This is a genomic window from Micromonospora sp. NPDC049801 (genome assembly GCF_040656575.1).
Lineage (GTDB): Bacteria > Actinomycetota > Actinomycetes > Mycobacteriales > Micromonosporaceae > Micromonospora.
Genome location: NZ_JBFAMS010000007.1, coordinates 280,706 through 336,359, shown reverse-complemented (window position 1 = coordinate 336,359; position 55,654 = coordinate 280,706). Strand labels below are relative to the sequence as shown.

The 55,654-nt window shown below is 71.4% G+C and carries 56 protein-coding genes and 1 riboswitch (2 of these 57 cut by a window edge); of the genes, 41 read left to right on the top strand and 15 right to left on the bottom strand.

Features of this window, described 5'->3' with window-relative positions; genetic code table 11:
• The 18 genes from rpsH to truA all read left to right on the top strand — a co-directional run.
• Positions 1-93 carry the 3' end of a 30S ribosomal protein S8 gene (rpsH, locus tag AB0I89_RS16110; RefSeq protein ID WP_007465270.1) on the top strand. 315 nt of this gene lie to the left of the window's left edge, so only the last 93 of its 408 coding nucleotides appear in the window; the start codon falls outside the window, past its left edge; its stop codon occupies positions 91-93.
• 16 nt (positions 94-109) lie between these two features.
• Positions 110-652 (top strand): 50S ribosomal protein L6, encoded by a 543-nt coding sequence (gene rplF / locus AB0I89_RS16105; RefSeq protein WP_355050757.1) that lies wholly within the window; start codon positions 110-112, stop codon positions 650-652.
• Positions 649-1,038 (top strand): 50S ribosomal protein L18, encoded by a 390-nt coding sequence (gene rplR / locus AB0I89_RS16100; protein ID WP_357126510.1) that lies wholly within the window; start codon positions 649-651, stop codon positions 1,036-1,038. The genes rplF and rplR overlap by 4 nt, the downstream gene beginning before the upstream one ends.
• A gap of 33 nt (positions 1,039-1,071) precedes the next feature.
• The gene (gene rpsE, locus AB0I89_RS16095) at positions 1,072-1,686 is read left to right on the top strand and encodes a 30S ribosomal protein S5 (protein ID WP_007465263.1); all 615 of its coding nucleotides are present in this window, start codon (positions 1,072-1,074) and stop codon (positions 1,684-1,686) included.
• The gene (gene rpmD / locus AB0I89_RS16090; RefSeq protein ID WP_030329904.1) at positions 1,686-1,868 is read left to right on the top strand and encodes a 50S ribosomal protein L30; all 183 of its coding nucleotides are present in this window, start codon (positions 1,686-1,688) and stop codon (positions 1,866-1,868) included. The genes rpsE and rpmD overlap by 1 nt, the downstream gene beginning before the upstream one ends.
• The gene (gene rplO / locus AB0I89_RS16085) at positions 1,868-2,311 is read left to right on the top strand and encodes a 50S ribosomal protein L15 (RefSeq protein ID WP_357126507.1); all 444 of its coding nucleotides are present in this window, start codon (positions 1,868-1,870) and stop codon (positions 2,309-2,311) included. Before rpmD ends, rplO begins: the two co-directional genes overlap by 1 nt.
• Before the next feature lie 232 nt (positions 2,312-2,543).
• Positions 2,544-3,872 carry a preprotein translocase subunit SecY gene (gene secY / locus AB0I89_RS16080; protein WP_355050755.1) on the top strand — a complete coding sequence of 443 codons (1,329 nt, stop codon included), beginning with the start codon at positions 2,544-2,546 and terminating at the stop codon, positions 3,870-3,872.
• Positions 3,873-4,526, top strand: coding sequence for an adenylate kinase (locus AB0I89_RS16075; protein WP_088950228.1), 654 nt, complete (start codon positions 3,873-3,875; stop codon positions 4,524-4,526).
• An 88-nt stretch (positions 4,527-4,614) separates the two neighbouring features.
• A complete protein-coding gene (map, locus tag AB0I89_RS16070) occupies positions 4,615-5,466 on the top strand; it encodes a type I methionyl aminopeptidase (protein WP_357126503.1) in 852 nt (283 codons plus the stop codon).
• Between the two features lie 185 nt (positions 5,467-5,651).
• The gene (locus AB0I89_RS16065) at positions 5,652-6,218 is read left to right on the top strand and encodes a DUF1707 domain-containing protein (protein WP_357126500.1); all 567 of its coding nucleotides are present in this window, start codon (positions 5,652-5,654) and stop codon (positions 6,216-6,218) included.
• Positions 6,219-6,519: 301 nt separating this feature from the next.
• Positions 6,520-6,741: a translation initiation factor IF-1 gene (gene infA / locus AB0I89_RS16060; protein ID WP_007073013.1), complete on the top strand. Its 222-nt coding sequence runs from the start codon at positions 6,520-6,522 to the stop codon at positions 6,739-6,741.
• 91 nt (positions 6,742-6,832) lie between these two features.
• Positions 6,833-6,946, top strand: a complete 114-nt coding sequence (rpmJ, locus tag AB0I89_RS16055; RefSeq protein ID WP_012184307.1) for a 50S ribosomal protein L36 — start codon at positions 6,833-6,835, stop codon at positions 6,944-6,946.
• Positions 6,947-7,212: 266 nt separating this feature from the next.
• Entirely contained in the window at positions 7,213-7,593 is a 381-nt protein-coding gene (gene rpsM / locus AB0I89_RS16050) for a 30S ribosomal protein S13 (RefSeq protein WP_007465236.1), read from the top strand.
• Positions 7,594-7,610: 17 nt separating this feature from the next.
• Entirely contained in the window at positions 7,611-8,018 is a 408-nt protein-coding gene (gene rpsK, locus AB0I89_RS16045; RefSeq protein WP_030329919.1) for a 30S ribosomal protein S11, read from the top strand.
• A gap of 13 nt (positions 8,019-8,031) precedes the next feature.
• Positions 8,032-8,658 (top strand): 30S ribosomal protein S4, encoded by a 627-nt coding sequence (rpsD, locus tag AB0I89_RS16040; RefSeq protein WP_007465229.1) that lies wholly within the window; start codon positions 8,032-8,034, stop codon positions 8,656-8,658.
• 98 nt (positions 8,659-8,756) lie between these two features.
• Positions 8,757-9,779: a DNA-directed RNA polymerase subunit alpha gene (locus tag AB0I89_RS16035; protein ID WP_007465227.1), complete on the top strand. Its 1,023-nt coding sequence runs from the start codon at positions 8,757-8,759 to the stop codon at positions 9,777-9,779.
• Between the two features lie 34 nt (positions 9,780-9,813).
• A complete protein-coding gene (rplQ, locus tag AB0I89_RS16030; protein ID WP_357126496.1) occupies positions 9,814-10,374 on the top strand; it encodes a 50S ribosomal protein L17 in 561 nt (186 codons plus the stop codon).
• A gap of 70 nt (positions 10,375-10,444) precedes the next feature.
• Positions 10,445-11,275, top strand: a complete 831-nt coding sequence (truA, locus tag AB0I89_RS16025; RefSeq protein ID WP_357126493.1) for a tRNA pseudouridine(38-40) synthase TruA — start codon at positions 10,445-10,447, stop codon at positions 11,273-11,275.
• Between the two features lie 69 nt (positions 11,276-11,344).
• On the opposite strand, the gene AB0I89_RS16020 is transcribed toward truA, so the two are convergent.
• Positions 11,345-12,388, bottom strand: a complete 1,044-nt coding sequence (locus AB0I89_RS16020) for a hypothetical protein (RefSeq protein WP_357126490.1) — start codon at positions 12,386-12,388, stop codon at positions 11,345-11,347.
• Positions 12,389-12,491: 103 nt separating this feature from the next.
• Here AB0I89_RS16020 and AB0I89_RS16015 point away from each other — a divergent pair, with 103 nt between their 5' ends.
• From AB0I89_RS16015 to AB0I89_RS16005, 3 genes are all read left to right on the top strand, one after another.
• Positions 12,492-13,097 carry a methyltransferase gene (locus tag AB0I89_RS16015; protein WP_357126487.1) on the top strand — a complete coding sequence of 202 codons (606 nt, stop codon included), beginning with the start codon at positions 12,492-12,494 and terminating at the stop codon, positions 13,095-13,097.
• 41 nt (positions 13,098-13,138) lie between these two features.
• A complete protein-coding gene (locus AB0I89_RS16010; RefSeq protein ID WP_357126484.1) occupies positions 13,139-14,818 on the top strand; it encodes an ATP-binding cassette domain-containing protein in 1,680 nt (559 codons plus the stop codon).
• An 86-nt stretch (positions 14,819-14,904) separates the two neighbouring features.
• Positions 14,905-15,849 carry an aldo/keto reductase gene (locus AB0I89_RS16005; RefSeq protein ID WP_357126601.1) on the top strand — a complete coding sequence of 315 codons (945 nt, stop codon included), beginning with the start codon at positions 14,905-14,907 and terminating at the stop codon, positions 15,847-15,849.
• Between the two features lie 186 nt (positions 15,850-16,035).
• On the opposite strand, the gene AB0I89_RS16000 is transcribed toward AB0I89_RS16005, so the two are convergent.
• Positions 16,036-16,575, bottom strand: a complete 540-nt coding sequence (locus tag AB0I89_RS16000; protein WP_357126481.1) for a hypothetical protein — start codon at positions 16,573-16,575, stop codon at positions 16,036-16,038.
• Between the two features lie 69 nt (positions 16,576-16,644).
• Complete coding sequence (locus AB0I89_RS15995; RefSeq protein ID WP_357126478.1) at positions 16,645-22,359, bottom strand: ThuA domain-containing protein; 5,715 nt, start codon at positions 22,357-22,359, stop codon at positions 16,645-16,647.
• A 419-nt stretch (positions 22,360-22,778) separates the two neighbouring features.
• Positions 22,779-22,888: riboswitch (TPP riboswitch) on the top strand.
• On the opposite strand from AB0I89_RS15995, the gene thiE reads away from it, so the two are divergent.
• From thiE to thiC, 7 genes are all read left to right on the top strand, one after another.
• On the top strand, positions 22,883-23,506 hold the full coding sequence (gene thiE, locus AB0I89_RS15990; protein WP_357126475.1) for a thiamine phosphate synthase: 624 nt from the start codon (positions 22,883-22,885) through the stop codon (positions 23,504-23,506). It overlaps the preceding riboswitch by 6 nt.
• Positions 23,503-24,597 carry a glycine oxidase ThiO gene (gene thiO / locus AB0I89_RS15985; protein ID WP_357126472.1) on the top strand — a complete coding sequence of 365 codons (1,095 nt, stop codon included), beginning with the start codon at positions 23,503-23,505 and terminating at the stop codon, positions 24,595-24,597. The genes thiE and thiO overlap by 4 nt, the downstream gene beginning before the upstream one ends.
• Entirely contained in the window at positions 24,597-24,797 is a 201-nt protein-coding gene (gene thiS / locus AB0I89_RS15980; RefSeq protein WP_357126469.1) for a sulfur carrier protein ThiS, read from the top strand. Before thiO ends, thiS begins: the two co-directional genes overlap by 1 nt.
• Positions 24,794-25,573 carry a thiazole synthase gene (locus AB0I89_RS15975; protein ID WP_357126466.1) on the top strand — a complete coding sequence of 260 codons (780 nt, stop codon included), beginning with the start codon at positions 24,794-24,796 and terminating at the stop codon, positions 25,571-25,573. Before thiS ends, AB0I89_RS15975 begins: the two co-directional genes overlap by 4 nt.
• A complete protein-coding gene (locus AB0I89_RS15970) occupies positions 25,570-26,319 on the top strand; it encodes a thiamine phosphate synthase (protein ID WP_357126463.1) in 750 nt (249 codons plus the stop codon). The genes AB0I89_RS15975 and AB0I89_RS15970 overlap by 4 nt, the downstream gene beginning before the upstream one ends.
• Positions 26,316-27,101, top strand: coding sequence for a bifunctional hydroxymethylpyrimidine kinase/phosphomethylpyrimidine kinase (gene thiD, locus AB0I89_RS15965; protein WP_357126460.1), 786 nt, complete (start codon positions 26,316-26,318; stop codon positions 27,099-27,101). Before AB0I89_RS15970 ends, thiD begins: the two co-directional genes overlap by 4 nt.
• Before the next feature lie 17 nt (positions 27,102-27,118).
• On the top strand, positions 27,119-28,711 hold the full coding sequence (thiC, locus tag AB0I89_RS15960; protein ID WP_357126457.1) for a phosphomethylpyrimidine synthase ThiC: 1,593 nt from the start codon (positions 27,119-27,121) through the stop codon (positions 28,709-28,711).
• Between the two features lie 91 nt (positions 28,712-28,802).
• Here thiC and AB0I89_RS15955 read toward each other — a convergent pair whose 3' ends face one another.
• The 4 genes from AB0I89_RS15955 to AB0I89_RS15940 form a co-directional block, all read right to left on the bottom strand.
• Positions 28,803-31,898: a hypothetical protein gene (locus AB0I89_RS15955; RefSeq protein ID WP_357126454.1), complete on the bottom strand. Its 3,096-nt coding sequence runs from the start codon at positions 31,896-31,898 to the stop codon at positions 28,803-28,805.
• Between the two features lie 77 nt (positions 31,899-31,975).
• On the bottom strand, positions 31,976-32,284 hold the full coding sequence (locus tag AB0I89_RS15950) for a cupin (RefSeq protein ID WP_355050737.1): 309 nt from the start codon (positions 32,282-32,284) through the stop codon (positions 31,976-31,978).
• Positions 32,281-33,231, bottom strand: a complete 951-nt coding sequence (locus tag AB0I89_RS15945; RefSeq protein WP_357126598.1) for an LLM class F420-dependent oxidoreductase — start codon at positions 33,229-33,231, stop codon at positions 32,281-32,283. Before AB0I89_RS15945 ends, AB0I89_RS15950 begins: the two co-directional genes overlap by 4 nt.
• Positions 33,232-33,233: 2 nt before the next feature.
• Complete coding sequence (locus tag AB0I89_RS15940) at positions 33,234-34,019, bottom strand: ABC transporter ATP-binding protein (protein ID WP_357126451.1); 786 nt, start codon at positions 34,017-34,019, stop codon at positions 33,234-33,236.
• Between the two features lie 269 nt (positions 34,020-34,288).
• On the opposite strand from AB0I89_RS15940, the gene AB0I89_RS15935 reads away from it, so the two are divergent.
• Together AB0I89_RS15935 and AB0I89_RS15930 are read left to right on the top strand one after the other, a co-directional pair.
• Positions 34,289-35,320: an ABC transporter substrate-binding protein gene (locus AB0I89_RS15935; RefSeq protein WP_355050735.1), complete on the top strand. Its 1,032-nt coding sequence runs from the start codon at positions 34,289-34,291 to the stop codon at positions 35,318-35,320.
• A 130-nt stretch (positions 35,321-35,450) separates the two neighbouring features.
• The gene (locus AB0I89_RS15930) at positions 35,451-36,311 is read left to right on the top strand and encodes an ABC transporter permease (protein ID WP_357126447.1); all 861 of its coding nucleotides are present in this window, start codon (positions 35,451-35,453) and stop codon (positions 36,309-36,311) included.
• Positions 36,312-36,446: 135 nt separating this feature from the next.
• Here the strand turns inward: AB0I89_RS15930 and AB0I89_RS15925 are convergent, their stop codons facing one another.
• Positions 36,447-37,628 carry an ABC transporter substrate-binding protein gene (locus AB0I89_RS15925; protein WP_357126444.1) on the bottom strand — a complete coding sequence of 394 codons (1,182 nt, stop codon included), beginning with the start codon at positions 37,626-37,628 and terminating at the stop codon, positions 36,447-36,449.
• A 446-nt stretch (positions 37,629-38,074) separates the two neighbouring features.
• Between AB0I89_RS15925 and AB0I89_RS15920 the strand changes: the two genes are divergently transcribed.
• The 4 genes from AB0I89_RS15920 (at position 38,075) to AB0I89_RS15905 (ending at position 42,738) form a co-directional block, all read left to right on the top strand.
• On the top strand, positions 38,075-41,272 hold the full coding sequence (locus tag AB0I89_RS15920; protein ID WP_357126441.1) for a sensor histidine kinase: 3,198 nt from the start codon (positions 38,075-38,077) through the stop codon (positions 41,270-41,272).
• Positions 41,269-41,676 (top strand): roadblock/LC7 domain-containing protein, encoded by a 408-nt coding sequence (locus tag AB0I89_RS15915; RefSeq protein ID WP_007465177.1) that lies wholly within the window; start codon positions 41,269-41,271, stop codon positions 41,674-41,676. The genes AB0I89_RS15920 and AB0I89_RS15915 overlap by 4 nt, the downstream gene beginning before the upstream one ends.
• Positions 41,677-41,765: 89 nt before the next feature.
• Entirely contained in the window at positions 41,766-42,131 is a 366-nt protein-coding gene (locus AB0I89_RS15910) for a DUF742 domain-containing protein (protein WP_282305307.1), read from the top strand.
• Positions 42,112-42,738 (top strand): ATP/GTP-binding protein, encoded by a 627-nt coding sequence (locus AB0I89_RS15905; RefSeq protein WP_357126437.1) that lies wholly within the window; start codon positions 42,112-42,114, stop codon positions 42,736-42,738. The genes AB0I89_RS15910 and AB0I89_RS15905 overlap by 20 nt, the downstream gene beginning before the upstream one ends.
• Positions 42,739-42,826: 88 nt before the next feature.
• On the opposite strand, the gene AB0I89_RS15900 is transcribed toward AB0I89_RS15905, so the two are convergent.
• The 7 genes from AB0I89_RS15900 to AB0I89_RS15870 all read right to left on the bottom strand — a co-directional run bounded on the left by AB0I89_RS15900 (position 42,827) and on the right by AB0I89_RS15870 (position 51,004).
• Positions 42,827-43,915 carry a uroporphyrinogen-III synthase gene (locus tag AB0I89_RS15900; RefSeq protein WP_355050730.1) on the bottom strand — a complete coding sequence of 363 codons (1,089 nt, stop codon included), beginning with the start codon at positions 43,913-43,915 and terminating at the stop codon, positions 42,827-42,829.
• Positions 43,915-44,262, bottom strand: a complete 348-nt coding sequence (gene nirD / locus AB0I89_RS15895; RefSeq protein WP_357126595.1) for a nitrite reductase small subunit NirD — start codon at positions 44,260-44,262, stop codon at positions 43,915-43,917. Before nirD ends, AB0I89_RS15900 begins: the two co-directional genes overlap by 1 nt.
• Before the next feature lie 8 nt (positions 44,263-44,270).
• The gene (gene nirB, locus AB0I89_RS15890; protein ID WP_357126434.1) at positions 44,271-46,793 is read right to left on the bottom strand and encodes a nitrite reductase large subunit NirB; all 2,523 of its coding nucleotides are present in this window, start codon (positions 46,791-46,793) and stop codon (positions 44,271-44,273) included.
• Positions 46,790-48,229 carry an FAD-dependent oxidoreductase gene (locus AB0I89_RS15885; RefSeq protein WP_357126431.1) on the bottom strand — a complete coding sequence of 480 codons (1,440 nt, stop codon included), beginning with the start codon at positions 48,227-48,229 and terminating at the stop codon, positions 46,790-46,792. The genes nirB and AB0I89_RS15885 overlap by 4 nt, the downstream gene beginning before the upstream one ends.
• A complete protein-coding gene (locus AB0I89_RS15880; protein WP_357126429.1) occupies positions 48,226-50,346 on the bottom strand; it encodes a molybdopterin oxidoreductase family protein in 2,121 nt (706 codons plus the stop codon). Before AB0I89_RS15880 ends, AB0I89_RS15885 begins: the two co-directional genes overlap by 4 nt.
• Positions 50,347-50,468: 122 nt before the next feature.
• Entirely contained in the window at positions 50,469-50,747 is a 279-nt protein-coding gene (locus tag AB0I89_RS15875; RefSeq protein ID WP_357126426.1) for a hypothetical protein, read from the bottom strand.
• Positions 50,744-51,004, bottom strand: coding sequence for a hypothetical protein (locus AB0I89_RS15870; protein ID WP_357126423.1), 261 nt, complete (start codon positions 51,002-51,004; stop codon positions 50,744-50,746). The genes AB0I89_RS15875 and AB0I89_RS15870 overlap by 4 nt, the downstream gene beginning before the upstream one ends.
• Before the next feature lie 275 nt (positions 51,005-51,279).
• Here AB0I89_RS15870 and AB0I89_RS15865 point away from each other — a divergent pair, with 275 nt between their 5' ends.
• The 7 genes from AB0I89_RS15865 to rplM form a co-directional block, all read left to right on the top strand.
• Positions 51,280-52,047 (top strand): helix-turn-helix transcriptional regulator, encoded by a 768-nt coding sequence (locus tag AB0I89_RS15865; protein WP_357126420.1) that lies wholly within the window; start codon positions 51,280-51,282, stop codon positions 52,045-52,047.
• Positions 52,038-52,235, top strand: a complete 198-nt coding sequence (locus AB0I89_RS15860; RefSeq protein ID WP_357126417.1) for a DUF397 domain-containing protein — start codon at positions 52,038-52,040, stop codon at positions 52,233-52,235. Before AB0I89_RS15865 ends, AB0I89_RS15860 begins: the two co-directional genes overlap by 10 nt.
• 137 nt (positions 52,236-52,372) lie before the next feature.
• Positions 52,373-53,068, top strand: coding sequence for a methyltransferase domain-containing protein (locus AB0I89_RS15855; RefSeq protein WP_357126414.1), 696 nt, complete (start codon positions 52,373-52,375; stop codon positions 53,066-53,068).
• An 83-nt stretch (positions 53,069-53,151) separates the two neighbouring features.
• Positions 53,152-53,415: a DUF6364 family protein gene (locus tag AB0I89_RS15850; protein ID WP_357126411.1), complete on the top strand. Its 264-nt coding sequence runs from the start codon at positions 53,152-53,154 to the stop codon at positions 53,413-53,415.
• The gene (locus AB0I89_RS15845) at positions 53,387-53,692 is read left to right on the top strand and encodes a hypothetical protein (RefSeq protein WP_357126408.1); all 306 of its coding nucleotides are present in this window, start codon (positions 53,387-53,389) and stop codon (positions 53,690-53,692) included. Before AB0I89_RS15850 ends, AB0I89_RS15845 begins: the two co-directional genes overlap by 29 nt.
• A 131-nt stretch (positions 53,693-53,823) precedes the next feature.
• Positions 53,824-55,209, top strand: a complete 1,386-nt coding sequence (locus tag AB0I89_RS15840) for a nitrate/nitrite transporter (RefSeq protein ID WP_357126405.1) — start codon at positions 53,824-53,826, stop codon at positions 55,207-55,209.
• Between the two features lie 209 nt (positions 55,210-55,418).
• Positions 55,419-55,654, top strand: partial view of a 50S ribosomal protein L13 gene (gene rplM / locus AB0I89_RS15835; protein ID WP_007465158.1) — the 5' portion only. The gene runs 208 nt beyond the window's last position; only the first 236 of its 444 coding nucleotides appear in the window; the start codon lies at positions 55,419-55,421; the stop codon falls past the right edge of the window.

The window sequence follows — 55,654 nt, the reverse complement described above, 5'->3', positions numbered from 1 at the left end:
GTGGCGATCATTTCGACGTCCCAGGGACTGCTGACCGACCGGCAGGCCCGCAAGCGGAGTGTTGGCGGGGAAGTCCTCGCCTTCGTCTGGTAACGGGAGACTGGTAGAAATGTCGCGAATTGGACGTAAGTCGATCCCGGTGCCATCCGGCGTCGACATCACGATCGACGGGCAGACCGTCAAGGTCAAGGGCCCGAAGGGCGAGCTCCAGCACACCATCGCGGAGCCGATCACGATCGAGCGCGCGGAGGACGGGCAGCTGAACGTCAGCCGCCCGAACGACGAGCGCAAGGCCAAGGAACTGCACGGCCTGAGCCGTACCCTGGTCGCCAACATGATCGTCGGCGTGACCGAGGGTTACCGTAAGAGCCTGGAGATCGCGGGCACCGGTTACCGGGTCACCGCCAAGGGTTCGGACCTCGAGTTCGCGCTCGGGTTCTCGCACCCGGTGGTCGTCCCCGCCCCGGCGGGCATCACCTTCACGGTGGAGCGGCCGACCCTGTTCCACGTGGCCGGCATCGACAAGCAGCAGGTCGGTGAGGTCGCCGCCAACATCCGGAAGATCCGTCCGCCGGAGCCCTACAAGGGCAAGGGCGTGAAGTACCAGGGCGAGGTCATCCGCCGCAAGGCTGGAAAGGCAGGTAAGAAGTGAGCGCCACGCTGCTCAAGCGCCGCCGCGGCGTCGCCGCCAAGCGCGCCGTTGGGCGTGCGCGTCGGCACTTCCGCGTCCGCAAGAACGTCACCGGTACGGCCGAGCGTCCGCGCCTGGTCGTCACCCGTTCGCTGCGGCACATGGTCGCCCAGATCGTCGACGACACCAAGGGCCACACCCTGGCGTCGGCGTCGACCCTGGACGCCTCGCTGCGCGGTACGGAGGGCGACAAGAGCGCCCTCGCCGGCAAGGTGGGCGCCCTGCTCGCCGAGCGGGCCAAGGCCGCTGGCGTCTCCAAGGTCGTCTTCGACCGCGGTGGCAACCGGTACGCGGGCCGAGTCGCCGCGCTTGCCGACGCCGCCCGCGAAGCCGGGCTCGAGTTCTAACAACCCCGTCACGAGAGATAAGGAAGGCTGCTGATGCCAGGTCAACAGCGCCGTGGCGGCGGGTCCGGTGGCAACGAGGGTGGTCGCCGCGACAACCGCCGTGAGGGCGGCCGCGGAAACGCGCCCGTCGAGAAGACCCCGCACCTTGAGCGGGTCGTCGCGATCAACCGCGTCGCCAAGGTCGTGAAGGGTGGTCGTCGCTTCAGCTTCACCGCCCTGGTGATCGTGGGCGACGGCGACGGCACGGTCGGCGTGGGCTACGGAAAGGCCAAGGAGGTGCCCGCGGCCATCGCCAAGGGTGTCGAGGAGGCCAAGAAGCACTTCTTCAAGGTGCCGCGGATCGGTCAGTCGATCCCGCACCCGGTGACGGGTGAGGACGCGGCCGGTGTGGTGCTGCTCAAGCCGGCCTCGGCCGGTACGGGTGTCATCGCCGGTGGTCCGGTGCGTGCCGTGCTGGAGTGCGCCGGTATCCACGACGTGCTCTCCAAGAGCCTCGGTTCGTCGAACCCGATCAACATCGTGCACGCCACCGTGGCGGCCCTGAAGGGGCTCGAGTCCCCCGAGCAGGTCGCAGCGCGTCGTGGTCTGCCGGTGGAGGACGTCGCGCCGGCCGCCATGCTGGCGTCGCGGGCGGGGGTGGCGCGCTGATGGCACGCCTGAAGGTCACCCAGCTCCGGTCCGGTATCGGGACCAAGCAGAACCAGCGTGACTCGCTGCGTTCGCTCGGTCTCAAGCGGATCAACGACGTGGTGGTCAAGGAGGACCGGCCCGAGATTCGCGGCATGATCTTCACGGTCAACCACCTCGTGAAGGTCGAGGAGGTCGAGTAATGACGATCAAGGTGCACCACCTGCGCCCGGCGCCCGGTTCCAAGACCGCGAAGACCCGTGTGGGTCGCGGTGAGGGTTCCAAGGGCAAGACCGCCGGTCGCGGTACCAAGGGCTCCAAGGCCCGCAAGAACATCTCGGCGGCGTTCGAGGGTGGGCAGATGCCCATCCACATGCGCCTGCCGAAGATGAAGGGCTTCAAGAACAGGTTCAAGGTGGTCTTCCAGGTGGTCAACCTGGACCGGCTCGCCGAGCTGTTCCCGAACGGCGGCCAGGTCGGCCCGATCGAGCTGGTCGAGGCCGGCGCGGTCCGCAAGGGCCAGCCGGTCAAGGTCCTCGGCACCGGGGATCTCGGCGGGGTGGCGCTCCAGGTGTCGGCGCACGCGTTCAGCGCGTCGGCCAAGGAGAAGATCGCCGCCGCCGGTGGCTCTGCCACCGAGCTGTAAGGCGTACGACCTCGGCGCCCGTCCAGTTGCGAGCAACTGGCGGGCGCCTAGGTCTGCCTGGGGCCTGAGCGCCCGGTAATATCGGAATCGGTTTATGTAGCCGGGCACACCTGCCCGGAGTGGGACAGGGCTGTTAGAGTCCCATCCCAGCCATGGATTCCGGGCACTCGCCCGGGATTCACCCCGACCCGCCAGGGATCACCGGCGGCCCGCCTCGCGCAGGAGGAAGAAGTTGCTGTCCGCCTTTCTCAGTGCGTTCCGTACGCCTGACCTGCGCAAGAAGCTGCTGTTCACAGTAGGCATCATCGCGGTCTACCGGCTGGGTGCCACGCTGCCCAGCCCCGGCGTCTCGTACGGCAACGTGCAGAAGTGCCTCGACTCCATCTCGGGCGACACGACGGGCCCGCTGAATCTGCTCAACCTATTCTCCGGCGGAGCGCTGCTCCAGCTCTCGGTCTTCGCGCTGGGCATCATGCCCTACATCACGGCGTCGATCATCCTGCAGCTGCTGACCGTCGTGATCCCGCGCCTTGAGCAGCTCCGCAAGGAGGGCCAGGCCGGCCAGGCGAAGATCACGCAGTACACCCGCTACCTGACCCTGGGTCTGGGTGTCCTGCAGGCGTCGGCGTTCGTGGCCCTGGCCCGCTCCGGGCAGCTGTTCCAGAACCGCTGCGACCAGTTCCCGATCATCCCCGAGGGCACCGGCATCCCGGACTGGCTGACGCTGTCCATCCTGGTGATCACGATGACCGCCGGCACCGGCATGGTCATGTGGCTCGGCGAGCTGATCACGGACCGCGGCGTCGGCAACGGCATGTCCGTCCTGATCTTCACCTCGATCGCGGCCCGCCTGCCCAGCGAGGGCTGGCAGATCAAGACCAGCAAGGGCTGGGACATGTTCGCCCTGGTCATCGCGCTGGTCCTGGTGGTCATCACGGCGGTCACCTTCATCGAGCAGGCGCAGCGCCGGATTCCGGTGCAGTACGCCAAGCGGATGATCGGCCGGCGCATGTACGGCGGCACCTCGACCTACATCCCGCTCAAGGTCAACCAGGCGGGCGTCATCCCGGTCATCTTCGGGTCGTCGCTGCTCTACCTGCCGCAGCTGGCTCTCCAGTTCTTCGACCAGAACGACCCGGGCAAGGTCCAGGCCTGGATCCAGAACAACCTGGTCGCCCCGGACAGCCCGATCTACATCACGGTCTACTTCCTGTTGATCATCTTCTTCACGTACTTCTACGTGTCGATCACGTTCAACCCGACCGAGGTCGCGGACAACATGAAGAAGTACGGCGGTTTCGTGCCGGGCATCCGTCCGGGCAAGCCGACCGCCGACTACCTGGACTTCATCCTCAGCCGGATCACCCTGCCGGGCGCGCTCTACCTGGGCGTCATCTCGATCCTGCCGAACTTCTTCTTCATCTGGCTGGACAACCAGCAGTACCAGAACTTCCCGTTCGGTGGCACCGCTGTGCTCATCATGGTCGGCGTCGGTCTGGAGACCGTGAAGCAGATCGAGAGCCAACTCATGCAGCGGAACTACGAAGGGTTCCTGCGGTAGATGAGACTCGTTCTGGTTGGCCCGCCGGGCGCGGGCAAAGGCACGCAGGCCGAGTTCATCGCCGCGCACCTCTCGGTGCCCAAGATCTCGACCGGGGACATCTTCCGGTCGAACGTCACCCAGGGCACGCCACTGGGCGTCGAGGCGAAGCGCTACATGGACGCGGGCGAGCTGGTTCCGGACGAGGTCACCATCAACATGGTCCGGGATCGGCTCGCCGAGCCCGACGCCAGCGAGGGCTTTCTCCTCGACGGCTTCCCGCGGACCACTCCGCAGGCAGCCGCTCTGGACAAGCTCCTCGCCGACCTGGGCACCGCTCTGGACCTGGTCCTGGAGCTGGTGGTCGACGACGACGAGGTGATCCGGCGGCTCTCCGGCCGGCGTACCTGCCGCGGCTGCGGCAAGATCTGGCACGTCGAGTTCGACGCCACCACCCGTCCGGGCATCTGTGACCGGTGCGGCGCCGAGCTGTTCCAGCGCGACGACGACAAGCCGGAGACCATCGCCACCCGCCTGCGGGAGTACAGCGAGAAGACCGCCCCCCTGGTCGACTACTACGGCGCCCAGGGCAAGCTCGTCGGGATCGACGCCACCGGCCCGGTGGAGGACGTCACGACCCGGGCCATCGACGCCCTGCGGTCGTACGGCGGCTGAGGCCCGGCCGCACCGCGGCGGATAGAGTGCGAACAGCGGGGTACGCGAGACGTGCCCCGCTGTTTCGGCAACGAAAGGTAACCGCTCCATGCGTCGTCCCCAGCTGGACATCCAGCTGAAGACCCCTGACCAGATCGAGAAGATGCGCGCGGCCGGACTCGTGGTCGCCGAGGCGCTCCGCCGGATGCGCGAGGCTGTTGCGCCCGGTGTGAGCACCGCCGATCTGGACGCCATCGCCGAGTCGACGATCCGCGAGGCGGGCGCCGTCCCGTCGTTCAAGGGGTACCACGGCTTCCCGGCGTCGATCTGCTCCTCGGTGAACGAGCAGATCGTGCACGCCATCCCATCGTCGAACCAGGTGCTCGCCGAGGGCGATCTGATCTCGATCGACTGCGGTGCCGTGTTGAACGGGTGGCACGGCGACTCGGCGATCACCGTCGGGGTCGGCGAGGTCGATCCGGCGCTGTTGAAGATGGCTGAGGTGGCCGAGGACGCCATGTGGGCCGGTATCGCCGCCGCGGCCCGTGGTGCGGCCAGCGGCAAGGGCCGGCTCACCGACATCTCGCACGCCGTGGAGACCGCGGTCCGCAAGGGCGGCCGGTACGGCATCGTCGACGGTTACGGCGGGCACGGCATCGGCACCGAGATGCACCAGGATCCGCACGTGCTCAACCACGGCCGGCCGGGCAAGGGGCCGCGTCTGGTCCCGGGCATGGCCCTGGCGATCGAGCCGATGATCACCATGGCCTCGCCCCGTACGGTCGAACTGGCCGACGGCTGGACGGTGGTCACCCGGGACGGGTCGATCGCGGCGCACGTCGAGCACTCGATGGCGCTCCTGCCCGACGGCGTCTGGGTGCTCACCGCCTTCGACGGGGGCCGGGCCCGACTCGGCGACCTCGTGACGGCCCGCCAGCCCGCCGCCTCCACCACCCCCTGACGGCCCGCCGCCTCCACCACCCCCTGACGGTCCCGACCGGGCGGGCCAGTCGGTTGATCGACTCGGGTTCCGGAAGGTCGCCCTGTCCCACCGCCATGGAAACCCCGATTGCCCTGATGTCGGGTCGATCGAGGGCAGGGCAACCGGGCGGGACGGATTGGTGGGGCGGTGGCATGCTTGCCGGCATGGACGGGCGCGACGGGATGCGAGCGGCGGACGCGGACCGGGAAGCGGTGGCCGAACGGTTGCGGGCCGCCCTCAACGAGGGTCGGTTGGACCTGCACGAGTACGACGAGCGGTTGCAGCGGGCCTACGCTGCGCGGACGTACGCGGAACTGGATCCGCTGCTGTCGGACCTGCCGCCGATGTCGCCTGCGGCGCAGCCGGCCCCGCAGTCGCCTGGCCCGGTGGCCCAGCCGTCCAGCGGCCGACTCGCCTCGTTCGCGATCGGCGACACCAATCGTTGGCTGGGCGAGGTGTGGTTCCCGTACCTGAAGGTGCTTGCCATCGTGGTGACCATCTGGGGCGTGACCTCGCTGCTGAGTCAGGACCTGCTCTACTTCTGGCCGGTCTGGGTGGCCGGGCCGTGGGGTGTGGTGCTGGTGCTTCGGACGGTGGGTGGGCTGGCCGCGGGGGAGCCCCGGCGGCAGGCGATCGAGCGGGAGCGTCGTCGCCAGCGCAAGCGCGCCAAGCGAGAGCGCAGACGCCAACTCCGCTCCACCGAACCAGACAAAACCCCACCCCCCACCTGACTCACAAACCCCACCCAGATCCCCGTCGATCATGAAGTTACTGCCCTCGGGGCCCGGCGTGTCATGGCGATAACTTCATGATCAACCAGAGGCTGCGGGTCGTGGTGGGTGGGTGGTTTGGCGGTGGGCGGCAGGCGGGCGTACACTTTCTGATCGGCGCACAGCGTCCACTCCGGCATGCCCACCCTGCGCTTCGGTGGGTCCCGGAGCCGCGGCTGGCGCGGTCTTCTGATTCTGGTCAGATTTCCGTGTAAGACGTTGTGGGTCGCCCGGAGCAATCGACGTCAGGACAGCGGAGGACATGCCGAAAAAAGACGGAGCCATTGAGATCGAGGGTCGGGTCATCGAGCCCCTGCCGAACGCCATGTTCCGCGTGGAGCTCGCGAACGGCCACAAGGTGTTGGCTCACATCAGCGGCAAGATGCGGCAGCACTACATCCGCATCCTGCCGGAGGACCGGGTCGTCGTCGAACTCTCGCCGTACGACCTGACCCGCGGGCGCATCGTCTACCGCTACAAGTAGTCCTGACGGCGGCCGGGAAGTCCCGTGTCCGTCTTCGACGTCCGGTCTCGCGCATGGCGCGTTGCCGGGCCAGATGGGAAGTAAGGCAACCGTGAAGGTCAAGCCGAGCGTCAAGAGGATCTGCAACAAGTGCCGGGTTATCCGCCGGCACGGCCGGGTCATGGTCATCTGCACCGACCCGCGCCACAAGCAGCGCCAGGGCTGACTCAGCCCGTCCGGCCGAACACGGCCGGGTGGTGTTGGTCCGGGCAGTTCCTCAGCGACACACACATCACACATGCTCGTCCCAGCCGCGAGCGGTACGCGAGGCGTACTCCTTTCGTGGCTGACCCCCGGTCGGAGGCCGGGGCCCGCTTGGGCAGCGACCGATCCCGGTCGCCGGCGCTGATGGCGTCGGAAAGACGGGACGGCCGGTAGCGGGGTGGGACGGGTCCACACCTCCGCCACACATCACGAGGAGTACGCCCGCACATGGCACGTCTAGTCGGCGTGGATCTCCCCCGCGAGAAGCGGATGGAGATCGCGCTCACCTACATCTTCGGGGTCGGTCGAACCCGCGCCCTGGAGACGCTCGCCGCTACCGGCATCTCGCCGGACAAGCGCGCTCGGGACCTCACGGACGAGGAGCTCGTGCAGCTCCGCGACCACATCGAGGGCAACTACAAGGTTGAAGGCGACCTGCGCCGCGAGGTCGCCGCTGACATCCGCCGCAAGGTTGAGATCGGCTGCTACGCCGGCATCCGGCACCGCCGGGGCCTGCCCGTGCGTGGCCAGCGGACCAAGACCAACGCGCGGACCCGCAAGGGCCCGAAGCGGACCGTCGCCGGCAAGAAGAAGCCCGGCAAGAAGTAATAGGAGCGCACAGACTTATGCCACCGAAGGCTCGTGCCGGAGCCGCTGTCAAGAAGGTCCGGCGCAAGGAACGCAAGAACGTCGCCCACGGGCAGGCGCACATCAAGAGCACTTTCAACAACACCATCGTGTCCATCACGGACCCGACCGGTGCGGTCATCTCCTGGGCCTCCGCGGGCCAGGTTGGCTTCAAGGGCTCCCGCAAGTCGACTCCGTTCGCCGCGCAGCTGGCCGCCGAGGCCGCCGCGCGTCGCGCCATGGAGCACGGCATGCGCAAGGTCGACGTGTTCGTCAAGGGCCCCGGCTCCGGCCGGGAGACCGCTATCCGTTCGCTGCAGGCCGTCGGGCTGGAGGTCGGCCAGATCGCCGACGTCACCCCGCAGCCGCACAACGGGTGCCGTCCGCCTAAGCGTCGTCGGGTCTGAGAGGTAGAGAGAGATGGCTCGTTACACCGGTGCTGACTGCCGCCGTTGCCGGCGGGAGAAGATGAAGCTGTTCCTCAAGGGCAGCAAGTGCGATGGTCCGAAGTGCCCGTTCGAGTCCCGGCCGTTCCCGCCCGGGCAGCACGGCCGCGGCCGCACCAAGGAGACGGAGTACCTGCTCCAGCTCCGCGAGAAGCAGAAGGCCCGCCGCGTCTACGGCGTGCTGGAGAAGCAGTTCCGTGGCTACTACGAGGAAGCCGTCGGCAAGCAGGCCAAGACCGGTGAGGTCCTCTTGCAGATCCTCGAGTCGCGGCTGGACAACGTCGTTTACCGGGCCGGCTACGCCCACTCGCGGGACATGGCCCGCCAGCTGGTCAAGCACGGTCACTTCACGGTGAACGGCAAGAAGGTCGACATCCCGTCGTACCGCGTCAAGGAGCACGACATCATCGAGGTTCGGGGCAAGAGCAAGGAGCTCACCCCGTTCGTGGTGGCGCAGGCTCAGGCCGGTTCGAAGACGGTTCCGGCGTGGCTTGAGGCCATTCCGAGCCAGATGAAGGTGCTCGTGCACTCCCTCCCGGCCCGGCAGGTCATCGACACGCAGGTCCAGGAGCAGCTGATCGTCGAGCTCTACTCCAAGTAGTCGGGCTCGTTGCGGTGGCCTGCCCTTCGGGGCGGGCCACCGGAACAGTTTGTGTCGTGGGCGTCAAATAGCGGGCGTCCCGGAAGAGAAGAGACAAGATGCTCATCAGTCAGCGACCCTCCCTCTCCGAGGAGTCGATCAACGAGACCCGGTCGCGGTTCGCCATCGAGCCGCTCGAGCCGGGCTTCGGCTACACCCTGGGCAACTCGCTGCGGCGTACGCTGCTGTCGTCGATCCCGGGTGCGGCGGTCACCTCGATCAAGATCGACGGCGTGCTGCACGAGTTCACCACGATCCCCGGTGTCAAGGAGGACGTGGTCGAGCTCGTCATGAACATCAAGGAGCTGTGCGTCAGCTCCGAGCACGACGAGCCGGTCAGCATGTACCTGCGTAAGCAGGGCCCGGGCGACGTGACGGCGGGCGACATCCAGCCCCCGGCCGGCGTCTCGGTGCACAACCCGGACCTCAAGCTCGCGACCCTGAACGGCAAGGGCCGGCTCGACATGGAGCTGACCGTCGAGCGGGGCCGGGGCTACGTGACGGCCGCTCAGAACAAGCAGTCCGGCGCCGAGATCGGCCGGATCCCGGTCGACTCGATCTACTCGCCGGTGCTGAAGGTGACCTACCGCGTCGAGGCGACCCGCGTCGAGCAGCGCACCGACTTCGACCGGCTCATCATCGACGTCGAGACCAAGCCGTCGATGGGCCCGCGTACCGCGCTGGCCTCCGCCGGTTCGACGCTGGTGGAGCTGTTCGGTCTGGCTCGTGAGCTGGACGAGACGGCTGAGGGCATCGACATCGGGCCGTCCCCGCAGGACGCCCAGCTGGCGGCGGACCTCGCTCTGCCGATCGAGGAGCTGGACCTGACCGTCCGCTCCTACAACTGCCTCAAGCGCGAGGGCATCAACTCCGTTGGTGAGCTCATCGGGCGTACCGAGGCCGACCTCCTCGACATCCGCAACTTCGGTCAGAAGTCGATCGACGAGGTCAAGATGAAGCTCGCCGGGATGGGTCTCGGGCTGAAGGACTCGGCTCCGAACTTCGACCCGGCGCACGTCGTGGACACCTTCGGCGAGGCCGACTACGACACCGACGACTACCGCGAGACCGAGCAGCTCTAGTCCGCGCTGCCGCCACAACTGAGGAGCACCAAAAATGCCCACGCCCACCAAGGGCCCCCGCCTCGGCGGCAGCCCCTCGCACGAGCGGCTGATGCTCGCCAACCTGGCGACCGCGCTGTTCCAGCACGGCAAGATCCAGACCACCGAGACGAAGGCCCGGCGGCTCCGTCCGCTGGCCGAGCAGCTCATCACCAAGGCCAAGCGCGGTGACCTCGCCTCGCGGCGTCGGGTGCTGGGTGTCGTCAAGGACAAGGACGTCGTCTACGCCCTGTTCGACCAGATCGCGCCCCGGTACTCCAACCGCCCCGGCGGTTACACCCGGATCGTGAAGACCGGTCCGCGCAAGGGTGACAACGCGCCGATGGCGATCATCGAGCTGGTGGAGGAGCTTCAGGTCGCCGAGCCGAAGGCGAACAAGAAGACCGCCGCCCGCAAGGCCGCGCAGCAGGACAAGGTCGAGGCGCTCGCCCCGGCCGAGGACGCTCCGAAGTCGGCCGACGCCGACCAGGACTCCGAGGCGCCGGTGTCGGCCTCCGGCGACACCGCCGAGGCGCGCGAGGACAGCGACCTCGCCACCGAGGAGAACAAGGCCTGACCTCGGGCATCAGTGCGGGCCCGGCACCCCTTTCGGGGTGTCGGGCCCGACCCGTAACAGGAGGTACGAGGTGGACGAGCGGATCCGGCTGCGGCTGGACGTCTCGTACGACGGCGCGGACTTCTCCGGGTGGGCGCCCCAGCCGACGCGGCGGACCGTCGCCGGGGTGCTCGTCGAGACCCTGGACCTGGTCCTGGGCGCGGGTACGGCGACCGGTCTGACCGTCGCGGGCCGGACCGACGCGGGGGTGCACGCCCGCGGGCAGGTCTGTCACCTGGACCTACCCGTCGAGGTGTGGCGGGAGCACGAGGGGCGGCTGCTGCGCCGGCTGGCCCGGCTGCTCCCCACCGACGTGCGGGTACGGGCGATGACCGAGGTGCCCACCGACTTCGACGCCCGCTTCTCGGCCACCTACCGGCGCTACGAGTACCGGGTGACCGACGCCCCGTACGGCGCGGAGCCGCTCCGTCGGCACGAGGTGTTGGCCTGGCCGCGGGCGCTGGACCTGGCGGCCCTGAACGCCGCGGCCGAGGGCCTGGTGGGGGAGCACGACTTCGCCGCGTACTGCCGACGCAAGGAGAACGCGACAACGCTGCGCGAGGTGACCCGGTTGGACTGGCGGCGGGACCCGGACGGCATCCTGGTCGCCACCGTACAGGCGGACGCGTTCTGTCAGGCGATGGTGCGCAGCCTCGTGGGGGCGATGCTCGCGGCCGGCGACGGCCGCCGGCCGGTGCGGTGGCCGGGCAGCCTGCTGACCCGGCAGGAGCGGTCCAGCGAGGTGACGGTGGCGCCGGCGCACGGGTTGACCCTGGTCGCGGTCGGCTACCCGGACGATCCGGCGGACTACGCGCGCCGTGCCGACCTGACGCGCCGGCTGCGCGTGCCGGTCGAGGGCTGACGGGCGAACCCGGTACGGACGACGACGGGTGTGCCACCTCGGCGGCACACCCTTCGGACCGGTCGCGGGTCAGTCGCCGTCCTCGCCGCCGCTCTGGCTGCCGCTGCCGTCGGTGGACGCCCCCGTTGGCTGCCCGGCCGTGCCGATGTCGGCCCGCCGTTGGAGGACGCCCTTGCTGAGGTGGGCCTCGATCATGTCGAACAGGACTTCCCGGATCTTGGTGTCGCCGGGCTTGACCGCGGTTCCGTCGGCACGGACCACCAGCGCGTACGCCAGGTAGTGGCCGCGGACCTGCCAGCCGACCCGGGCCGGGGCGCTGGTCAGCGCATCGGTGTCGTCGCCGGCGGTGAGCCCGAGGAACCGGCCCTGCCGTTCGTCGAGGATCTGCCGGATCCGGTCCCGGGCCCGCTCGGCGTTGGCCCTGTCGGTCAGGTTGAACAGGCCGGTGGTGACCAGGTGCTCGCCGCCGGGACTCCGCAGGGTGGCCCGGACGACCTGGTTGCAGCCGAGCCGGACCAGCAGGTCCGCGACCTCGTCCGTGGCGGCGACGGCGCAACTGCCGCTGGACTGGGTCTTGAGCACCTGGTAGGCGGGCTGGCCTTCGGCGAGCTTCAGATCCTTGCCGGGGAAGAGTTCCTTCGCGGTGAGCGGCGCCTGGTCGGTGTCCCGCGAGTCGAGATCCTGCGGCTGCTGGACGCTGGCGGACGGCGCGGCGTTCGGCTGGTACGTCGGGGTGGACTGTGGTGTCGCGTCGCGATCCAGCAGCAGTGCGGCGGCGCCCAGGCCGCAGAGCGCGAGCAGGACGAGGACGGCGGCGCCGCCGATCACCACCTGCCAGAGCCGCCCACCGCCACGCCGGGCGGACGGCTCCACCGGCTGGGCCGAGGTGTAGACCTGGCTGCGGGGAGCCGCCACCGACGGGGTGACGCGGTGGGCCGGCGGCGGCTGGTTCGACGGCAGCACCAACTGGTTGGGTCGGGGCAGCGACGGCGCGGGGAAACGCGACGGTGAGGGGCCGGCCGGTGGAGGGGGACCTGCGCCGACCACGTCCAGGTCGGAGCCGGGCTCGGGGTCCTCGAATGCGTCCTCTTCGGACTGGTACCGATACACCATGTCGCCCAGAGTAGGAGTGATTGTCCCTTTAGGGGGTAATATCAGGGAAATGTGGGTGTGGGCAGTGTCGTGAGCCGCCCGAGCCGATGCGAGAATTGCCGACGTGACCGGCGACCACTACTTCACCGCGCAGCCCGCCAGCGACGCACCGGCGCGCGAGGTCGAATTCTCCGTCGCCGACCGCGACTACCGACTCGCCTCGGCCGGCGGTGTCTTCTCCGCCAGCCGTCTCGATCCCGGCACCGCCGTACTCCTGCGCAAGGCCGACCTGCCCGCCGCCGACACCACGGGTGACCTGCTCGACCTCGGCTGCGGGTTCGGACCCATCGCGTGCGTCCTGGCCGACCTCGCGCCTACGAGCACCGTCTGGGCCGTCGACGTCAACTCCCGCGCCCGCGACCTCACCGCCGCCAACGCGGCGAGGATCGGCGCCGGTGACCGGGTCCGGGTGAGCGCGCCGGACGACGTACCGGCGGAGGTGACCTTCGCCCAGCTCTGGTCCAACCCGCCCATCCGCGTCGGCAAGGACGAGCTGCACGAGCTGCTGCGGCGCTGGCTGCCCCGGCTCGCCCCGGACGGCGTCGGCTGGTTGGTCGTCGCCCGGCACCTGGGTGGCGACTCGCTGCAGCGCTGGCTCGTCGAACAGGGCTGGCAGGTCGAGCGGCACGCCAGCCAGAAGGGCTTCCGGGTGCTGCGGGTCACCCGGTAATTGGATGTCCCTACCGGTCCCGGTTGGGGCAGGATCCCGGCGTGGGATACGTGGACGTGGCAGCGGTCGGGCACACCCTGCCCGACGGTCGGGAACTCTTCGCCGACGTGTCGTTCCGAGTCGGTGAGGGCGCCAAGGTCGCCCTGGTCGGGCCGAACGGCGCCGGCAAGACGACACTGCTGAGGATGGTCGCCGGTGACCTTCCGGTACGCGCGGGCAGCATCGCGCGGGCCGGCGGGCTGGGCGTGATGAGGCAGTTCATCGGCATGATCGGCGACGAGACGACGCTCGCCGACCTGGCCCTGTCGCTGGCCCCGCCGGCACTTCGCGACGCCGGCCGCCGGCTCGGCGAGACCGAGGCGGCCATGCGGGCGGCCGAGACCCACGGCAAGTTCAGCAACGCCGCGGGCAAGGCGCAGTTGGCGTACGCGGACGCGCTCGGCGCCTGGGGCGAGACCGGCGGGTACGACGCCGAGGTGCTCTTCGACACCGTCGCCACCATCGTGCTCGACCAGCCGTGGGACGCCGTACGGGACCGACCGGTACGGACGCTCTCGGGCGGGCAGCAGAAGCGGTTCGCCCTGGAGTTGCTGCTGCGCGGCCCGGACGAGGTGCTGCTACTCGACGAGCCGGACAACTTCCTCGACGTGCCCGGCAAGCGCTGGTTGGAGGGGCGGCTGCGGGAGTCGACGAAGTCGGTGCTCTACGTCTCGCACGACCGTGAGCTGTTGGCGCAGAGCGCCGACCGGGTGGTCGCCGTCGAGGGCGGCAGCGCCTGGGTGCACCCGGGTGGCTTCGCCAGTTGGCACGAGGCCCGGGTGGCCCGGCACGCCCGCCTCGACGAGCTGCGTCGACGCTGGGACGAGGAGCACCAGAAGCTGCGCGAGCTGATGCTGATGTACAAGCAGAAGGCCGCGTACAACGACGGGTTGGCCTCGCGGTACCAGGCCGCGCAGACCCGGCTGCGCAAGTTCGAGGAGGCCGGGCCTCCGCCCGTACCCCCCAAGGACCAGGACATCCGGATGCGGTTGACCGGCGGGCGGACCGGCAAGCGCGCGGTCGTCTGCGACCAGCTTGAGCTGGACGGCCTGACCTTCCCCTTCGACCTGGAGATCTGGTACGGCGACCGGTTGGCGGTCCTCGGCGCCAACGGCACCGGCAAGTCGCACTTCCTGCGTCTGCTGGCGCGCGGCGGCACCGATCCCGACCCGGCGAACGGGCCGGTCGACGGCGCGGGCGCGCTCGCGCCGGTGGTGCACGACGGCGTGGCCCGGCTCGGCGCGCGGGTCCGCCCCGGGCACTTCTCCCAGACGCACGACCGACCGGAGCTGATGGGAAGGACGCTTGTCGAGATCCTGTGGCGGGGCGACGAGCACCGCCAGGGGATGGACCGGCACGCGGCGATGGGGGTGCTCAGTCGGTACGAGCTGGCCGGGCAGGGTGATCAGCGCTTCGGCACCCTCTCCGGAGGGCAGCAGGCCCGCTTCCTGGTGCTCCTGCTGGAGCTGTCCGGGGCGACCCTGTTGCTGCTCGACGAACCCACCGACAACCTCGACCTGGCCAGCGCGGAAGCCCTGGAGGCCGGCCTGAACGCCTTCGAGGGAACGGTGATCGCGGTCACCCACGACCGCTGGTTCACCCGCTCCTTCGACCGTTTCGTACTGTTCCGCGGCGACAACGAGGTGGTGGAAACCCCCGAGCCGGTCTGGGACGTCGGCTGACGCGAAAGGAAGGGCCCCTTATTAGACACCAGGCGTTAGTAAGGGGCCCTTCCTTCACGGGGCATAGGGTGGAACTCGTGACTGAGATGACCTATCGCCGGCTGGGCGACTCCGGGCTCGTGGTGTCCGTCGTCGGAATCGGCTGCAACAACTTCGGCCGCAAGCTGGACCTCGACGGCACGCGAGCGGTGGTGGACGCCGCCCTGGACGCCGGGATCAACCTGTTCGACACCGCCGACATCTACGGCGAGCCGCAGGGTGGCTCGGAGGAGTTGCTCGGGCAGGCGCTCAAGGGCCGCCGCGACGACGTGGTGGTGGCCACCAAGTTCGGTATGGACATGAACGGCCTGAACGGTCCGGACTTCGGGGCCCGTGGCGCGCGCCGGTACATCGCCCGCGCGGTCGAGGCGTCGCTGCGCCGGCTCGGCACCGACCACATTGACCTGTACCAGATGCACGAGCCCGACCCGGGCACCCCGATCGACGAGACCCTCGCCGCCCTGGACGACCTGGTCCGTGACGGCAAGGTGCGCTACCTGGGCAACTCCAACTTCGCCGGCTGGCAGATCGCCGACGCGGACTGGGTCGCGTCGTCCAACGGCCGGGCCCGTTTCATCAGCGCGCAGAACCACTACAGCCTGCTGGAGCGCTCGGTCCAGGCCGAGGTGATCCCGGCGTGTGAGCGGTTCGGCCTCGGCATGCTGCCGTTCTTCCCGCTCGCCAACGGCCTGCTCACCGGCAAGTACAAGCGCAGCGAGCAGCCTCCGGCCGGCAGTCGGCTCTCCGGCGGCGGCCGGTACGCCGACCGGCTCGCGGCGGCCGACTGGGACACCATCGAGGCCATCGAGGCGTACGCGAACGAGCGGGGTCTGACCATGCTCCAGGTGGCGATCGGTGGCTTGGCCGCCCAGCCCGCGGTGACCTCGGTGATCGCCGGTGCCACCAGCGCCGAGCAGGTGCACGCCAATGCCGCCGCCGGCACCTGGGAGCCCACCGACGAGGACCTGACGGCCCTGCGCGACATTCTCTGAGCGCGGGCGCCGCGTGCCGCGTCGTGATCCACTCGCGTTCCTTGAATGCGGGGTGACCTGCGGTCGGGGATGCCCCGACTTCAAGGAACACGAGTCGATCACCAGCCGGCCGGCCGGACGGAACCGGGCCGGGCCGCTCGTCGCGGCCCGGCCCGGTCGTCGGAGTGGCGCTGGAGCGCCGACAGGTCAGTCGTTCGGCGTGGCGGAGCGGCGGCGGCCGAACAGCATGGCCACCCCCATCGCGGCGGCGATGAGCACCAGCCCGGCCGCCGCGAACGGCCACCAGCCGGCAGCCGCCCCGCGTCCGTCGGCCCGGTCCGCGGTCACCGCGACCGGCGTGGGCACCGGCGGAGACTGTGCCGCCTTCGCCTGCACCGTCGCGGTGGCCTTGCTCTGCAGCGGAGCGGGGGAGTTCACCGTCACCTTCCACGTGCCGGTGGAGAGCACCGGGCCGCTGCTGTAGAAGCCCTGCCCCTCGGGCTGCGGTTCCAGCTGCACCGGGCCGACCTTCTGCCCGTCCGGGCCGGTGGCGGTGAGCACCAGTCGTACCACCCGGTCCAGCCGACGACCGTCGGCGTAGGTGGCCTGGATGGTGACGCCCTCGGCTCCGTCGCCGGCCACCGTCAGCTTGAGTTTGTCGGCCTGCGCGGCCGCCGGGGTCGCGGCGAGCAGGGTCAGAGCCAGTCCGGCGAACACGGCGGCCAGCACCTTGCGGATACGCGTCACGGACGTCTCCTCCCTAATGAGGGAGGCCCCTCCCCGACGCCGGAGCGTCGGGGAGGGGCCTCGATCGGATCAGAGCTGGCGACCGGGTGCCAGCCGGGTGGCGTCGCCACCGAGCCGTCCCGTGCCCTTGACCGGCTCGCCGTCATTGGCCTTGACGCCGGCCTTGCTGGCCGTACCGCCGAGCCGCACGATCATCGCGTCGGCGTCCCGGGTGAGGGTGTCCCGGATCTCGGCCTCGGCCACCAGGGTGGCGTCGGTGGCGAGGTCCCGGAACTGGGTCAGCTGCTTGATCGCCTTGCTGTCGTTGCCGGCCGCCTCGGCCTGGCGGGCCGCGTCGAGCTTGGCGGTCAACTGCTTGTGCGCCTTGGCCGACAACCGCCCCGTCGCCTTGAACCGGTCCAGCAGGAACTGCATGTCCCGGAACGAGGTGGTGACGAAGAACCGGACGTTCGAGGTCGTCTTGTTGCCGGCCTTGTCGGTCGCGGTGACGGTCAGCTCGTGCAGGCCGAGCGACAGCTCGTACATGGCCTGCAGGGTGCCGCTGGCGTACGTGTTGCCGTCGAGCTGGCCGACCACGGACGCGATGCCCGAGGTCGGGTCCACGGCCTGCCAGGACACGCGGACGTCCTGGCTGTCGCCGTAGAGCTGGCCGTCGGCGATGCCGGAGACCAGCAGCGTCGGCTTGGTGCCGTCGATCTTCAGGATCGCCGACTTGAGCGTCTCGACGTTGCCCGCCTTGTCGGTGGAGCGGTACAGCAGCTCGTGCTGCCCGTCACCGGTCACCTCGACCGGCGTCGTGTACGGCGTCCACGCGCCACCGTCCAGCGACCACTCGACCGTCTTGACCCCGGAACCGGCGTCGGTCGCGGCGAGCACCACCGGGATGGTCCCGTTGTGCCAGCCCGCGTCGTTCGCCGGGGCGAACGTCGCCGTGGTCACCGGCGCGGTGGCGTCGATCTTGACCGTGACGGTCTTCGTCGACTCCACGTTGCCGGCCTTGTCGGTCGAGCGGAACCGCAGCTCGTGCTCGCCGTCACCGCTGATCGCCACCGGCGCGGTGTACGCCGTCCACGCGGTGGCCCCGTCCAGCTGGTACTCCGTGCTGGCGAGCCCGCTGCCGCCGGCCTCGTCGGCGGCGGTCAGGGTGACCGTCACCGGGCCGGTGTACCAGCCGTCGGTGGGGGTGCCGGACACCGCCGCGGTGGTGACCGGCGCCTTGTCGTCGGCCACCTTCGTGCTCAACCGGAAGTAGTCGAACGCGGCCGTCTTCGACGCCGTCTGGTTGGCGCCGAGGGTGAACAGACCCACCTTCGGGGTCGCGCCCACCGCGCTGTTGGTCAGCGCCTCCAGCGTGGTCCAGGTCGTCCCGTCGGCCGAGTACGACGCGGTGAAGGTGTCGCCCACCCGGGCCAGGCGCAGGTACCACACCGCCGAGGTGAGGCTCGTCGCCTCCGGCTGCGGGCTCTGCACCGTCCCGGCGATCTCGCTGCGGAACTCGATCCGCCGCGTCACCGCCGAGCCGGCCGTGTTGTCGGCGATGAAGTCGAACTTCAGGTAGTTGTCGTCGTCGGCCTGCACGAGCAGACCGGCCTGCTGGTACTGCTCGTTCAGCAGACTGCCGTCGACCTTGGTCTCCAGGGTCCAGTCGCCCGAGGGCGCGGTCTGGAGGATGAAGTTCTTCGGCCCGGTGTTGTCGGTGCCGTAGATGTCACCGTTCGGCACGTCGATCCGCAGCGCGCCGTCGGTCACCCGGTAGCCGTTCGGGTCCTCCCGAACGATGGCGTCCCACCGGCACTTGTCCAGCGTGCTGCCGGTGAACTCGTCCGACGGCTCGACCGGGCCGGCCGGAGCGTCCGGCGTGACCACGAACGAGTCGAACGCGGCGTCCACCACCGGGGCCTCGGTGCCGCCGTTGAGGGCGAACACCCCGATCCGCGGGTTGGTGATGCCGGCCAGCGCTGCCGAGCGGCCGACCGTGGTGAACGTCTGCCCGTCGCCCGAGGTGGCCGCGGTCAGGTTCGTACCGTCGCTGGTGACCCGCAGGTACACGGTGTCACCGGCCGGCGCGTTGGCGGCGTCGGCGGCGTCGTTGCGCGGCGTCCCGGCGGTCTCCCGGATGAACTCCACCCGACGGCTGCCGTTGTAGAGCAGGTCCACCTTGGCGTAGTTGTCGTCGTCGCCGTACACCAGCAGGCCGGCCTGCTGGTAGTTGGCCGTCACCGGGAGGGTGACCTTGGTGGTCATCTCCCAGGCGCCGGTCGGCGCCGGCTGGAGCACCAGGTTGGTGGCGTCGTTGCGGGCGCCGTAGAGGTCACCCACGGCGGTGGGCAGCTTCAGCGCGCCGCCGCTGAGCGAGTAGAGCTGGTTCTCCCGGACCACGGTGGTCCACCGGCTCTTGTCCAGCGTGTTGCCGTTGAAGTCGTCCGAACGCGCCCCGAGGCAGGACGTGTCCGGAGCGTTGACCCGCACCGGCACCGTGGCGTACGACTTGGCACCCTTGCTGTCGGTCACCGTGAGGGTGGCCGTGAAGGCGCCGACGCTGGTGTACGTGTGGCTGGCGTCCAGGGTGGACGCCGTACCGCCGTCACCGAAGTCCCAGGCGTACGTCAGCGGGGTGTCACCCTCGGCGTCGGTGGCCGTGCCGTCGAAGGCGACGGTGACCGGCGCGGTGCCCGTGGTCGGGGTCGCGGTGGCGGTGACCACCGGCGGCCCGTTCTCGGTGACGCCGCGACCGACGAAGTCCATCCAGTTGACGTTGAACAGCGAACCCGTTCCGCCGTTCGGGTCACGGGCCACGAAGTACAGCCCGCCGCTCGCGGCACCGGTCACCGGCGCGCTCACGTCCGTGTACGTCTGCCACCCGCCGGTCGCCGGAACGGTGGCCGTGGCCACGACCGGTCCGTCGACCGCACCGGCGTGGACCTCGATCCGACCGCCAGCGGCGGCCGAGGCGGCCCGGAACCGGATCTCGGTGATGTTGGTGAGGTTCGCCGGAACGACCGACCACCAGTCGCCGTCCTCGATGAACGCGATGCTCTGACCGCCACCGGCGGTGTCGGTCGCGGCCTCGCGCTGCACGCCGGCGTCGCCGCCGCCCGTGCTCACCGGGGTACGCCCGGTGGCGGTGAAGTACTCGGCCTGCTTCTGCTTGGGCTGCAGGATCTCGATCTGCCGGCCGGTGAGCGCGCCGGAACCGCCCGCGCCACCCTTGTCGGTGTAGGTGGCCTCGAAGACCGCGAACACGTTCGCCTCGGCGCCGTGCCCGGAGGCGAGCGACGTCTGGACCGTGCCGGTGCAGCCGGTGTGCTGCTCCAGCGGGTGGGCGTGCTCGTCGTGACCGAGCAGCACCTGGAGGTTCACCTTGGTGCAGTCGATCTGCCCGTCCTCGGGGTCGGTCACCTTGACCGTGTAGCGGACCTGGTCACCCCAGTTGAAGAAGCCACCGTCCGGCGGGAACTCGATGGTTACCGTCGGCGCGGTGTTGCCCACGGTGACCGGTACGTTGGCCACCGCCGTGCGGCCCTTCGGGTTGGTCACGGTGAGCTGCGCCGTGTAGTTGCCCGCCGTGGCGTAGGTGTGCGTCGGGTTGGCCTCGGTGGAGGTCTGCCCGTCACCGAACGCCCAGGCGTAGGTGAGCGTTCCACCGTCCGGGTCCCGGGAGCCGGCGCTGGAGAACTCCACCGTCAACGGGGCCGGACCCGAGGTCGGGTTGGCGGCCGCCGCCGCGATCGGCGCACGGTCACCGGCGGTGTAGTCGATCCGGTAGACCCCGGAGTTGTCGTTGTTGCCGCCGAAGCCGCTGCCCCACTCGATCAGGTACAGCGCGCCGTCCGGACCGAACTCGAAGTCCATCGGCCGGATCATCGACATGCCGGGCAGCAACTGGTTGATGTCCACCAACGACTTGCCGTCGGCGGTCATCTGCATCGTGTACATCTTGTTCTGGTTCCACTCGCCCAGCAGCGCCTTGCCGTCGAAGTAGGCCGGCCACTTGCGGGTCGAGTTGAGGTTGGCGTCGTACCGGTAGGCCGGGCCGCCCATCGGGGCGCCACCGCCACCGATCTCCGGGTACCGCGCGTCACCGGCGTAGCCGTAGTCGACGGTGGCCGGGACGACCGGCGGGAGGTTGGTCAGGCCCGTGTTGTTGGGCGAGTTGTTGACCGGCGCGGCGCAGTCGAACTTCGGACCGCTCGGGCCGGACGGGAACGTGTAGTCGTTGTAGGCCTCGTTCGTGCCCGTGCAGTACGGCCAGCCGTAGTTGCCGGGGGTCACGACGTTCCACTCGACCAGACCCCGCGGGCCCCGGTCCGGGTTGTTCGAGTTGGCGTCCGGCCCGTAGTCACCGACGTACAGCGTGTCGGTCTTCGGGTCGGTGCCGATCCGGAACGGGTTGCGGAAGCCCATCGCGTAGATCTCGGGACGGGTCTTCTCGGTGCCGGCCGGGAAGAGGTTGCCGGACGGAACGGTGTACGTCCCGTTGTCCTCCGGGTGGATCCGGAGCACCTTGCCGCGCAGGTCGTTCGTGTTGGCCGACGTGCGCTGCGAGTCGTAGTCCTGGCGACCCGGACGCTCGTCGAGCGGCGCGTACGCGTTCGACTCGAACGGGTTGGTGTTGTCACCGGTGGCCAGGTACAGGTTGCCGGCGCTGTCGAAGGTCATGCTGCCGCCCGCGTGGCAGCAGGTGTTGCGCTGGGTGTCGACCCGCAGCACCTGTTTCTCGCTCGCCAGGTCGATGGTGTCGCCGGTCACGGTGAACCGGGACAGCAGGTTGCGCGTGACGTTGTCGTTCGGGGCGTAGTAGAGATACACCCACTTGTTGGTGGCGAAGTCCGGGTCGAGCCGGATGCCGATCAGGCCGTCCTCGTTGCCGGTGAAGACGTCCAGGTCGACGGCGGTGACGGTGTTGCCGGTGTCCGGCTTGATGATCTGCACCCGACCGTCGCGCTCGATGTAGAAGACCCGCCCGTCGGGGGCGATGTCCAGCTCCATCGGGTTGCTGGTGTTGCTGTCCAGCGTGACCTTCTCGAAGTTGGAGGTCTTCGACGCGCCGCAGTCGGCGTCGACCACGCCGGCCGCCGTCTGGATGCCGCCGAGCAGGTGCTTGAGGAACTCGGGCTCGGCGTACGACTCACGGGTGTGCCCGCCGCCGGTGTACCAGGAGCGGCCACCGTCGAAGTCCTGGCACCACGCCGTCGGGTGGTCGGCGCCCATCGCGCCGGCGCCCGGGGTGTAGCTCTTCTCGTCCAGGCTGGCCAGGACGTGCACGTCCGACCGGGGGTTGGTCTGGAAGTTGTACCACTCGTCGAACCGGGACCAGCGTTCCGGCAGTCCGGCGGTGGACGGGTGGGCCGGGTCCTCCACCTTGACGGTGGCCTGCTGGTTCTGCGGGTGGTTGGCGAAGTACGCGCCGACCAGGTCGCCGTACCAGGCCCAGCTGTACTCGGTGTCCGAGGCGGCGTGGACGCCGACGTAACCGCCGCCGGCCTTCACGTACCGCTCGAAGGCCGCCTGCTGGTCGGCGTTGAGAACGTCACCGGTGGTGGAGAGCCAGATCACGGCCTTGTACTTGGCGAGGTTGGCGTCGCTGAACGCGGCACCGTCCTCGGTGGTGTCCACCGTGAAGCCGTTGGTGGCGCCGAGCTGCTGGATGGCGGCGATGCCGGTGGGGATGGCGTCGTGCCGGAAGCCGGCGGTCTTCGAGAAGATCAGGACGGAGTAGGGGTCGGCCGCAGCGGCCTTCGGCGCGTTCGGCGCCGCCTGGGAGAGCGGAGCCGCGACAGGCACGTCTCGCGCGGGGATCTGTGCTCCGGTCGGAGCCGCCTGCGCCGGGGACCCGATGAGGGCCGTCGACGTCAGGGCGAGGGACAACAGGGTAGCGGTGAGTGGTAAACGGGCACGACGAGAACGGGACACGCCGCCTCCAATGTCGCGGTGGACAGGGATCGCGGGGCCGGCTCGCCGAAGACCGTCCCAGATGGAGCCGGTGGGGACGCCGTGCCAGGGCGTCCACGCCGGCATTTTGTCGAATCGCTGAACAAATTAGTTCTGCTGCATCGATGTCCGGCAAGATGCCGGCGGGTAACGGTTCTGCAACGGCGGGCGACATTCCGAACAGGACAGGAGAAAGCACCCCGATCGATACGCCGCCTCGGGTCGATGACCCACCCTTGGCAGCGGAGGCCGAACTGTCGTACGGTGACACGCAAGTAACCCACGGGAGCCCGGTGTACCGGGCTGAGAGGGGGGCTGACAGCCCCCGACCGTCGAACCTGATCCGGGTAATGCCGGCGCAGGGAGGAGCGTTGCCGTGCCGTCCCTTGGACGACTGCATCTGATCACCGACACCCGACCCGGGCGCGATCCCCTCACCGTGGTCCGGGCCGCCCTCGCGGCGGCCCACGCCGACCTCGTCGTGCAGGTCCGGGTCCAGGACTCCGCCACCGACCGCGAGGCGTACGACCTGGCCGCCCGGGTGCTCGCGCTGTGCGCGCCGTACGGGGCGACGTGCCTGATCAACGACCGACTGCACGTGGCGCTGGCGGTCGACGCCGCCGGTGGACACGTCGGCGCCGACGACCTGCCGGTCGCCGCGGCCCGGCACGTGCTCGGCCCCACCGGCGTGCTGGGCGTCACCGCCCGCGAGCCGCGCGGCGCGGTCGAGGCGGTCGTCGCCGGGGCCACCTACCTCGGCGTCGGCCCGTGCCACGCCACCAGCACCAAGTCCGGCCTGCCCGACCCCATCGGGGCAGTCGGGGTACGCGACGTCGTCGACGCCGTCGACGTGCCGGTCATCGCGATCGGGGGAGTGACCGCCGACCGGGTGCCGGCGCTGCGCGCCGCCGGGGCGTACGGGGTGGCCGTGGTCGGGGCGGTCTCCTCGGCCGCCGATCCGGGACGGGCTACCACCGACCTGCTGCGGGCGCTGGCGTGACCCGCGCCGACGTGGCGGTGGTGGGCGCGGGCCCGATCGGGCTGGCGATCGCGTGGCGCTGTGCCACCCGTGGCCTGCGCGTCGAGGTGCACGACCCGACGCCCGGGTCGGGGGCGTCGGCCGTCGCCGCCGGGATGCTCTCCCCGGTCGCCGAGGCGTACTTCGGGGAACGGCGACTGACCGAGCTGCTGGTGGCCTCCGCCGCGCGTTGGCCCGCGTTCGCCGCCGAACTGACCGACGCCAGCGACGCCACGATCGGCTACCGGACCGAGGGCACCCTGATGGTCGGGCTGACCGGCGACGACCTGGCCGAGGCCCGCCGGCTGTGGGCGTACCAACAGGGTCTGGATCTGCCGGTGACGGCGCTGCGCCCCACTGAGCTGCGCGACCGCGAGCCGGCGCTCGCGCCCCGGGTTCGCGGCGGCGCGTTCGCGCCCACCGACCACCAGGTCGATCCCCGGCGGCTGGTGCCGGCGCTGCGCACGGCCGCGCGGCGGGCCGGCGCGGCGTTCGTGCCGCGGCCGGTCCGGCGATTGTCCGAGGTGGAGGCCGGAGTCACGGTGGTCGCGGCCGGTTGCGGCGCCGCCGCCCTCACCGGCCTGCCGGTTCGGCCGGTGAAGGGCCAGATCCTCCGGCTGCGCGCGCCCGGCGGCGTCGCGCCGGGCTTCCGGCACGTGATCCGGGGGTACGCCGACGGCGAGCACGTCTACCTGGTGCCCCGCACCGACGGCGAGGTGGTGCTCGGCGCGACGGTCGAGGAGCGGTCGGACACCACCGTCACCGCCGGCGCGGTGCAGCGGCTGCTGCGCGCCGGGGTCGACCTGCTGCCCGAACTGACCGAGTACGACCTGGTGGAGGCCGTCGCCGGGCTGCGGCCCGGTACCCCGGACAACGCGCCGATCCTCGGGCCGCTGCCCGGCCGGCCGGACGTGCTGGCCGCCACCGGGCACCACCGGCACGGCATCGTCCTGACCCCGGTCACCGCCGAGGCGATCACCGAACTGGTGCTCACCGGAACGCCCGACCCGCTGCTCACCGGCTTCGGCGCCGACCGGTTCGCCGGCCCGAGAAGCAGTTTCGAGGAGGAGTGATGGAGCTGACGGTGAACGGAGCCGGGCGCAGCGTCCCCGGCGGTGTGTCGGTGGCCGACCTGGTCCAAGACGTCGCGCCGCACCAGCGTGGCGTCGCGGTCGCGGTCAACGGCGAGGTGGTGCCCCGGGCCGGCTGGCCGGCCACGGAGCTGCGCGACGGCGACCAGGTCGAGGTGCTCACCGCCGCGCAGGGCGGGTGAGCGGCGTGCCGTTCGAACTGGGTGGGGAGAGGTTCGGCTCGCGGTTGATCCTCGGCACCGGCGGGGCCGCGAACCTGCACGTGCTGGAGCAGGCGATCCGGGCGTCCGGCACGGAACTCGTCACGCTGGCACTGCGCCGGGTGGACACCGCCCCGGGCACCGGAGGCGGGCTGCTGGACCTGCTGGACCGGTGCGGCGTACGGCTGCTGCCGAACACGGCCGGCTGCCACACCGCGGCCGAGGCGGTGAAGGTGGCCCGGCTGGCGCGCGACGCGTTCGATACCGACTGGGTGAAGCTGGAGGTGATCGGCGACGAGCGGACGCTGCTGCCCGACGGGGTGGAGCTGCTCCGCGCCGCCGAGGAACTCGTCGCCGACGGTTTCACGGTGCTGCCGTACACCAGCGACGACCCGGTGCTCGCCCGCCGCCTCGCCGACGTGGGCTGCGCCGCGGTGATGCCCGCCGGGGCGCCGATCGGCTCGGGACTCGGCATCGGCAACCCGCACCACATCCGGCTGATCCGGCAGAGCGTGGACGTGCCGGTGATCCTCGACGCCGGCATCGGCACCGCCTCCGACGCGGCGCTCGCCATGGAGCTGGGCTGCGACGCCGTCCTGCTGGCCAGCGCGGTCACCCGGGCCGCCGACCCGGTGGCGATGGCGACGGCGATGCGGTACGCCGTCGAGGCCGGCCGCCTGGCGGCGGGCGCGGGCCGGATCGCCCGGCGCTTCCACGCCCTCGCGTCCACCCCCGACGAGGGAAGACCGAACCTGTGACGGGGTCGCCGCCGGCCGGGGTGGTCCTGTTGACCGATCGGCTGGTCGCCAGGAGCGGTCTCGAACGGGTCGTGGCGGGGGCGGTCGCCGGGGGAGTGCGCTGGGTCGTGCTGCGGGAGAAGGACCTGCCCCGCGCCGAGCGCGCCGCCCTCGCCGTCGAGCTACGCGCGATCCTCGCCGACGCCGGCGGGACCCTCATCGTGGCCGGCCCCGACCCGCTGGGCGGCGACGTCGTCCACCTGCCGGCCGCCGGCCCGTACCCGCCGCCACGCCACGGTCTGGTCGGCCGCTCCTGCCACAACGAGACCGAACTGAACCGCCTCACCACCGAGCACTACGCCACCCTCTCCCCGATCTGGCCCACCACCACCAAACCCGGCTACGGCCCACCCCTACAAGCAACGGGCCTGCGAAAGCTGATCGAGATCAGCCCGGTGCCCCTGTTGGCGCTGGGTGGCATCGAAACCCCGGAACAGGTAACCGCCTGCGTGCAGGCAGGAGCCGCCGGAGTGGCAGTACTCGGCGCACTCATGCGCGCAAGAAACCCCGAAGAGGCAGCGGCAAACCTGACCAGCGCCTTCGAAGAGGCGGTCACCCAGAAGGTCCTAAAAGGCCGGCACGGGCGCACGGAGGTCCCCCGGTCAGGGCTGCGGCCGACCGTGCCCACGCAGGGATCAAGCCTGACCGCCCGGAGTGGGCACGGTCGGCCGCCGCCCCAAACCGCGACCACGAAGGAAAGCCAGTGACCCCGAAAACCACGCTAACCATCGCCGGCTCCGACTCCGGCGGTGGCGCGGGCATCCAGGCGGACCTCAAGGTCTTCGCGGCGCTCGGCGCGTACGGCACGAGTGTCCTCACGGCGGTGACCGCGCAGAACACCCGGGGTGTCGACGCCGTCCTGCCGTTGCCACCGCGCACGGTCGCGGAGCAGTTGGACAGCGTGCTCGCCGACTTCACCGTGGGCGCGGTCAAGACGGGGATGCTCGGCACCCCGGCCGTCGCCGACGTGGTGGCTCAGGCGGCCCGGGACGGTCGGTTGCCCCAGCTCGTCGTCGATCCGGTGCTGGTCGCGACGAGCGGTCACCGGCTGGGCGTGGTGGGCGCGGTGGAGCGGCTGCTTCCGTACGCCCGGGTGGCGACGCCGAACTGCGCGGAGGCCGCGGCCATCACCGGACGTGGCGTGGACGACGTGGCGGGGATGGTCGTGGCCGCCGAGGCGCTTGCGGCCGGCGGCCCGGAGTACGTGGTGGTCACCGGCGGCGACGTCGCTGGGGACGAGGCGGTCGACGTGCTGTGCGGCGCTGGCGTCACCACTCTGCTGCGCGGTCCCCGGGTGGACACCCGGCACACCCATGGCACCGGCTGTTCGTTCTCGGCGGCCGTCGCCGTGCGGCTGGCGCTGGGGGATCCGGTGCCGGCGGCGGTGCAGGTCGCCAAGGAGTACGTGTTCCGCGCGCTGACCGGCGGGCGGGGCTGGGAGCTGGGCACGGGGCGCGGGCCGCTGGATCACTTCGGCTGGTCCGCCTGATCACCAGGGAGGTTGTCATGCAGGCACGAGGCAAGGTGTACGTCGAGGGGTCGCGGCCGGATGTGCGGGTGCCGTTCGCGGAGGTGACGCTGACCGGTGACCATCCGCCGGTACGGCTTTACGACACGTCCGGCCCGGGGTCGGACCCGGCGGTGGGGTTGCCGGCGCTGCGTGGTCCGTGGATCGCCGAGCGCGGTGACGTGGCCCCGGTGCGGGGCGCGGGCACGCCGCTGGCCGGCGCGGAGGGTCGTCGGCCCACGCAGTTCGCGTACGCGCGGGCGGGTGTGGTGACGCCGGAGATGGAGTTCGTGGCGATCCGGGAGAACGTCGACCCGGAGCTGGTCCGGACCGAGATCGCCGCCGGTCGGGCGGTGCTGCCGCTGAACGTGAACCACCCGGAGTGCGAGCCGGCGATCATCGGTAAGGCGTTCCTGGTCAAGGTGAACGCCAACATCGGCACGTCGGCGGTCAGCTCGTCGGTGGCCGAGGAGGTGGAGAAGCTGACCTGGGCGACCCGGTGGGGCGCGGACACCGTGATGGACCTGTCCACGGGCAAGCGGATCCACGAGACCCGTGAGGCGATCGTGCGCAACTCCCCGGTGCCGATCGGGACGGTGCCGATCTATCAGGCGTTGGAGAAGGTCGGCGGCGACCCGGTGAAGTTGAGCTGGGAGGTGTTCGCCGAGACCGTCATCGAGCAGGCCGAGCAGGGCGTGGACTACATGACGGTGCACGCCGGGGTGCTGCTGCCGTACGTGCCGCTGGCCGTGGACCGGGTGACCGGGATCGTCTCCCGGGGCGGCTCGATCATGGCGGCCTGGTGCCTGGCGCACCACGAGGAGAACTTCCTGTACACCAACTTCGCGGAGCTGTGCGCGATCCTCGCGCGCTACGACGTGACGTTCTCGCTCGGTGACGGGCTGCGGCCCGGTTCGATCGCGGACGCCAACGACGAGGCGCAGTTCGCCGAGCTGCGCACCCTCGGTGAGCTGACGAAGGTCGCCTGGGAGCACGACGTGCAGGTGATGATCGAGGGCCCGGGTCACGTGCCGATGCACAAGATCAAGGAGAACGTGGACCTCCAGCAGGAGTGGTGCCACGAGGCGCCCTTCTACACGCTCGGTCCACTGACCACCGACATCGCGCCCGCGTACGACCACATCACCTCGGCGATCGGCGCGGCGATGATCGGCATGTTCGGGACCGCCATGCTCTGCTACGTCACCCCGAAGGAGCACCTCGGCCTGCCGGACCGGGACGACGTGAAGGCCGGCGTGATCGCGTACAAGATCGCCGCCCATGCTGCCGACCTGGCCAAGGGGCACCCCGGCGCGCAGGCGTGGGACGACGCGCTGTCGAAGGCACGGTTCGAGTTCCGCTGGGAGGACCAGTTCAACCTCTCGCTGGACCCGGAGACCGCTCGGTCGTACCACGACGCGACGCTGCCGGCCGAGCCCGCGAAGACCGCCCACTTCTGCTCGATGTGCGGCCCGAAGTTCTGCTCCATGAAGATCACCCAGGAGCTGAAGGAGTACGCCGCCCGCGGCATGAAGGACAAGTCGGAGGAGTTCGTCTCCGGCGGCGGGAAGGTCTACCTGCCCCTGGCCTGACGGTTTGGCGCGGTCGACCCCGAGTTCCGGGAAGTCGGGGCGTCCTGGCCGGCAGGAAGGCCCGAATTCACGGAACCCGGGGTCGGTCGGTTCAGTCGCGGTGGTGGCGGCCGGTGGAGCGCAGCGAGCGACGGCCGCTCTCCTGCTCGGGCTCGTTGTCGGTGACCGGCTTGCTCAGGCCGGCGACCCAGTCGACGAACTCCTCGTCCTGCGAGGGCAGCGGCTCCGCCGCATCGGGCGCGGGCCGGCTCTCCTCGTCGGCCCGCACCCGGTTACGCCGGAACAGCCCGCCGAGCCGCCCTCGCCGGGAGGACCGCCCGTCGTCCGTGGACGTCCGCGCGGGGTCGTTCGCCGGCTCGGCCCTGCCGGCGGTGGTGGACGCGTCGCCCTGCTCCGGTACGACCGGAGTGATCGACGGCGGCACGATGGACCTCGCCAGGGCGGCCATCGCCCTGGCCTGGTCGGTCGTACCGGCGGGGGTCTGGACCGGCGTGCTGACAGCAGGTCCGGCGGTGCCGGCCTCGGCCGCGCTGGTGTTCTGGTCCGGCGTACCGGTGCTCTGATCCGATGCTCTGGTGCGGCGGGTGGTGTCGAAGGCGTCCCAGGTGGGCACCCGGCTCAGGTCGGGCAGGGGTGCCCGGTGCCGGAAGCGGGGCGTCCAGTCGGTCGACTCCTCGGCGCTCACGGGCGCATCCGCCGGTTCCGGGTCGGTCGACGTCGTGTTCCACGACGGGGTGGCCGACCAGGCCGGCGCTGCCGGCGTCCACCGGTCGGCCCCCGCGTCGCCCGCAGTCGGCTCGCCGAACAGCGAAGCGCCGGTGCCACCCTCCGCCGTCGCCGGTCCGGTGCGGCGGCCCGCCCCGGGCTCCGCGACCGGGATGGAGCCGTCGGCGGGCAGGACCGCACCCTCTTCGGCGGCCAGGGCGTCGGGTTCCGCTCCAGCGGTCCGTGCCGCTTCGCCGGGCTCGACGCCTTCACCCTCGGGGGAGGGGCGCGGCGCGTCCTGGCCGAGCGGCTGGTCGGCGCTTGTCACGTCGGCGCCCTTGCCGGCGCGGGCCGTCCGCTTGGCGCGTCCGCCGGTCGTCGCTTCGGTGCTCGTACCGGTGGGCGCCGCTCCGGCGGTTGCCGTCGCGTTGGTGTTCGTCCCGGTGGCCGCTGCCGTGCCGTCCTCGGCCGCGGTCGTCGAGGTGGCGGTCGTCGAGGTGGCGGCCGGTACGGACTTCGGCTTGCGTGAGCGACGCGGCTTGGGCGCGGACACGTCGGCGGCGCTGCCCGCGTCGGCGGCGCTGCCCGCGTCGGCGGCGCTGTCCGTGTCGGCGGCGCTGTCCGTGCTCGTGGTGCCGGCGACCTCCACGACCTGCGGACCCGTGCTCGGCCCAGCCACGTCCACGACCTGCGGGCCTGTGCTCGGCGTGCCGGCATCGGCCACGACCTGCGGATTCGTGCCCTGCGTGCTCGGGGTGCCGGAATTGGTCGCGACCGGCTCGCCGGTGTCGCCCGCGCTCGGCGTGCCCGCGCCGCCCCTGGCCCGCGTGCCTGCCCTACGGGCGACCGGAGTGACGGTGGCGCCCGCAAGCGGAGTGCTCGTGTCACCGGAGCCGTCCGTGCCGACCGGGGCTTCCATGTCGGGCGGCGCTTGCGTGGCGCTGATCGTCGTGCGGTCGCTGCCCGGCTTGTCCCAGCCGGTCGTCGCGCTGTCTGTCGCGCCGTCGCCGCCCGCGTCGGGCGTCGGGCTGACGGCTGCCGATGCGGGCGTGGTGGGCGTCGGGCTGACGGCTGCCGATGCGGGCGTGGTGGGCGTCGGGCTGACGGCTGCCGATGCGGGCGTGGTGGACGTCGCAGCGGTACGGGCCGGGTCGGCGGCACCGCCGGTCGCGTCCTCGTCGCGGCTCGACGGCTGCCGCCCGGCGGTGAACTCGCCGGTCGGGTCGGTCAGCCAGGAGGCGCGGGCCGGTGTGCGGTCGTGCCGTGCGCCGGTGGCGAACGGGTCCGGAGTCGCGGCGTCCGCTGCCGACCCGGCGGCGTCGGACCGCTGGCGGGGGCCGGCGGGTCGAGGGGTCTCGCCCGCGCGCGTCGCGTCGGCGGGGACCGGGCCGTGCTGGCCGCTCACCGTGGCAGACGGCCAGTCCCAGTGGGCGGGGACGGTGCGTACACCGGTGGTGTCGTCACCGGCACGCGGACCCGCAGCCGTCTCGACCAGCTGTCGGCCGGCGGGCCCGGGGTGGTCCTCGGCCTGGTCCGCCGGCGTCGCCTGGTCACCGCCCGGCAGCGTCGGGCCGGTGGGCAGCGGACGCAGGATGTCGGTGGGCGCGATCGCCTCGGAGTCGGCGGCGCGGACGCCGACGGGCCAGCGCAGCAGGGCGGCCGCCGCAGCCCCGAGGGCGCCGGCGAGGACGGCGATCAGCGCGCCGTAGTAGGGGGTCGTCTGGTAGCGGTCGACGGCGTCGCCGGGGCCGGCGGTCAGGTAGGCGAACGCCACCAGCACCGGACCCGCCACCCCGGTCGCCGCGCTGATCAGCGGTATCTGGCCGCGCCACCGGGCCAGTCCGGCGGTCGCCGCGCCCGCGAGCAACGCCACCAGGGGCAGCACGAGCAGCGCCAGGCGCTGCGCGGCCGCGTCGTTGAGCCAGTTCGGTTCGAGTACGCCGAGTCGGACCGTGGGCAGCGGGCCGGACGTGCCGAGCGACGGCAGAACGGAGACCAGCGCCAGCAGCCAGATCGTCCCGGCAACGGCCGCCATGTTCCAGCCCAGCACCGGCCGGAGCAGTACGGCGATGGCCGCGCCCGCTCCGATGACCGCGCCGAGGATGGCGCAGATGCCGACCGCCCAGACCGGGTCCACCGAGATCAACTCGGCGGCTCGGGCGGGCTGCATACAGAGCGGGGCGACGGCGGTGGCGCCGAGCGCGGCAGCGCCAGCGATGGCGAGGTGCCGGCCGGTGCTGGCCGGCGGGGTGTCCCGGCGGGCCAGTCGTCCGGTCAGGACGGCGCCGGCCACGGCGGCGTTCGCGGCGAACCAGCCCACCCAGACGAGCTGGGCCGGCCACTGGTTTACCGTCGAGCCGGTGAAGGCGCCGGTGAGCCGGACGATGCCGAAGCCGTACGCGACGCCGAGTTGGCCGGCTCCGGCCAGCACACTCACCCCGAGCGCCGTGAGCAGCAGTCTGCCCCAGGTCCGATAGGCCATGTCGGGCACGTTACGCACCTGGTACACCCGATCGCCACCGGCGCGCCGCGCGGCGCGCCGGGGCACGCCGGGCGGGTCTACTTGAGTTCGACCAGTCGGGCCAGGTATGTCGTGTCCCCGACATTGGTGAGCATGTGTACCGCGCCGGGGTCGCGATAGACGACACCGCCGGTGGGCTCGTCGGCGTCGATCCGGGTCCCGTCGATCGTCTGCACGACGTTCTTCGCGCCCTGGATCGCCACCACCAGGTAGGGGTGGTCGTGCCGGTGCAGGGGCTGACGCTCACCCGGTTCGAGCCGGATGTGCCAGACCCGGACCCGGTCGTTCTCGTACACGACCTCCTGGCCCACGGGCCCGAGTTCGGTGCCGTCGATCACGTCGGTCATCGTCCACCGTCCAGTTGGGGAAGCACCTCGGCGGCGATCAGCTCGAGGTGGTCGAGGTCGTCGAGATCGGTGAGGCGCAGGTGCACCCGGCTCGCGCCGATCTCGGCGAACTCGCCGATCCGCTGCACCAGCTCTGCCGGCGAGCCGACCACCGGGTCCTCCGGCGGCAGCGCGCTCTTCTCGTGCAGGGGCGCGGCCCGTCGGGCGGCCTCCGCGTCGGTACGCCCGATGGCCACCACGATGCCGGCGGAGAGCACCAGCGGCGCTCGCCCGGTCTCGGCCCGACCGGTACGGTCGCACGCCTCCCGAACGCGGTCGTACGCCCCGGCGGTCTCGGCCACGGACTTGAACGGCATGTTGAACTCGTCGGCGTACCGGGCGGCCAGCTCGGGGGTCCGCTTGGGACCGCGGCCGCCCACGATGATCGGCGGACCGGGCACCTGCGCCGGCTTGGGCAGCGCGGGCGCGTCCACCAGCCGGTAGTGGTCACCGGTGAAGCTGTACGTCTCGCCCACCGGGGTGGACCACAGCCCGGTGATCACCTCAAGCTGCTCGGCCAGCCGGTCGAAGCGTTCGCCGACGGCCGGGAACGGGATGCCGTACGACGTGTGCTCGCGCTGGTACCAGCCGGCGCCGATGCCGAGGTCGACCCGGCCGCCGCTCATCTGGTCGACCTGCGCGACCAGCACGGCGAGGGGGCCGGGCAGGCGGAAGGTGGCCGACGTCACCAGGGTGCCGAGCCGGATCCGTTCGGTCTCCCGGGCCAGCGCGGCGAGGGTCAGCCAGGCGTCCGTCGGGCCGGGCAGGCCCGGGTCGTCGCCCATCGACTGGTAGTGGTCGGCCCGCAGGAATCCCTCGAAGCCACCGGCCTCGGCCAGTCGGGCGAACCGGAGCTGGGTGTCGTAGTCGGCACCCCGGTGCGGCTCGGTGAACACCGACACCCGCATGGTCATCGTCCCTCCGCGCCGGCCGTGGCCGGCTGGTCGCGTTCCATCAACAGTTCGTGCAGGTCGGCGCTGACCCGGGCGACGTCGGCGAGGTGGGCGTTGCGGCCCAGGGTGCGTGGACGGGGAATGGCCACCTCGACCACCTTGCGGATCCGGCCGGGCCGGGGGCTCAGCACGATCACCCGGTCGGCGAGCAGCACCGCCTCGTCGATCGAGTGGGTGACGAAGACGATGGTGGGCTTGTTCTCCATGTGCACGCGCTGGAGTTCGCCGGACAGCTCCTCGCGGGTGAGCGCGTCGAGCGCGGAGAACGGCTCGTCCATCAGCATCACCCGGGGTTCGCCGATCAGCGACCGGCACAGCGACACCCGCTGCTGCATGCCGCCGGAGAGTTCGTGCGGCAGCCGCTTCTCGAACCCGGCCAGGCCGGCCACGTCGAGCAGTTGCCGGGCCCGCTCGCGGTGCTTGGCGCGACTCCAGCCGAAGATCTCCACCGGCAGCAGGACGTTGTCCAGCACGCTGCGCCAGGGCAGCAGCGCCGGCTTCTGGAACAGCATGGCGATGTCGCGGCGGGGTCGCGTGATCGGCGTACCGGCCACAGTGATCTCGCCGGAGGTCAGCGGGAGCAGCCCGGCGATCAGCCGCAGCAGGGTGGACTTGCCGCAGCCCGAGCGCCCGAGGACGGCGACGAACTCGCCCTCGGCGACGTCGAGGTCGATGCCGCGTAGGGCTTCGACCTGGCCGGACCGGCCTTCGAAGGTACGCGACACCCCGGACAGTCGGATCATCTGCGGCGGACCTCCGCTGAGTGGACGGTCAGGAATCCGACAAAGGCTAGCCGCCCTGTTGACATGTCGCACCGTCCGGGGTCGTCGTCAGGTTGTTTCCGATCCGCAACCCGGTACGCCTGGCGTCGCAACTGTGGGTTTCTCGTACGCTGTGCCCGCGAAGAGTCCCCTCACGATGGCGGTGCCCGGCTTGCCCCTCCCGCCGGTACCGCCGCGACAACCCCCTCCGGTGGCCTGCGGCCCCGGTCGGAAAGGACATGGTGCTACTGATGAGAAGGCTGACCCGTACGGTCGCTACGGCCGCGCTGGCCACTGCCCTCGCCCTCGTCTCCGCCTGCAGCAGCGGGTCGGACTCGTCCGACGACGCCAAGGGTGGCAAAGACGGAGCACTGGAGAAGGTGACCTACCTCACCTCCTTCGGCAACTTCGGCCGTGACTCCTACGCCTGGGTGGCGAAGGACAAGGGCTTCTTCAAGGAGGCCGGCTTCGACGTCGAGATCAAGGCCGGCCAGGGCACCGGCGGCGTGATCCAGACGGTCGTCGGCGGTCAGGCGGACTTCGGGCCGATCGACCTCACCGGTGGTCTGCTCCAGCTCGGCAACGGTCAGGCGAAGGACTTCACCGCCGTGGCCGCGATCCAGCAGCGCACGATGGCGGGCATCGCCACCGTCGAGGGCAAGAACATCAACTCGCCCAAGGACCTGGAGGGCAAGAAGCTCGCCGACACCCCCGGCTCCGTGGTGCGCAACCTGTTCCCGACGTACGCCCGGCTCGCCGGTGTGGACGCCAGCAAGGTGACCTGGGTCAACGGTGAGGCGCAGGCGCTGATCGGCACGCTGGCCTCCGGCTCGGTGGACGGCATCGGCCAGTTCGTCGTCGGTCAGCCGACGATCGAGGCGGTGTCCAAGAAGAAGGCCGTCATGCTGCCGTACAGCAACGTGATGCAGGACCTCTACGGCAACGTGCTGATCACCTCCAGCAAGATCGCCAAGGAGAAGCCCGAGATGGTGAAGCGGTTCACCGCAGCGCTGCTCAAGGGCCTCGAGTACAGCCTGGCGAACTCCAAGGAGGCCGGCGAGATCCTGAAGAAGAACGTCGACGCCGCCAACCCGGTGGCCGCCGCCGCCGAGCTGGACCTGATGGCCGCGTACGTGCGCTCCGGCAACTCCGGCACCGCGATCGGCACGCTGGACAGCGGCCGGGTGGCGAAGAGCATCGCGATCCTGCAGGGCGCGGGCGCGCTCAAGCAGAACATCACCCCCGAGCAGATCATCGACTTCAGCCTCGCGCCGAAGGCCTGATCGTCCGGTCGTCACCAGGGGGTACGTTCCACCGGTCTCCGGTGGGGCGTACCCCCCGTCGCTTGTCGGCCCTCGGGGCCGGCGAATCCTGTCGGCCCTTGCGGGGCCGGCGAACAACGAGGAGGACAAGATGACCGACGTCCGCTCAGCCGAGCCGGCGATGACGGGGCCCGCACCCTCGGGCGCCGGCCGCCAGGCGCGTCGGGCGGGTCGGGGCGCCGGCCTGCGCGCGGGGACCGGGGCGGCGCTGTTGCCCGCGGCCGGTCTCGTGGTCGCCCTGGCCGTGTGGTGGCTGGTCGCCCGGCTGGAGCTGGTCCACCCGGCCGCCCTGCCGCCGCCGGGGGACGTGCTCAGCGCGTTCGTCGACAAGCCCGCCCAGATGCTGGAGCACACCTGGGCCACCCTGCTGGAGATCCTGATCGGGTTCGTCCTGTCGGCCGCCGCCGGTGTCCTGATCGGACTCTCCCTGGCCAGCTCCCACACGGTCGAGCGGATGTTCACGCCGCTGCTGGTCGCGGTGAACGCCGTGCCGAAGATCACCCTGGGCCCGCTGCTGGTGGTGGCGCTGGGCTGGGGGCAGAAGCCGATCCTGACCATGGTGTTCCTGCTCTGCTTCTTCCCCATCGTGCTGTCCACCGCGACGGGGTTGACCACCACGCCGGCCGACCTGGCCGAGCTGGTCCGGTCCTGGAACGCCTCCCGTTGGCAGGCGTTCCGCAAGGTGCGGTTCCCGGCGGCGCTGCCGCAGATCTTCGTCGGGCTCAAGGTGGCCATGCCGCTGGCGGCCATCGGCGCGGTGATCGGCGAGTTCCAGGCCGGGGAGAAGGGCCTGGGCTACGTGATCACCCAGTACGCGGGCGTCGGCGACACCGCCACCGCCTGGGCGGCGATCATGCTGGTGGCGCTGGTCAGCATCCTGCTCTACTCCGCGCTCGTGCTCGTCGAGCGGATCGCGCTGCCCTGGGTACGAGAGACCACCAGCAGCCGCTGACCCGGTGAGGCGGGAGGCCAGGGTAGATCTTGGGCAGCCCGGCACGGTCGTCTACCAGTCACAACTTCGGTGATACTGCTGCTTCCCGAGTGCCGGAGGCAGCAGTATCACCGAAGTTGCGTGGATCTTGGCGGGTTACCCCGCGAGCCGCCAGCGCCCGTTGCGCGCGACGAGCGTGGTGAGCGCCTGCGGCATGAGCCCCGAGTGGTTGTCGGGCGTCATGCGGATCGGGCCGGAGAGGCCGTCGATCTGGGACGTCTCCAACACGTCCCGGATGCCGTCCCGGTCGACCTTCCCCGCCGGGCCGCCGGCCCGCAGTTCGGCGTCGGCGATCAGCTGGATCGCGTCGGCGGCGAAGGAGGACGAGCCGTTGTAGCCGCCGAAGCGGGCCGTGTAGTCCTGGAACCACTGCCGCCGGGCCGCCTTCGCCGGCGTGGTGGCGATCACGTCGTCGATGACCATGGTCTGGGTGAAGACCATCGTGGCCTTCTCGGTGGCCCGGGCCGCCGCGCCGAGGAAGAGGTCGCCGGCCGCTCCCGCGTCGAAGAAGAGCGACCCGCGGAACGCGGCCTGCTGGGCGCTGGTCGCGGCGAGCGCGGCCTGCTCCGGCGGGGTCCAGACGACCAGCGCGTCGGGCTTGAGCTTGACGAGCTTGCCGATCTGCTGGCCGACCTCGGTGTCGGTGGTCTTCACCGATTCCTCGCCGGCCACCTTGATGGTGGTCTTGCCCAGTTCGCGGCGCAGCGCGAGGACGCCCTCGCGGCCGTAGTCGTCGTTACTGGCGAGCAGGGCGACCTTGCGGACGTTCTTGCGACGCAGTTCGGTGGTGAGCGCCGAGGCGCTGTCGGCCGCGTTCGGGCCCAGCTTGAACACGTAGCGCCGGTCGGCGACCGGGCTCGAGATCGCCCCGGAAGCGGCCAGCGCAATGGTGGGAATCCGCTTCTCGTTGATGACGCCGACCGCGCCGACCGCGCATTCGCTACAACCGCCCATGACGATCGCGCTGACCCGGGAATCGCTGCTGAAGTCCGCGATGTTGCGCAGTGACTCGGCAGCGTCGGAACGGTTGTCCTTGATCCTAAGGTCGATCTTCCGGCCGTTCAGTGCTCCGGAGGAGTTCAACTGGTCTCTCTTGAGTTCCAGCGCGCGCTGGTATGCCCGGCCCATTGGTGCCGCGGCACCGGAGAGCTCGAGGTCGGCGGCGATCACGATCGGACTCGTGTCCTGCTCCGCTTCGCCGAACTGGCAGCCGGTGAGCGTGGTGGCCACGAGGGCCGATGCGAGCGCCGCGATGGTCGCGGAGCGGATGGGGCTCAACTCAGTCCTCCAGGTGCGGGCGCGGGCGCTGCCCGGTCACCGCCGCTAATCCGTCCTCAGTGGAGGACGGGATCTCCTCTGCCGTACGGTGTGTGCGCGAAGCCTGCAAAACCTTGCCAACGGCCGGCGCTGTGGTCAAGCGCGGACCCCGGTTGCATTTTCGGGACGGTCATCCCACATGCTGGGGTAACGCAATGTTTGCAAAACCTCACTTTGCATACACGCGTGACCACTCTGGAGTTACATGCCCTGATCAGGGGCTTGCGGAAATGAAGGTATCAGTTGACCGGATCAAGGGTTCCGCGCCGTCCGACCGTTTCCTACCTCACTGCGGCTTCCCAAACACGATCTTCTCTGATGAAATCGCGGCCGTGCCGCGCGTGGTCCCCTCCGCTCCCGGCACGGCTCGGCGGGTCAGGCGGGGAAGAAACGACGGAGGCGATGTCGTGAGCACCGGACCGACGACCCTGCCCGCGATCGGCGGCGATACCGGGCGTACGCGCCGGCGCATGCCGAGGCTGCGGGACGCCCGGATCCGGTCCAAACTGGCGCTGATCCTGGTCGTTCCGGTGGCCGCGGTGATCGCGCTCGCCACCGTCCGACTCATCTCGATCGGCGAGGGCGCCTACGACGCCACCCGGGCCCGGTCGCTCACCGCGCTCGCCATCGACGTCAGCGCGCTGACCCAGGATCTGCAGGCCGAGCGGATGGCGGCGGCGGCCTACCTGGCCACTCCGCAGCAGCCGGCCGACGCGTACAACCTGCGGGTACGCCAGACGCAGCAGCGGGTGGACGAGTACCGCGCCGAGCGTGACCGGATCGGCGAGGTGCCGACGGCGGTGCGGGACCGGCTGGCGGCGATCGACGACCACCTGGCCACCCTGGACGGCACCCGCCAGGAGGTGCTGGACCGCCGGCAGATGGCGGTCGCCGAGGCGGTCCTGCGCTACGGCGTCATCCTCACCGATCTGATCAGCTACGGCGACGGGCTGGCCCAGCTACCCGGCGACGAGAGCCTGGCGGACAGTCGCCGCGCCGTCGCCGCCTTCGCCCGCGCCAAGGCGTCCGTCGCCGAGGAGGAGGCGGTCGCCTTCACCGCGCTGACCGCCGGCCAGCTCGACCCGGAGCAGTTCTCCTCCTTCGTGGCCACGCTGACCAGCCAGCAGGAGGCGCTCGTCGCCTTCTCGCTCGCCGCCGACCCCGTGCAGCGGGCCCTGGTCGACAGCACCGTCTCCGGTGACGCCGTCGGCCTCTCCGACCGGGTCGCCACCGACATCACCCGCTCCGTCGGGCAGCGCGCGCTGGTGAGCGCGCAGGACGCCACCGCGGCCATCGGCGCGGTGAACGACCTGATGCGTTGGGCCGAGATCCAACTGCAGGACCGGCTGCTCGACCAGGCCGACGAGGCACGCTCGGACGTCATCCGGCAGGCCGTGGTCGAGTCGATCCTGGTGCTGCTCACCCTGATCATCGCCGTGTCGCTGGCTGTGGTGCTGGCCCGGTCGCTGAACCACTCGCTGCGCCGCCTGCGCGAGGGCGCGCTCTCGGTGGCCAACCACGACCTGCCGGACGCCGTGCAGCGACTGCAGAACATGGGCAGCGTCGGCGACGGCGGGGTGGACGAGATCGTCCGGCAGGTCCGGGATCCGATCCAGCTCAACAGCCGCGACGAGGTCGGTCAGGTGGCGTCGGCCTTCAACGTCGTCCACCGGGAGGCGGTCCGGGTCGCGGCCGAACAGGCCGCGCTGCGCACCAGCGTCTCGGCGATGTTCCTCAACCTGGCCCGCCGTAGTCAGACCCTGGTCGACCGGATGATCGGCGAGCTGGACGCGATCGAGCGCGGCGAGGAGGACCCGAAGCGGCTGGCCCAGCTCTTCGAGTTGGACCACCTGGCCACCCGAATGCGCCGCAACGACGAGAACCTGCTGGTCCTGGCCGGCGCGGACTCGGCCGTACCGCGCCGCGACGACGCGCTCGTCGTCGACGTGCTGCGCGCCGCCCAGTCCGAGGTCGAGCTGTACAACCGCATCGAGTTCGGCACCGTCGACACCGACATCTCGGTGGCCGCGCACGCGGTCAACGACGTCGTACGCCTCGTCGCCGAACTGCTCGACAACGCCACCCGGTTCTCGCCGCCGAACACGACGGTCGTCGCCGACGGTCGCCGCATCCGCGACTACGTCCTGATCCAGATCGAGGATCGCGGGCTCGGCCTCACCGACGAGCAGCTCGACTCGCTCAACCGTCGGCTGGCCGCCCCGCCGAGCGTGGACGTCGCCGCGTTCCGGCTGATGGGTCTGGCCGTGGTGAGCCGGCTCGCGTCCCGCTACGGCATCCGGGTGGAGCTGCGCCGCAACGTCGAGGGCGGCACGGTCGCCCAGGTGACGCTGCCCGCCGCCACCGTGATCCTGCCCAGCAGCCGGGGACGCGAGCAGGCGCTCACCCGCCCGCGTCAGCCGATGGCCGTCGAGCAGACGCCGCTCACCCCGGTCGGCCACGCCGAGTCGTACGCCGGCGCGACCACCACGGCGGCCACGCTGCCGGACCAGTGGCGGAGCAACGCCCCGGCGCCCGCGCAGTGGCAGTCCCCACTCGACACGCGGGACACCACCCCGGCCGTGCAGGCCGGCGGATACACCGGTGCGCGTCCGACGGTGCCGCCCGCCGCCGCGCCGGCCGCGCCGGCACCGCCCGCGCGACCGTCGTACGGCAACGGCAACGGCACTTCGGCGGGTAGCCCCACCGTGGCGTACCCGACCATCGACGCGCTGCCCCGGCGGGGCGCGGCGGCCGACACCACGGACGCCCGGAGCGCGTCGGTGCTGCCGGTCGGTCCGGTCGCCGGGCCGGGCGCGGTCGCCCCGCCGGCGCCGCCCGCGCCGCCGCTCCCGCCCGTGCAGCCCGCCACGCCGTCGCTCCCGCCCGTGCAGCCCGCCGCGCCGGTCGCGCCGCCGACGCCGGCCGCGCCGGTCAGCAACCGGCCGGAGTTCCCCGCCGAAGCGCCGATCTTCCGGGAGATGGAGGCGGTCTGGTTCCGGTCGCACGGCGACGACGCCACCGCGATCTTCACCCGGCCGCAGTTCGACACGCCGCCCCCGCCGGCCGACGCCGGCACGCGGGTCACCAACGGTGGCCCGTCGAGCGCCGCGAAAGCGCCGGCCCGACCGCCGCTGCCCACCCGGACCCCGGGCAGTTCCGAGGGCACCGGAGCGCAGAGCATGGGAAGCATGGACGGATTCGGCACCGCGAAGGCCGGCGGTCGTACCGCCTCGACGCCGACGCCACCACCGTCCTACGCCCCGGCGCCGGCCGCTCCGGCGGCCCCCGTCGCGGCTCCCGCGCCGGCCGCCGCGCCGCCGGCCCCGGACCCGGACGCCTGGCGCACGGCGGCCGACGAGGGGTGGACGCTGGCCAGCCGGGCCGCCGAGCCGGCCCCCGCCGGCACCACCCGCTCGGGTCTGCCGAAGCGGGTGCCGCAGGCGCAGCTCGTGCCGGGCGGTATCGAACCGAAGGGTGGCCGGGACCGCAGCCGGCGGACCCCCGACGAAGTACGCGGCCTGTTGTCGGCCTACCACCGTGGCGTGCAGCGCGGTAGGTCGGCTGGTACGGACCTGAACAGCACCTCGACCAAGGAGAGCCGATGAACAGGCCAGCTGCCATGCAGGACATGGGTTGGCTGCTCACCAACTTCGCCGACAGCGTGGCCGGTATCGCCCACGTGGTGGCGGTGTCCGCCGACGGGCTGCTGCTCGCGTCCTCCCGGGACCTGCCGGGGGACCGGGCCGACCAGCTCGCCGCGATCACCTCCGGCGTGGTGAGCCTGACCGAGGGTGCGGCCCGGATGTTCAGCGCGGGCGGTGTGTTGCAGACCGTCATCGAGATGGACAGCGGTTACCTGTTCCTCATGTCGATCAGCGACGGTTCGTCGATGGCCGTGCTGGCCGCGCGGAGCTGTGACGTGGGCCAGGTGGGCTACGAGATGGCGCTGCTGGTGGAACGGGTGGGCGCGGCGCTGGTGCCGCTGCCCCGGGACGCGGTGCGTTCGTAGCGCCACAGTCCGGCGCGCGGACCGCGCGCCGGAGCAGGGAGGGGAGGCGGTCTCTACCGGCTCCGCGGGAGACGAGGAGGTGATCGGGGATGGACCAACGACGCGTTGACCCGCGTGGCGCGTTGGTGCGTCCGTACGCGGTCACCCGTGGTCGTACCGAGCCCCGGCAGGACATCGCCCTCGAGGCGGTCCTCACCTCCTCTCCCACCCAGGTTGCCGAGTCCCGTTTCGCGGGGCACGACAAGCACCGAATCGCCACGGTCTGCGAGGGCCGTGCACAGTCGCTGGCGGAGATCGCCGCGTACACCCGGATGCCGCTGGGCGTCGCCCGGGTGCTGGTCGCCGACATGGTGGCCGAGAGCCTGCTGACGTTACACACTGCTGCTCCCGCCGAGGGGTTCGAGGAGCGGATGGAACTGCTTGGAAGGGTGCTAAGTGGACTTCGCAGGCTATGACCCCGCTGGGGGGCGGCAGCCGAGCCGGGGAATCGTCTCCGCGAAGATCGTCGTCGCGGGCGGTTTCGGCGTCGGTAAGACGACCCTGGTCGGCGCGATCTCCGAGATCACGCCGTTGACGACCGAGGCGGTGATGACCGCGGCCGGTGTCGGCATCGACGACCCGTCCAAGGTGCCCGGCAAGGAGACCACCACGGTCGCCATGGACTTCGGTCGTATCACCATGGCCCAGGACCTGATCCTGTACCTGTTCGGTACGCCGGGTCAGACCCGCTTCTGGTTCATGTGGGATGAGATCATCCGAGGGGCGGTGGGTGCCGCCGTCCTGGTGGACACCCGTCGGATCACGGACGCGTTCGCCCCGCTGGACTACTTCGAGAACCGGAACCTGCCGTACGTGGTGGCGCTGAACAACTTCGACGGCGCTCCCCAGTATGAGCTGGAGGAGATCCGCGAGGCGCTGGCCATCTCGCCGCAGGTGCCGCTGGTCATGACCGACGCCCGGCAGCGGGACTCGGTCAAGCAGGTGCTGGTGACGGTGGTCGAGCACGCCATGCTCCGCCTCCAGGCGGAGCACGGCCGGGGCTTCCCCACGCCGGTCGGCTGAACCCACGGTCACGGCCGGCTGGATCCACGGTCACCGCCGACTGAACCCACGGCCACGGCCGGCTGGCGACAGCCGGCCGTGGCGCGTTTCAGTCGACCCGGAGCCGGTAGCCGCGCTTCACCACGGTCTGCACCACCCGGGGCGCGCGCAGACCGGCACGCAGCCGGGCCACCGCCATCTCCACGGCGTGCTCGTCCGCGCCCCGGGGCAGGGTCCGCAGCAGGGCGGTACGCGACAGCACCCGGCCCGGGGACTGCGCCAGCGCCCGCAGCACCGCCATCGGCGCGGGAGCGAGGGGCCGCAGGTCGCCGTCGATCACCGCGGCGTGCCCGCGCAACGTGAGCAGGTGGCCGCCGGCCTTGAAGGTCACGGTCCGCCGGGGCAGTTCGTCGACGATGGTCCGAACCAGGGCGCCCAGCCGGGCGCGGCCGGGCGCGCTCACCGGCACCCCGAGCCGGAGCAACGGCTCGGCGGTCACCGCGCCGACGCAACAAGCCAGCACGTCGGTGCGGAACGCGGACACCACCGCGTCGGTACGGTCGCCGGCCGCCCGCAGCAGCGCCTCGACCGCCGGCGCGGAGGTGAATGTCACCGCGTCCACCAGCCGGCCGGCGATCAGGTCGATCAGCCGGTGCAGCGGAGCAGGGTCCGTCGGTGGCGCCCAGCGGTAGACCGGCACCTCGATCACCGTCGCGCCGGCCGCCTCCAGCGCGAGGGTGCACTCGGGCTGCCGCTCACCGTGCAACTGCATGGCGATCACCTGCCCGGCCACCCCCCGCCGACGCAGGTGGTCGACCACCTCGTCGCAGCTCTCCGACGCCGGTGACCACTGGTCGTGCAGGCCGGCCGCACGGATCGCGCCGCGCGCCTTGGGACCCCGGGCGACGACGTACGAGCTGGCGAGCACCGAACGCAGCGGCTCGGCCAGCCCCCAGCCCTCGGCCGCCTCCAGCCACCCACGCATCCCGATGCCGGTGTTGGCCATCAGGATGTCGGGTGGCTGGTCGAGGCAGGCGCGGGTCGCTTCGCGCAGTTCGCTGTCGTCGGACAGCGGCACGATCCGCAGCGCCGGGGCGAGCACCACGCGTGCGCCCCGGCGTTCGAGCAGCGCGGCCAACTCGTCGCGCCGCCGGTCGGCGGTCACCCCGATGGTGAAGCCGGCCAGTTCTTCCCGCATCAGTCCTCCCGTCGCAACCGCACTTCGACGATCCCGTCGTGGCAGCGCGTGTCGTGCCGGGCCACGGTCACCCCGGGCAGGTCGAGGCACTCCCCGGTGCGCAGGTCGTACACCTGCTTGTGCAGCGGCGACGCGACCGTCGGCACTCCGCCACGGCTGCCCACGATGCCCCGGGACAGCACGTACGCGCCGGTGACCGGGTCACGGTTGTCGATCGCGAACAGCCCGTCCACGGTGTGGAAGAGAGCCACCTGCACGCCGTCGACCAGGGCGGCGACACCCCGCTCCGGTTCCAGCCGGTCGAGGGGGCAGACCGCCGTCCAGCCGAGGGTGGTCCGGGTGGTCATCGTGATGCTCATCGCCGTACCTCCGGAAGGCCGAGCGTGACGGGACGACGGCCGTGGCCGTCGGGTGGGGTGCCGCCGCGCGCCGGCACCGGCTGGCCGCGCTCCACGGCGAAGGTGATGGACGGGTCGGGCACGTCGGGGGCGTTGACGAAGGAGGTGTAGCGGCGCAACCGCTCCGGATCGTCCAGCACGTCGCGCCACTCGTCCGAGTACGACGCCACGTGCTGTGCCATGGCCGCGTCGAGGTCGGCGCAGATGCCGAGCGAGTCGTCCACGATCACGGCCCGCAGGTGGTCCAGGCCGCCGTCCATGGCCTCGATCCAGCCGGCCGTGCGTTGCAGCCGGTCGGCGGTGCGGATGTAATACATTAAAAATCTATCGATTAGTCGAATCAGGGTTTCTGTTGACAAATCAGTGGCGAACAGGTCGGCGTGCCGGGGCCGGAAGCCGCCGTTGCCGCCGACGTAGAGGTTCCAGCCGGTCTCGGTGGCGATGATGCCGAAGTCCTTGCTGCGGGCCTCGGCGCACTCGCGGGCGCAGCCGGAGACCGCCGACTTGAGCTTGTGCGGGGCGCGCAGCCCGCGATAGCGCAGCTCCAGCGCCACGGCCAACCCCACCGAGTCCTGTACGCCGTACCGGCACCAGGTCTCGCCGACGCAGGACTTCACCGTGCGCAGCGCCTTGCCGTACGCGTGGCCGGACTCGAAGCCGGCGTCGACCAGGCGTCGCCAGATCTGCGGTAGCTGCTCCACCCGGGCCCCGAACAGGTCGATCCGCTGCCCACCGGTGATCTTCGTGTAGAGCTGGAAGTCCCGGGCCACCTCGCCGATCACGATCAGCTTTTCCGGGGTGATCTCGCCGCCGGGGATGCGGGGCACCACCGAGTAGCTGCCGTCGCGTTGCAGGTTGGCCAGGAAGTGGTCGTTGGTGTCCTGCAACGACGCCTGCTCGCCGTCGAGCACGTGCCCGTTGCCCAGCGAGGCCAGGATCGAGGCCACCACGGGCTTGCAGATGTCGCAGCCGCGTCCCCGGCCGTGCTCGGCGACCAGCCGGGAGAAGGTGCGGATGCCGCGTACGCGCACGATCTCGAACAGCTCGCGGCGGCTCACGTCGAAGTGCTCGCACAGCGCCGTGGACTGTGCCACCCCGGCCGCGTCGAGAAGCTGCTTGAGCATCGGCACGCAGGAGCCGCAGCTCGTGCCCGCCCTGGTGCACGCCTTCAGCGCCGGCACGTCCGAACAGCCGCCGGCGATGGCGGCGTCCACGTCGCCCCGGGTCACCGCGTTGCAGGAGCAGACCTGCGCGGCGGCGGGGAGCGTCCCGGCGTCCGCGCCGCCGCCGTCGGGGGCGAGCAGGGCCAGCGGCGCGGCCGGCAGCGGGCCACCCACGCTGGCCCGCAGCGTCGGGTACGCGCTGGCGTCGCCCACCAGCACCCCACCGAGCAGGGTGTGCGCGTCGTCGGAGAGGACCAACTTGGCGTACACGCGGGTAGCCGGGTCGGTGAACGTGACGTCCAGGCAGCCCTCGGTGGTGCCGTGGGCGTCGCCGAACGACGCCACGTCCACCCCGAGCAGCTTCAGCTTCGTGGCGGTGTCCGCGCCCGGGAACGTCGCCGCGCCGCCGACCAGCCGGTCGGCGACCACCTCGGCCGTCGCGTACCCCGGTGCCACCAGGCCGTGACAGGTGCCGTCGACCGCCGCGCACTCGCCGACGGCCCAGACCCGCTCGTCGGCCGTGCGGCAGGTCTCGTCGACCAGCACCCCACCGCGCGGACCCAACGGCAGCCCGGCGGCCCGCGCCAGCTCGTCGCGGGGTCGGATGCCGGCGGCCACCACGACCAGTTCGGCGTCGACCACCCGGCCGTCGGACAGCTCCAACGCGGCCACCGTGCCGTCGGCGCCCGCGCGGATCGCCGTGGTGGCGACCCCGAGGTGGGTACGCACACCCAGGTCGTGGACGTAGCGGCGCAGCATCGCGCCGCCGGCCTGGTCCACCTGCACCGGCATCAGCCGGGGCGCGAACTCGACCACGTCGGTGCTCAGGCCGAGCAGGCGCAGGGCGTTCGCCGCCTCCAGCCCGAGCAGCCCGCCGCCGATCACCGCGCCGACCCGCCGACCGGCGGCGTACGTGCGGATCGCCGCCAGGTCGTCGAGCGTCCGGTAGACGAAGACGCCGGGCAGGTCGGCCCCGGGCACCGGCGGCACGAACGGGTACGACCCGGTGGCCAGCACCAGCGCGTCGTAGTGGTAGTCGCCCTCGGCGGTGCTCACCACCTGCCGTTCCCGGTCGATGGCGGTGGCCGGCTCACCGAGGTGCAGCCGCACCCCGTCGTCCGGGGTGTGCACGTTCAGTTCCTCTTCGCTCACCCCGTCGAAGTACGCCGAGAGACGCACCCGGTCGTACGCCGGACGCCTCTCCTCGGCCAGTACCGTGACCCGCCAGTGGCCCTGCGGGTCACGGGCGCGCAGTGCGTCGACGAAGCGCTGCCCCACCATGCCGTTGCCGACGACGACCAGGTCCGCGCCGCTCATCGCGTCACCTCCACAGATTCCGCTTCGGACAACCAGTCGACGATGCCGCCGACCGCGTCGCGGCATCCGCCGCATCCCGTGCCGGCCCGGGTGCCAGCCACCACCGCGTCGACCGTCCGCGCGCCGGAGCGCCAGCAGCGCACCAGCGCTCCCTTGGTCACGTTGTTGCACTGGCAGACGACGGCCGCGTCCGGCATCAGCGCCGGTGACGCGCTCGGCGTCGAGACGGCCCCGCCGAGCGCCCGGCCGAGCAGCAGGGCCCGCCGGTCGGCCGGTACCGGGTGACCCCGGTCGAAAAGTTGGATCACCGTGCCGATCGCCGGGTTGTCGCCGAGCAGGATCGCGCCGATCAACCGCTCGTCATGGATGCGCAGCCGGGCGTACGTGCCCCGGGTCGGGTCGGTGAACGTCAGCTCCTCGCCCGGCGGGCCGCCGACCGCCTCGCCCATCGCGGCCAGGTCGATCCCGGCCGCCTTGAGCCGGGTCACCACCGGGCGGGGCCGGTACCGGGCGAGCGGGTCCGTGCCGGTCAACACGTCGGCGAGCACCCGCGCCTGGGCCCACGCGGGCGCGACCAGTCCGGTGAGCGTCCCGTCGTGTTCGGCGCAGTCGCCGAGCGCCGAGATGGACCGGTCGTTGGTGCGCAGCCGGTCGTCCACCACCACGCCGCGCCGCACGGCCAGCCCGGCGGCCTGCGCGAGGGCGGTGTCCGGGCGTACCCCGCAGGAGAGCACCAGCAGGTCGGCGTGCAGCGACCGGCCGTCGGCCAGGTCGAGTCGGACGCCGCTGTCGTCCGCCGCCACCCCGGTGGCGGGCACCCCGAGCTGGATCGTGACGCCGAGCCCGGCGAGTGTGCTGGCCAGCACCGTGCCGGCCGCCGGATCGAGTTGCCGTTCCATGAGGTGGTTGGTCGGGTGCACCACGGTGGTGGCCAGCCCGCGCGTGGCCAGGCCCCGGGCGGCCTCCAGCCCGAGCAGCCCGCCGCCGAGCACGATCGCGGCGCGTGCGTCGCGCGCCACGGCCAGGATGCGGCGGCAGTCGTCCAGGGTGCGGAAGGGGACGACCCGCCGGGGCAGGTCGGCCGGGTCGAGGCCGGGCAGGGGCGGCACCACCGCCCGCGCGCCGGTGGCCAGCACCAGATGGTCGTAGGCGATCCGTTCGCCGTCGGCCGTGCGGACCTCGCGGGCGGACCGGTCCACGGCGGCGACCGTCACGCCCGAGCGCAGGTCGATGCCGTGCCCGGCGGCCTCGGTCAGCTCCACGTCCGGTTCGTCGATGCGGCCCGCCAGCAGCGTGGACAACATGATCCGGTTGTACGCGCGGTGCGGTTCCGCCCCGAGGACGGTGACCTTGCGCTCGTCCCCGCGGGCGTGCAGCTCGGTCGCGAGCCGGGCGCCGGCCATGCCGTTGCCCACGATGACCACCCGGGCGGTCATGCCTTCTCCACCCGGACCGCGCAGATCTTGAACTCGGGCATCCCGGAGATCGGGTCAACCGCGTCGTTGGTCACCGAGTTGGCCCGCCCGGCGCCCGGCCAGTGGAATGGCGCGAAGACCGTGTCCGGCCGGATACCCGGGCTGAGCCGGGCCGGGGCGCGCAGCTCGCCCCGGCGGGACGTGACCCGCACCGGGTCGCCGTCGTCGATGCCCAACCGGGCGGCCAGGTCGGGGTGCAGCTCGACGAACGCCTCGGCCGCCGCGCGACGCAGCGCCGGTACCCGGCGGGTCTGCGTGCCGGACTGGTACTGGGCCAGCACCCGGCCGGTGGTGAAGTGCAGCGGATACGTGGCGCACACCTCCTCGGCGGCCGGCCGGTGGTCGACGGGGTGGAACCGGGCCCGGCCGTCCGGGGTGGCGAACCTGTCGGCGAAGAGTCGTGGCGTGTCCGGCCCGTCCGCGCTGGGACACGGCCAGTGGACGCCGTCGGTGGCGTCGATGCGCTCCCAGGTGATGCCGGCGTAGTCGGCGATGCCGCCCGCGGAGGCGCGGCGCAGATCGCCGAAGACGGTGGCCGGGTCGGTCGGGAACCGCGCCGCCGCCGTCTCGGCGTCGCCCAAGCGTCCCGCCAGGTCGGCGAGGATGGCCAGGTCGGTGCGGACGTCCGGCGGCGGTGGGCGCAGCGCGCGCCGACGCAGCACCCGACCCTCCAGGTTGGTCATCGTGCCGTCCTCCTCGGCCCACTGGGCGGTGGGCAGCACCACGTCGGCCAGCGCCGCCGTCTCGGAGAGCAGTAGGTCGGCGACGACCAGCAGGTCGAGGTCGCGTAGCCGGCCCTCGATCCGGGCGGCCCGGGGAGCGGAGACCACCGGGTTCGAGCCGAACACCAGCAGCGCCCGGGGACCGTCGGCGGTGCCGAGCGAGTCGAGGAGCTGGTACGCCGGCACACCGGGACCGGGCAGCTCGTCGGCCGGTACGCCCCAGACGCCCGCGACGTGTTCCCGGGCCGCCGGATCATCGATCCTGCGGTAGCCGGGGAGCTGGTCGGCCTTCTGCCCGTGCTCCCGCCCGCCCTGACCGTTGCCCTGGCCGGTGAGGCAGCCGTACCCGGAGCCCGGTCGGCCCGGCAGGCCCAGGGCGAGGGCCAGGTTGACGTACGCGGTGACGGTGTCGACGCCCTTGGCGTGCTGCTCGGCTCCGCGCGCGGTCAGGATGATCACCCGGCCGCCGGTGCCCAGCGCGCGGGCGGTCGCCTCGAGATCGGCCACCGGCACCCCGGAGAGCTGTTCCGCGCGGGCCGGCCACCAGGCGGCGACGCTGCGGCGGACCGCGTCGAAGCCGGTGGTGCGCTCGGCCACGTACGCCTGGTCGACGCAGCCCTCGGTGAGCGCGATGTGCAGCAGCGCGTTGGCCACGGCGAGGTCGGTGCCGGGCAGCGGTTGCAGGTGCAGGTCGGCCTGGCGGGCGGTGGCGGTGACGCGGGGGTCGACGACGATGAGCTTCCCGCCGCGTTGGCGCTGCTCGGTGAGCCAGCGCACCAGCGGCGGCATGGTCTCCGCCGGGTTGGCGCCGACCAGCAGCAGCGTGTCGGCCTGACCCAGGTCGGACAGGGGGAACGGCAACCCTCGGTCGATGCCGAAGGCGCGCATCCCGGCGGCGGCCGCCGAGGACATGCAGAACCGCCCGTTGTAGTCGATGTTGCGGGTACGCAGTGCGACCCGGGCGAACTTCCCCAGCGCGTACGCCTTCTCGTTGGTCAGCCCGCCGCCGCCGAAGACGGCGACCGCGTCCCGCCCGGAGCTGTCCTGGATGGCGCGTACGCCGGTGGCGACCCGGTCCAGCGCGGCGTCCCAGGTCGTCGGGCGCAGCTCGCCGCTGACGGTGTCACGCACGAGCGGGCTGGTCAGCCGGTCCGGGTGGTCGAGTAGCTCCGCCGAGGTCCAGCCCTTCTGGCACAGCCCACCCCGGTTGGTCGGGAACTGGCGGGGGAGCACGCTCACCCCTGCCTCGTCCTCGCGCAGGGTCATCCCGCACTGGAGAGCGCAGTACGGGCAGTGCGTCGCCACCTCCCGGGGCGTACGCCCCGATCGAGTTGCCGGCCGTGCACCGTCTGTCATGTCGGCAAAGCGTGCCGCCGGGCAGTTTCCAGTCCGGGTCCCTTCTGTTTCGGTCCTGTCAAGTGGGCCTCACACCGCACGGGAGCAACGGGCGTGACGGGTAGGTGGCGGCGGACCGACAGTCACCCCTCCAGGTCGGCGCGGTTCGGTCGGCGGGACAGCGAAAGCCAGCCCAGAAACCGGGCGTGAAGTGCCCGCAGGTCAGGATCAAGACCCAGGGCGTACCGGTCGGCAACCGCGTCCTGCATGTTCGCTGCCAGGTAGAACGCCAGGGCGATCGAATGGCCGTGGAACTCGGTCGCGAGGTGAAGCTGTGCCGGCGGGCACGGCCAGGGAGCGGCACAGTTGCCGCAGAGCCACGCCGGGCGCATCGGATGGTGCGGGCGAGGACGACGGGTCATCGAACACGCACCGGACCGCGCCTGACGGGAGTGCGGGTGGTCGAGCGACGGGCCGCCGGGGCGGACGCGCCCGCCCAGATCAGGCCCACCGGCATCACGAACAGGGACCGGCGCGCGACCGCGTCGCCATTCGGGGCCAGCTCGTAAGCGTCAATCCACAGCCACCCGTCGTACGTCGGCCAGTCGAGCACGCGAATCACGCGGACGAAGATCGGGTGCAGGAACTGCACACTCGCGGCACGCGTCAGGTGCAGCACGTCACCCGTGTGTGGCTTCCGCGGTGTGGGCTTCGGTGTGGGTCTCCGATCCGGCGGCTTGTCCGGCACGGTGCTCTCTCCCCCTGGTCGTCACTGTGGGAAGGGGCCGCCCCGCGATGCCCACGGGCCAGGGGCGGCCCCGATACGAACGCGTCCGCCGGGCTCTGATCCCTACCGGCCGCACCGCCTGATCTCACCTTGCGGGCAGTAACAGGACAAGAACAGCCCGTAGCGATATGGTCGCGAGACATTCCGCGCATCCGAGGGGGGAAGTCGTGAACGATGCGCTACGCGCCGCGCTAGCAGAGACGGGTCATTCGATTGAGTCCCTGGCAGGGCTGGTCGGGGTCGATCGGAAGACGGTCGCGCGCTGGCTGAACCACGACCACATTCCCCACCCCCGACACCGGGAGGCGGCGGCGAGTGCGCTCCGACGGCCCATAGGGGACATCTGGCCGGACACTTCAAGACGCCGCGAGCCAATTTGGTTCCGACCATGGCAGGAGATTGAGCGCGAGGCGATCTCGCTGCGGTCGTTTCAGTCGACCGTCCTCCCCGGCCTCCTCCAGACCGAGGCATATGCCCGCGCCGTGCTCGCCGGAGCCGACGTCATCGCCCGCAGCGACGTCGAGCGACACCTGGCCTCACGGCTCGCCCGGCAAAGCATCCTGACCCGTGAAGACCCGCCACACTTCACCGCCGTTGTCGACGAAGCCGTGTTGCGGCGGCCGGTCGGTGGACGCGCCGTCATGCGTGAGCAGGTACGGGCCCTCGTCGCCGCGTGCGGGGCCCCGCACGTCCGCGTGCACATCGTCCCCTCCACCGTCGGCGCGTACGCTGGCCTGAATGGACCCTTCGTGATCGCCGTGGGGCCTGAGCATCGGATTGCCGGTTACCTCGACAATCAGCTTCAGGGGCAGGTCGTCACCGGTGCTGAGGACATAGCGGCGATGCTGGCCGCGTGGGAGAACGTGCGCGGTGAGGCGTTGTCCCACTGGCAATCCGTCGAGCTACTTACGGAGATGGCGAAGACATGGAACTGACCGGCGCGCAGTGGCGTAAGAGCACCCGCAGCAGCGGCAATGGCGGCGACTGCGTCGAGGTTGCGGACAACCTGCCTGGCATCGTCGGTGTGCGGGACTCGAAGGACCCGGCAGGGCCGGTGTTGGCCTTCGGGTCAGCGGCTTGGCAGGCGTTCGTCGGTATGGCGAAGGCACACGACCCGGCCTGAACAGCTAGACGTAGCGGCCCCCGGCTCCTGAAACCCACGAAGGGTGCCGGGGGCTTTCGCGTATCCGGGGTCGGCGGCGTTGGCCCATCGGCGCTTATAATGTGGGAAATCTGTCTCACTAAATGGGAGTGCGCGCGATGAGTGTGGTGGACGTTTTCGACGCGGTGGCCGGCACCTACGACGAGGCGCGGCGGCGGCTGGTGCCCTGCTTCGACGCCTTCTACGGCACGGCCGTCGAGGTGGCCACACCACCGCTGCGTGCCGCGCTGGCGGCGGGGCGTACCCCCGAGGTGCTGGACCTGGGCGCGGGCACCGGGCTGCTCTCGCTCCTGCTGGCCGCGGCGGTGCCCGGGGTCCGGCTGACCCTTGTGGACGCCGCGCCGGCGATGCTGGCCCGCGCCACCGACGAGCTGTCGGCGCGTTCGGTGCCGCACCGGACCGTCCAGGCGGACCTGTCCGACGAGCTGCCCCCCGGCCGCTACGACGCGGTGGTCAGCGCGCTCGCGATCCACCACCTGGACGACGACGGCAAGCGGGCGCTCTACCGGCGGGCCGCCGCCGCCCTGACGCCCGGTGGGGTGTTCGTCAACGCCGAGCAGGTCGCGGGGCCGACTCCCGCGCTCGACCAGCGCTACGACGAGGTGTGGATGGCGCGGATCGCCGAGTTGGGGTCGTCGCCGGAGGAGATCGCCGCCTCTCGGGGCCGCATGCGCTACGACCTTCCGGCGACCGTCGCCGACCAGTGCCGATGGCTCGACGAGGCCGGCCTGGTCGACGTCGACTGCTACTTCAAGGAGTGGCGTTTCGCGGTGTTCGGCGGACGTGCCCGCTGACGATATGCACGTTTCGACACCCGGGAGCGAGCCGGCCACCGCGTGGATGACTGACAGTCATACCGATGGGTAGTCTCACCGGCATGACTGCCAAGGTGACGCTGTCGTTCACGGACGAGACGATCGAGGAGGCCCGACGCTTCGCCAAGCGCGAAGGGCTGTCCCTCTCGGCGTGGATGGACCAGGCCGCCCGGGAGAAGGCGCTGCGCGAGGTCTTCACCGCGCACGCCGCCGCCGTGGGACGCGCCGGCCTCGACCTGGAGTCCGCCGCCCTCGCCGACGCCCGCGAGGTGGGCATGGTCAACGACCTCTTCTCCGGTGAACCGCCGCGTGCTGCGCAGGGGTGAGGTCTGGCGCATCGAGGGCGCCCGGGAACGCCTCGGTCTGGTGATCAGCTCGGATGTCTACAACTCCACCGACGTGCCCATCGTGATCGTCGTCGAGGTGGTCGAGGAGTCGCTGCTGCGCGACTCGCCCCTGGCCGTGCCGATGGGCGCGTACGTGGTGATGCCCGACCGGATCTCCTCGCCCATGAAGAAGTGGTTCACCGAGTGCGTGGACGTCGCCGACACCGACACGATGCTCCGGGTCGGCCGCGCGCTGCGCATCCTCCAACAGCTCTGAATCGACGGACCTCACCAACGCCCCCGGCCCGTGGTGCGGCAGGCGTTTCCGGGCCGACCCACGACAGGCACTGCCAGGTAACTCCACCTTCCTAGCGTTTTTCCTCGTCAGATCGACGAGGAGGAGCCGCCGTGAGCACGCTCACCAGCACCGCAGTCACCGCCGACCCACCTGCCGTCACCGGGCGTCGACGCCCGCTGGACGACTGGCGGCCCGAGGACCCGGACTTCTGGCGTACGACGGGCGCGCCGATCGCCCGCCGCAACCTCTGGGTGTCGATCTTCGCCGAGCACGTCGGCTTCTCCGTGTGGAGTCTCTGGTCGGTGACCGTGCTCTTCCTCGGCCCCGCGTACGGCATCGACCCGGCCGGAAAGTTCCTGCTCACCGCCGTGCCGGCCGCGCTGGGCGCGGTGCTGCGGCTGCCGTACACCCTGGCGGTGGCCCGCTTCGGCGGGCGGCGCTGGACGATGATCAGCGCGCTTCTGCTGCTGCTCCCGACGGTGCCGATGACGATCCTGCTGGAGCCGGGGGTGTCCTACTCCACCCTCATGGTGCTCGCCTGCCTCACCGGCGTCGGCGGCGGCAACTTCGCCTCCTCGATGGCGAACATCAACCCGTTCTACCCGCAGCACCTCAAGGGACGCGCCCTCGGGCTCAACGCCGGTGGCGGCAACCTGGGCGTACCGGCCGTGCAGCTCGTCGGGCTGGCGGTGCTGGCCACCGCCGGCGCCGCGTACCCCCGGTTGGTGCCTGCGGTGTATCTGCCGCTGATCGTGCTGGCCGCGCTGGCGGCGGCCCGCTGGCTGGACACCGTGCCCGGGGCGCGCAACGAGCCGGGAGCGCTGCGCGAGGCGGCCCGGGACCCGCACACCTGGGTGATGTCGTTGCTCTACATCGGCACCTTCGGGTCGTTCATCGGGTTCGGTTTCGCCTTCGGCCAGGTGCTCCAGCTCCAGTTCGCCGACCGGTTCCCCACCCCCGTCGACGCCGCCTGGCTGACCTTCCTCGGGCCGCTGATCGGTTCGCTGGTCCGGCCGCTGGGCGGGCACTTCGCCGACCGGCTCGGCGGGGCACGGGTGACCTTCTGGAACTTCGTGGCGATGGCGCTCGGCGCCGGCATGGTCCTGTACGCGGCCCGCGAGCGCTCGTTCGGGCTCTACCTGGCCGGATTCCTGGCCCTCTTCGTCTTCTCCGGGATCGGTAACGGCTCCACGTACAAGATGATCCCGGCGATCTTCCGGGCCCGAGCGGCGGACGCGGTGGCCGACGGCACGCGCGACCCGGAGGCCGCCGCCCGGTGGGCGCGACGGATGACCGGCGCGTTGATCGGGATCGCCGGCGCGATCGGGGCCTCCGGCGGGGTGCTGGTCAACATCGCCTTCCGCCAGTCGTTCCTCAGCTCCGGCAACGCGGACGCCGCCTACCTGGCGTTCATCGGCTGGTACGCGCTGTGCTTCGCGGTCACCTGGGTCGCCTACCGTCGTCCGGGGTCGCCCCAGCGGCTCGCCGGCGTGTGAACCGGGTCACGGCCGCCGCGCCCGAGCGCGGCGGCCCACCCCCGTTTTGACCTGCCGATGGGGCGCCGGGTATCGTTGCCTGCTGTTGTACGACATCCAGAGGCGTGCCCTATCAGGTACGCTTGGTCGTTCGTGCGCGCTGGTCCGGCCTGCTAGCTCTGGTCACCTCGGCGCGCGACCCCAGACCGACGACGAGACAAGGTAGACCTGTGCGTACGTACAGCCCGAAGCCGGGTGAGATCGAGCGTCAGTGGCACGTCATCGACGCCTCTGATGTCGTGCTGGGCCGCCTGGCCACCCACGCCGCCACGTTGCTGCGTGGTAAGCACAAGCCGACTTTCGCGCCGCACGTCGACACGGGCGACTTCGTCGTCATCGTGAACGCGGGCAAGGTCGCGCTGACCGGCAACAAGCGCCAGACCAAGGTCGCTTACCGCCACTCGGG

Bases quoted from the DNA above. Each gene is read 5' to 3' on its own strand.
- AB0I89_RS15940 (WP_357126451.1), bottom strand. From the start codon at position 34,019: ATGATCCGACTGTCCGGGGTGTCGCGTACCTTCGAAGGCCGGTCCGGC.
- AB0I89_RS16075 (WP_088950228.1), top strand. From the start codon at position 3,873: ATGAGACTCGTTCTGGTTGGCCCGCCGGGCGCGGGCAAAGGCACGCAG.
- AB0I89_RS15935 (WP_355050735.1), top strand. From the start codon at position 34,289: ATGAGAAGGCTGACCCGTACGGTCGCTACGGCCGCGCTGGCCACTGCC.
- rplQ (WP_357126496.1), top strand. From the start codon at position 9,814: ATGCCCACGCCCACCAAGGGCCCCCGCCTCGGCGGCAGCCCCTCGCAC.
- nirB (WP_357126434.1), bottom strand. From the start codon at position 46,793: ATGAGCGGCGCGGACCTGGTCGTCGTCGGCAACGGCATGGTGGGGCAG.
- thiS (WP_357126469.1), top strand. From the start codon at position 24,597: ATGGAGCTGACGGTGAACGGAGCCGGGCGCAGCGTCCCCGGCGGTGTG.
- rpsM (WP_007465236.1), top strand. From the start codon at position 7,213: ATGGCACGTCTAGTCGGCGTGGATCTCCCCCGCGAGAAGCGGATGGAG.
- AB0I89_RS15875 (WP_357126426.1), bottom strand. From the start codon at position 50,747: ATGACCCGTCGTCCTCGCCCGCACCATCCGATGCGCCCGGCGTGGCTC.
- AB0I89_RS16035 (WP_007465227.1), top strand. From the start codon at position 8,757: ATGCTCATCAGTCAGCGACCCTCCCTCTCCGAGGAGTCGATCAACGAG.
- infA (WP_007073013.1), top strand. From the start codon at position 6,520: ATGCCGAAAAAAGACGGAGCCATTGAGATCGAGGGTCGGGTCATCGAG.
- AB0I89_RS15885 (WP_357126431.1), bottom strand. From the start codon at position 48,229: ATGACCGCCCGGGTGGTCATCGTGGGCAACGGCATGGCCGGCGCCCGG.
- AB0I89_RS16005 (WP_357126601.1), top strand. From the start codon at position 14,905: ATGACCTATCGCCGGCTGGGCGACTCCGGGCTCGTGGTGTCCGTCGTC.
- AB0I89_RS15950 (WP_355050737.1), bottom strand. From the start codon at position 32,284: ATGACCGACGTGATCGACGGCACCGAACTCGGGCCCGTGGGCCAGGAG.
- AB0I89_RS15880 (WP_357126429.1), bottom strand. From the start codon at position 50,346: ATGACAGACGGTGCACGGCCGGCAACTCGATCGGGGCGTACGCCCCGG.
- AB0I89_RS15860 (WP_357126417.1), top strand. From the start codon at position 52,038: ATGGAACTGACCGGCGCGCAGTGGCGTAAGAGCACCCGCAGCAGCGGC.
- AB0I89_RS16065 (WP_357126500.1), top strand. From the start codon at position 5,652: ATGGACGGGCGCGACGGGATGCGAGCGGCGGACGCGGACCGGGAAGCG.
- rpmD (WP_030329904.1), top strand. From the start codon at position 1,686: ATGGCACGCCTGAAGGTCACCCAGCTCCGGTCCGGTATCGGGACCAAG.
- rplF (WP_355050757.1), top strand. From the start codon at position 110: ATGTCGCGAATTGGACGTAAGTCGATCCCGGTGCCATCCGGCGTCGAC.
- map (WP_357126503.1), top strand. From the start codon at position 4,615: ATGCGTCGTCCCCAGCTGGACATCCAGCTGAAGACCCCTGACCAGATC.
- AB0I89_RS15930 (WP_357126447.1), top strand. From the start codon at position 35,451: ATGACCGACGTCCGCTCAGCCGAGCCGGCGATGACGGGGCCCGCACCC.
- rpsK (WP_030329919.1), top strand. From the start codon at position 7,611: ATGCCACCGAAGGCTCGTGCCGGAGCCGCTGTCAAGAAGGTCCGGCGC.
- AB0I89_RS15855 (WP_357126414.1), top strand. From the start codon at position 52,373: ATGAGTGTGGTGGACGTTTTCGACGCGGTGGCCGGCACCTACGACGAG.
- rpsD (WP_007465229.1), top strand. From the start codon at position 8,032: ATGGCTCGTTACACCGGTGCTGACTGCCGCCGTTGCCGGCGGGAGAAG.
- AB0I89_RS15945 (WP_357126598.1), bottom strand. From the start codon at position 33,231: ATGCGGGTGTCGGTGTTCACCGAGCCGCACCGGGGTGCCGACTACGAC.
- AB0I89_RS15900 (WP_355050730.1), bottom strand. From the start codon at position 43,915: ATGCGGGAAGAACTGGCCGGCTTCACCATCGGGGTGACCGCCGACCGG.
- rplO (WP_357126507.1), top strand. From the start codon at position 1,868: ATGACGATCAAGGTGCACCACCTGCGCCCGGCGCCCGGTTCCAAGACC.
- nirD (WP_357126595.1), bottom strand. From the start codon at position 44,262: ATGACCACCCGGACCACCCTCGGCTGGACGGCGGTCTGCCCCCTCGAC.
- AB0I89_RS16020 (WP_357126490.1), bottom strand. From the start codon at position 12,388: ATGGTGTATCGGTACCAGTCCGAAGAGGACGCATTCGAGGACCCCGAG.
- rpsE (WP_007465263.1), top strand. From the start codon at position 1,072: ATGCCAGGTCAACAGCGCCGTGGCGGCGGGTCCGGTGGCAACGAGGGT.
- thiC (WP_357126457.1), top strand. From the start codon at position 27,119: ATGCAGGCACGAGGCAAGGTGTACGTCGAGGGGTCGCGGCCGGATGTG.
- AB0I89_RS15915 (WP_007465177.1), top strand. From the start codon at position 41,269: ATGAACAGGCCAGCTGCCATGCAGGACATGGGTTGGCTGCTCACCAAC.
- AB0I89_RS15955 (WP_357126454.1), bottom strand. From the start codon at position 31,898: ATGGCCTATCGGACCTGGGGCAGACTGCTGCTCACGGCGCTCGGGGTG.
- AB0I89_RS15910 (WP_282305307.1), top strand. From the start codon at position 41,766: ATGGACCAACGACGCGTTGACCCGCGTGGCGCGTTGGTGCGTCCGTAC.
- AB0I89_RS15850 (WP_357126411.1), top strand. From the start codon at position 53,152: ATGACTGCCAAGGTGACGCTGTCGTTCACGGACGAGACGATCGAGGAG.